At 66.5% G+C, this 49,433-nt stretch carries 40 protein-coding genes; 12 read left to right on the top strand and 28 right to left on the bottom strand.

What is annotated here, in order from left to right; translation table 11 throughout:
• The 8 genes from OEX18_10840 to OEX18_10805 form a co-directional block, all read right to left on the bottom strand.
• Positions 1-451: hypothetical protein (locus OEX18_10840; protein ID MDH4337755.1), on the bottom strand; the 451-nt coding region annotated here is incomplete at its 3' end.
• A 110-nt stretch (positions 452-561) separates the two neighbouring features.
• Complete coding sequence (locus OEX18_10835) at positions 562-1,335, bottom strand: hypothetical protein (GenBank protein MDH4337754.1); 774 nt, start codon at positions 1,333-1,335, stop codon at positions 562-564.
• 11 nt (positions 1,336-1,346) lie between these two features.
• On the bottom strand, positions 1,347-2,567 hold the full coding sequence (locus OEX18_10830; GenBank protein ID MDH4337753.1) for a glycosyltransferase family 4 protein: 1,221 nt from the start codon (positions 2,565-2,567) through the stop codon (positions 1,347-1,349).
• Complete coding sequence (locus OEX18_10825; protein ID MDH4337752.1) at positions 2,564-3,562, bottom strand: glycosyltransferase family 4 protein; 999 nt, start codon at positions 3,560-3,562, stop codon at positions 2,564-2,566. Before OEX18_10825 ends, OEX18_10830 begins: the two co-directional genes overlap by 4 nt.
• 9 nt (positions 3,563-3,571) lie before the next feature.
• The gene (locus tag OEX18_10820) at positions 3,572-5,404 is read right to left on the bottom strand and encodes a hypothetical protein (GenBank protein ID MDH4337751.1); all 1,833 of its coding nucleotides are present in this window, start codon (positions 5,402-5,404) and stop codon (positions 3,572-3,574) included.
• On the bottom strand, positions 5,401-6,474 hold the full coding sequence (locus OEX18_10815; GenBank protein MDH4337750.1) for a glycosyltransferase family 4 protein: 1,074 nt from the start codon (positions 6,472-6,474) through the stop codon (positions 5,401-5,403). The genes OEX18_10820 and OEX18_10815 overlap by 4 nt, the downstream gene beginning before the upstream one ends.
• A 12-nt stretch (positions 6,475-6,486) precedes the next feature.
• A complete protein-coding gene (locus tag OEX18_10810) occupies positions 6,487-7,755 on the bottom strand; it encodes a polysaccharide deacetylase family protein (protein ID MDH4337749.1) in 1,269 nt (422 codons plus the stop codon).
• On the bottom strand, positions 7,752-8,921 hold the full coding sequence (locus OEX18_10805; GenBank protein MDH4337748.1) for a glycosyltransferase: 1,170 nt from the start codon (positions 8,919-8,921) through the stop codon (positions 7,752-7,754). Before OEX18_10805 ends, OEX18_10810 begins: the two co-directional genes overlap by 4 nt.
• A 133-nt stretch (positions 8,922-9,054) precedes the next feature.
• Between OEX18_10805 and OEX18_10800 the strand changes: the two genes are divergently transcribed.
• Together OEX18_10800 and queF are read left to right on the top strand one after the other, a co-directional pair.
• Positions 9,055-11,562: a hypothetical protein gene (locus OEX18_10800; protein MDH4337747.1), complete on the top strand. Its 2,508-nt coding sequence runs from the start codon at positions 9,055-9,057 to the stop codon at positions 11,560-11,562.
• 29 nt (positions 11,563-11,591) lie between these two features.
• The gene (gene queF / locus OEX18_10795) at positions 11,592-11,957 is read left to right on the top strand and encodes a preQ(1) synthase (protein ID MDH4337746.1); all 366 of its coding nucleotides are present in this window, start codon (positions 11,592-11,594) and stop codon (positions 11,955-11,957) included.
• A 7-nt stretch (positions 11,958-11,964) separates the two neighbouring features.
• Here the strand turns inward: queF and OEX18_10790 are convergent, their stop codons facing one another.
• Both OEX18_10790 and OEX18_10785 read right to left on the bottom strand, forming a co-directional pair.
• The gene (locus OEX18_10790; protein MDH4337745.1) at positions 11,965-12,483 is read right to left on the bottom strand and encodes a GNAT family N-acetyltransferase; all 519 of its coding nucleotides are present in this window, start codon (positions 12,481-12,483) and stop codon (positions 11,965-11,967) included.
• A 14-nt stretch (positions 12,484-12,497) separates the two neighbouring features.
• Complete coding sequence (locus OEX18_10785; GenBank protein ID MDH4337744.1) at positions 12,498-13,157, bottom strand: protein-L-isoaspartate(D-aspartate) O-methyltransferase; 660 nt, start codon at positions 13,155-13,157, stop codon at positions 12,498-12,500.
• A gap of 145 nt (positions 13,158-13,302) precedes the next feature.
• On the opposite strand from OEX18_10785, the gene OEX18_10780 reads away from it, so the two are divergent.
• Entirely contained in the window at positions 13,303-13,926 is a 624-nt protein-coding gene (locus OEX18_10780) for a hypothetical protein (GenBank protein MDH4337743.1), read from the top strand.
• A gap of 9 nt (positions 13,927-13,935) precedes the next feature.
• Complete coding sequence (locus tag OEX18_10775) at positions 13,936-14,994, top strand: mechanosensitive ion channel family protein (GenBank protein ID MDH4337742.1); 1,059 nt, start codon at positions 13,936-13,938, stop codon at positions 14,992-14,994.
• A 7-nt stretch (positions 14,995-15,001) separates the two neighbouring features.
• Here OEX18_10775 and OEX18_10770 read toward each other — a convergent pair whose 3' ends face one another.
• The 7 genes from OEX18_10770 to OEX18_10740 all read right to left on the bottom strand — a co-directional run bounded on the left by OEX18_10770 (position 15,002) and on the right by OEX18_10740 (position 25,104).
• Positions 15,002-17,320 (bottom strand): glycosyltransferase family 39 protein, encoded by a 2,319-nt coding sequence (locus tag OEX18_10770; protein MDH4337741.1) that lies wholly within the window; start codon positions 17,318-17,320, stop codon positions 15,002-15,004.
• A gap of 73 nt (positions 17,321-17,393) precedes the next feature.
• Complete coding sequence (locus tag OEX18_10765) at positions 17,394-18,560, bottom strand: HlyD family efflux transporter periplasmic adaptor subunit (protein ID MDH4337740.1); 1,167 nt, start codon at positions 18,558-18,560, stop codon at positions 17,394-17,396.
• 5 nt (positions 18,561-18,565) lie between these two features.
• Positions 18,566-20,920: an FtsX-like permease family protein gene (locus OEX18_10760; protein ID MDH4337739.1), complete on the bottom strand. Its 2,355-nt coding sequence runs from the start codon at positions 20,918-20,920 to the stop codon at positions 18,566-18,568.
• Between the two features lie 10 nt (positions 20,921-20,930).
• Entirely contained in the window at positions 20,931-21,650 is a 720-nt protein-coding gene (locus tag OEX18_10755) for an ABC transporter ATP-binding protein (GenBank protein MDH4337738.1), read from the bottom strand.
• A gap of 44 nt (positions 21,651-21,694) precedes the next feature.
• On the bottom strand, positions 21,695-22,462 hold the full coding sequence (locus OEX18_10750) for a succinate dehydrogenase/fumarate reductase iron-sulfur subunit (protein ID MDH4337737.1): 768 nt from the start codon (positions 22,460-22,462) through the stop codon (positions 21,695-21,697).
• 10 nt (positions 22,463-22,472) lie between these two features.
• Positions 22,473-24,389, bottom strand: coding sequence for a fumarate reductase/succinate dehydrogenase flavoprotein subunit (locus OEX18_10745; protein MDH4337736.1), 1,917 nt, complete (start codon positions 24,387-24,389; stop codon positions 22,473-22,475).
• Positions 24,390-24,408: 19 nt separating this feature from the next.
• Positions 24,409-25,104 (bottom strand): succinate dehydrogenase cytochrome b subunit, encoded by a 696-nt coding sequence (locus OEX18_10740; protein ID MDH4337735.1) that lies wholly within the window; start codon positions 25,102-25,104, stop codon positions 24,409-24,411.
• 304 nt (positions 25,105-25,408) lie between these two features.
• Here OEX18_10740 and OEX18_10735 point away from each other — a divergent pair, with 304 nt between their 5' ends.
• Positions 25,409-25,954, top strand: a complete 546-nt coding sequence (locus OEX18_10735; GenBank protein MDH4337734.1) for a hypothetical protein — start codon at positions 25,409-25,411, stop codon at positions 25,952-25,954.
• Positions 25,955-26,015: 61 nt separating this feature from the next.
• On the opposite strand, the gene OEX18_10730 is transcribed toward OEX18_10735, so the two are convergent.
• From OEX18_10730 to OEX18_10720, 3 genes are all read right to left on the bottom strand, one after another.
• Complete coding sequence (locus OEX18_10730; protein MDH4337733.1) at positions 26,016-27,206, bottom strand: kynureninase; 1,191 nt, start codon at positions 27,204-27,206, stop codon at positions 26,016-26,018.
• Between the two features lie 108 nt (positions 27,207-27,314).
• Entirely contained in the window at positions 27,315-28,088 is a 774-nt protein-coding gene (locus OEX18_10725) for a tryptophan 2,3-dioxygenase family protein (protein ID MDH4337732.1), read from the bottom strand.
• A gap of 3 nt (positions 28,089-28,091) precedes the next feature.
• Positions 28,092-29,480 carry a class II fumarate hydratase gene (locus OEX18_10720; protein ID MDH4337731.1) on the bottom strand — a complete coding sequence of 463 codons (1,389 nt, stop codon included), beginning with the start codon at positions 29,478-29,480 and terminating at the stop codon, positions 28,092-28,094.
• A 207-nt stretch (positions 29,481-29,687) separates the two neighbouring features.
• Between OEX18_10720 and OEX18_10715 the strand changes: the two genes are divergently transcribed.
• Entirely contained in the window at positions 29,688-31,268 is a 1,581-nt protein-coding gene (locus tag OEX18_10715; protein MDH4337730.1) for a GWxTD domain-containing protein, read from the top strand.
• A 204-nt stretch (positions 31,269-31,472) separates the two neighbouring features.
• Complete coding sequence (locus OEX18_10710) at positions 31,473-32,669, top strand: OmpA family protein (GenBank protein MDH4337729.1); 1,197 nt, start codon at positions 31,473-31,475, stop codon at positions 32,667-32,669.
• Positions 32,670-32,756: 87 nt separating this feature from the next.
• Here OEX18_10710 and OEX18_10705 read toward each other — a convergent pair whose 3' ends face one another.
• Both OEX18_10705 and mscL read right to left on the bottom strand, forming a co-directional pair.
• Positions 32,757-33,818: a DUF3078 domain-containing protein gene (locus OEX18_10705; protein ID MDH4337728.1), complete on the bottom strand. Its 1,062-nt coding sequence runs from the start codon at positions 33,816-33,818 to the stop codon at positions 32,757-32,759.
• 10 nt (positions 33,819-33,828) lie between these two features.
• On the bottom strand, positions 33,829-34,224 hold the full coding sequence (gene mscL / locus OEX18_10700) for a large-conductance mechanosensitive channel protein MscL (GenBank protein MDH4337727.1): 396 nt from the start codon (positions 34,222-34,224) through the stop codon (positions 33,829-33,831).
• 150 nt (positions 34,225-34,374) lie between these two features.
• On the opposite strand from mscL, the gene OEX18_10695 reads away from it, so the two are divergent.
• Positions 34,375-35,403, top strand: a complete 1,029-nt coding sequence (locus OEX18_10695) for a DUF481 domain-containing protein (GenBank protein MDH4337726.1) — start codon at positions 34,375-34,377, stop codon at positions 35,401-35,403.
• 19 nt (positions 35,404-35,422) lie between these two features.
• Here the strand turns inward: OEX18_10695 and OEX18_10690 are convergent, their stop codons facing one another.
• From OEX18_10690 to OEX18_10680, 3 genes are read right to left on the bottom strand one after another with little or no spacing between them, the layout of a single operon-like run.
• Positions 35,423-35,803 (bottom strand): response regulator, encoded by a 381-nt coding sequence (locus tag OEX18_10690; GenBank protein ID MDH4337725.1) that lies wholly within the window; start codon positions 35,801-35,803, stop codon positions 35,423-35,425.
• 41 nt (positions 35,804-35,844) lie between these two features.
• Positions 35,845-36,471 carry a response regulator gene (locus tag OEX18_10685; protein MDH4337724.1) on the bottom strand — a complete coding sequence of 209 codons (627 nt, stop codon included), beginning with the start codon at positions 36,469-36,471 and terminating at the stop codon, positions 35,845-35,847.
• Positions 36,464-38,365, bottom strand: coding sequence for an ATP-binding protein (locus tag OEX18_10680; protein MDH4337723.1), 1,902 nt, complete (start codon positions 38,363-38,365; stop codon positions 36,464-36,466). The genes OEX18_10685 and OEX18_10680 overlap by 8 nt, the downstream gene beginning before the upstream one ends.
• A 296-nt stretch (positions 38,366-38,661) precedes the next feature.
• Between OEX18_10680 and OEX18_10675 the strand changes: the two genes are divergently transcribed.
• From OEX18_10675 to OEX18_10660, 4 genes are all read left to right on the top strand, one after another.
• The gene (locus tag OEX18_10675; GenBank protein ID MDH4337722.1) at positions 38,662-39,849 is read left to right on the top strand and encodes a DcaP family trimeric outer membrane transporter; all 1,188 of its coding nucleotides are present in this window, start codon (positions 38,662-38,664) and stop codon (positions 39,847-39,849) included.
• 21 nt (positions 39,850-39,870) lie between these two features.
• Positions 39,871-40,905, top strand: a complete 1,035-nt coding sequence (gene glsA / locus OEX18_10670) for a glutaminase A (protein MDH4337721.1) — start codon at positions 39,871-39,873, stop codon at positions 40,903-40,905.
• 68 nt (positions 40,906-40,973) lie between these two features.
• Positions 40,974-42,341 (top strand): hypothetical protein, encoded by a 1,368-nt coding sequence (locus OEX18_10665; protein ID MDH4337720.1) that lies wholly within the window; start codon positions 40,974-40,976, stop codon positions 42,339-42,341.
• Between the two features lie 12 nt (positions 42,342-42,353).
• On the top strand, positions 42,354-43,493 hold the full coding sequence (locus tag OEX18_10660; GenBank protein MDH4337719.1) for an amidohydrolase: 1,140 nt from the start codon (positions 42,354-42,356) through the stop codon (positions 43,491-43,493).
• 89 nt (positions 43,494-43,582) lie between these two features.
• Here OEX18_10660 and OEX18_10655 read toward each other — a convergent pair whose 3' ends face one another.
• The 3 genes from OEX18_10655 to clpB all read right to left on the bottom strand — a co-directional run.
• Positions 43,583-45,811: an NADP-dependent isocitrate dehydrogenase gene (locus OEX18_10655; protein MDH4337718.1), complete on the bottom strand. Its 2,229-nt coding sequence runs from the start codon at positions 45,809-45,811 to the stop codon at positions 43,583-43,585.
• 134 nt (positions 45,812-45,945) lie between these two features.
• Positions 45,946-47,100, bottom strand: coding sequence for a hypothetical protein (locus tag OEX18_10650; GenBank protein MDH4337717.1), 1,155 nt, complete (start codon positions 47,098-47,100; stop codon positions 45,946-45,948).
• 172 nt (positions 47,101-47,272) lie between these two features.
• Positions 47,273-49,433: ATP-dependent chaperone ClpB (gene clpB, locus OEX18_10645; GenBank protein MDH4337716.1), on the bottom strand; the 2,161-nt coding region annotated here is incomplete at its 5' end.

Below are 49,433 nucleotides of genomic sequence, written 5' to 3'. Positions count from 1 at the left end.
TCGCCTCCTCGCACGCGTCGAGCGAGTTGTCCACCGCCTCTTTCACCGCCGTGAGGATGGCGCGCGTGGGGCTGTCGAAGCCCAGCATGTGGCGGTTCTTGGCGAAGAACTCGCTCACCGAGATCTCGCGCTGCTTCTGCCCGATGGTTTCCGCGGAGGAGTACGTGCCGGCGGACTTGCGCGCGCGCGGAGCGGGTGCGTCGGCAACCGGCTCGGGGGATGATTTCTTCTTCGCGCGGGCGGAATCGGCGGCGGTGTCCAGCGCAGCACCCGCGGAGCGGCTGCCGGGTGCGCGCATCACGTCCTCGCCGAACAGCGGCAGTGTCTCCGGCTCCTCCACCACGGGCCGCCGGCCTGCCTTCTTTGCCCGGGCGCTGGCCGCGGGCTTGCGCGCCGCGCGTTTCGGCGCGGCCTTCGCCCGGGCCGGCTTCTTCCTTCTTGCTGCCACCATCCGCCCTCCGAAGTTGGCGTGTTGACGCCCGAAAAGGTCATTCGGGGCGGATGGTAGGCCGGGATGTGAAGAATCGACAAGGAAAAAGGCGCCCGGGCGGGCGCCGGCCATCACTCGCGATAGAAGTGATAGCCCAGGGAGAAGCTCACACCGGACTCCGAGAAGGACGGCTGGTAGGCGTCGTCCGCGTCGGACTGCAGGCGTACCGCCGTGCCCAGCGTGAGGCGCCGGCCGATGTCGGCGTTGGCGCGCACGAGGAAGTTGCGCGTGGAGTACGGGGCGCCGTCGGAGAAGCCCACCCACAGCTCGACCGGCTGCACCGGGCGCAGACCGAGGCCGTAGGTGTACTGGCCGCCGCCCGAGTAGAGGGGCACACCCTCCCACACGCTGGCGCTGAAGTACACGGTGCGCAGCGAGCCGAGACGGATGTGGGCGCTCGGGGCGATCGACGAGTCGTCGAAGCGGTAGTTCTGGGAGAGCGTGTCGACGACGCTGGGAGCGAGCGACGATCCGGCGTAGCTCGCCGTCTCATGCACCCATCCCGCGCGGATGCCGATGTGACCCGTCTCAGAAACCTGACCATCGAGCTCGCCGCCGTAGTCGCGGTACTCGTCCTTGAAACGGAAGTCGGCATCGAAGGTCTGGGTGATGGGGGTGCCGGTGCAACTGTCGTAGCCCAGCGATATCACGCGCTGGGCGTGGACCGACTGCCCGGCCGTGCCCGCGCCGGCGCCGAAGCGCAGCGAGGTGGTGCGGGGTGCGTCGTCGCCGTCCGGTGCCGCCACCGGAACCGGTTCGCCGGATTCATCCGGCAGCTTGACCCCCACGCCCATGGGCGCGAGGAGCAGGCTGCAGGCAACGATTGAGCGGGACCGGCTACCCACCCGATGCCCGTTCAACCGGCCAGATCGCGGTACACCCGCAGGTAGGACTCCTTCTCCCGGTCCCAGCGGTAGCGATCGTAGAGCTGCGTCGCCCGGGCCACTTGCGCGGCAAGCCCGTCCGGGTGGGCGGCGGCCCACCGCAAGCGCTCGGCGAGGTCGTCGGCGTTGCCGGGCTCGAAGTACAACAGGGTGTCATCCGGCGCGTACGCCGCCACCGACCCCAGGCGCGACGCCACCACCGGGCGCTGCATGGCCATGTACTCGTACATCTTGTTGGTGTGCACCAGCACCGAGTAGGGACTCTCCTTCACCGCCACCACGCACACGTGGGCCATCACGATCTCCTCGATCATGGTTTCGAAGGGGACGAAGCCCAGGTGCTTCACGTGGTCCGTCAAACCCAGCGTTTCCGCCAGCGCGAGCACGCCGTCGCGAAAGTCTCCCGAGCCCATGAAGCGAAACTCGATGCCGGGCACATCCGGGAGCACCAGCCCCACCGCCTTCACGATGGTGTCGTAGCCATAGCGCTCCTCGATGGCGCCGTGCGTCACCACCCGGAACACACCCCGCGCGCGCTCCTCCGCCTTGAGCGCGCGGGCGCGGTCGATGATGGGCTGGTAGCGCTCGATGCGGAAGGTGCGGTCGTCGGGCACGTTCACCACCACCGTGAATTTGGAGGGGTCGGCGCCGCGGCGCACGTAGTTGTCGCGCATCTGATCGGTCACGGTGAGCGCGCGGTCCGCAAAACGGATGGCCCCCTGCTCCACCGCGGTCAGCAGGCGGATGAAGGCGCCGGTGAACCAGCGGCCGGGATACATGGTGCGGAAAAGCTCCGGGATGGGCTCGTGCAGGTGCAGCACCACGCGGGCGCCGGTCATTTTCGGGTAGAGTGCGGTGTAGACCAGATAGTCGGGCATGGTGTTCACCTGCACCGCCACGAAACGGCGGCGCCGGTGCAGACGCGCCAGTTTGAGCGACGCCAGCACGAAGAACGCGTTGTATTCCCAGAGGTAGCGCAGGATGCTGCCGCGCTGGTGGCCCACCGGCAGCCGGTACACCCGCACACCCTCGACCTCCTCGCACCCGGCCTCGCCGCGCCCACGCAGACAGATCACGTGCACGGCGAAGCCCGCGTCGCGCAGCGCCTCCGCCTCGCGTTTCACGTTCAGTTCTTCGGGATAGTACGAGTGCCGCACGATGGCCACGGCACCGCGCCCGGCGGGGGCGCTCACGAGCCGCCCCCGTTCTTCGCCAGGCGCGCGTAGATCTTCTGCAGTTCCGATACGCCGCGCTGCAGCGAGTATGCCTCCATGCGCGCGCGCGACTCCACCCGCCGCGGCCCGGCCAGCGCGGCGGCCAGCGCGGTGGCGATGTGGGCGGGGTCGGCGTCGATGATGGCGCACCCGGGCAGACCCTCCAGCACCACACGCGCGTCGCCCACGTCGGTGCACAGCACCGGCACGTTGCAGGCGAGCGCCTCGCGGATGGTCACCGGCGAGGCCTCAAAAGACGACGTCATCAGCATGAGTTCCGAGGCGTTGATGTAGAACGGCACCGTGTCGTGCGGCACGTTGTCCAGCGTCAGCAGCTCGACGTCGCGCATGCTCGGGGACGATTCGCGCAGCAGGTCCACCGCCCGCTTCGCCAGTGGGTAGCGCTTCTCCACCCGCGACGGTGAAGACGGGAACAGGACGTAGCGCTTCCCCTCCGCAAGGCCGAGACGCTGCTTCGCCGGCTGCGTGTCCATGGGGACGAACACATCCATGTCCACGCCGGCCGGCAGCCACACCGCGTCCGCCCGCCCCACCTGCGCGCGCAGGTGCTCGGCGACCACGATGATGGCATCCACGCGGCTGGCCACGTGGCGCTTGAGCCGCCGGGAATAGGCGAAGCGCCGGATGGGATGCTCGCGCAGCGCGTCGCGGGTATTGCCGGATATTTCGCCCTCGTGGAACGTCCATACCACCGGCACCGCGTGTTGCATGGTGGCGATGAGCCCGCAGAAGGAGTGGTGCACGTGCACGATGTCGTAGCGGCGCGCGCGCATGCGCTTGAAGAAACCCCACGGCATGCCAAAGTAGTTGGCCTTGCTCGCGCGCCCGTTGATGAAATACACATCCACCTCCACGCCCGCCTTGCGCAGCGCCTGCACCTCGTCGTGCACGAAGGGCCCGTAGAACGGCGCCTCCGGCGTGGGATACATGTTGGTGAAGACCAGGACGCGCACGGCCGGCACCTACTTGCGCGGGCCCGGATTGAGCTGGCCGGGGTTGGAGCGGAGCAGCCAGTTGATGAGGGTGCCGTAGCGGATGTAGAAGGCGTCGAGTGCCGCACGGGCCAGCCGTGCCTGCACCGCGTCCGCGGGGGCGCCGGCCGGCATCACCGTGAGGCGGTGCGACTTCGCCAGTTCCAGGAACATGGTGCGCGCGGCCTCGAGATGGAGCGTGTCCCCCTCCTCCGGCTTGCGGCGCAGCGCTTCGGCGGGCTCCACGTCCAGCAGCACCGCCACCGGCGGCCGCGGAACCAGCACGCGCATCAGGTTGAGCGCAAAGGGCGGGCGCGCGGCGTCGGTCCCGGTGTACATGGCAAAATCGACCAGTGCGTCGTAGACGTAGCGGTCACAGATGACCACCTTTCCGGTCAGCATGAGAAAGCGCACCTTGATGACGTAGGTGAGCTTGAGGTCGACGGCGTACACCATGCTGAACACCCAGCGCACGAACGGATTGCGCAGCCGCCGGCGCCGCTCGAGGAATTTCTCGGACTCGGTGCGCGGCGCCTGCTCCGGTGCGGCCTGCGCGGCGTCTTCCCCCGCCTGCAGCACGCCCTTGCCGGCGCGCAGCGCCACCCCCACGCCGGGCGACGATGCCCCGCGCGCCCACACACAGCGCACGCGCACGTCGCACGTCTCGAACACCTGGCGCAGCCGTTCCACCTGCAACGACTTGCCCGACCCGTCGACGCCGCTCACCGACACCAGCAACGCCGGCTGGCTGCGAATGTGGAGTTTCCAGCGCACCGCCCACAGCAGCGTGTCGTAGACGTCGAGCAGCTTGCGGCCCGAGCCACGCCGCGTGTCGCGCATGACCTTGCGGTAGTATGCCACCTTGGCCGGCTGGAAGGGGATGATGGCCGGCACGCCGTCCGCGAGGTAACGCACGCCGGGCAGGAGGCGCGCGCGCACGGCGGCGTAGCGCGCGGGCGCGCGGTCGAGCTCGGCGTGCTGGTCGCCGGAGAGAAAGCCCTCGCCGAAGAGCTGCTTCCACGCTTCGTCAAAGATGTAAAGCGCCCCCCAGAACCCCTCTTCCCAGCCCCGGCGCCGCGCATGGTTGGCCGGTTCGGCGAGCGCGCAGTCCATGCCGCGCAGCGCGTGCGCGGTGAGCAGCAGGTTGCCGAGCGAGAGCGCCTTGTCCTCGTAGAACCAGTGCGCCAGCGTCACCAGCAGCGCCTCCGAGGGTCCGGGGATCACGATGCCCTCGTCGTCGGTGACACAGCGCGCGTGCGCCCACACCACCGCATTGTCCAGGAAGGGAACGCCCCACCCCACCACCTCGTGCAGGTGAAACGCAAAGCTGGTGCCGTCGCCCGGGAAACGGCGGAACAGGTACTTGTGCGGCTCCTCCACGTTGAGCAGTTCCACGTAGCCCAGCTGCTGCAGGCACTCGCGCGCGGTGGCCGCCTGCCCGGCGGGCACCAGCACGTCCAGATTGCTCGACATGTAGTGGAAGGCGGGCGGCGCGCCGGTGGACTTGAAGATCATCGTCTCCACGCGCGCCTCGGAGAAGCGCAGGCGCACGCGCTCGAACTCGTCGCGCTCATGACGGTGGCGCTCCACGTCGCGGCGCACGAACTCCGCGAGCGCGGTGTGGTCGATGGCCGGGCCGTAGCGGCTGGCGATGGGAAGGAAGGACACCTTCTGCTTTTCGAGCAGCGTGCCGATGGCGTGCAGCGTCAGCGAGTCGTAGCGCGAGAGATCCTCGCGGTGAAACGGGCTCGCGATGCGCGCCGCGGCCCTGAGCAGCTCCATCCCCTCCGCGCTGCCGATGACTCTGGCGTCCAGCGCGGTCACGGCCGGTCCCCCGTCCTGCCCATGAGTTCGCCCAGCAACTGTTCCGCCACGCGGCGCCACGCAAACGGCTCCATGCTGCGCACCGCCGGCGCGGGTCCGCGTTGCAACGCAACCGCGTGGGCGAAAAGTTCGTCGTCGGTGTCGAAGTAACGCACGTCGTCCCCCGGGGCGATGAAGTCACGCAATCCGCCGAAGGGGCGCGCCAGCACCGGGATGCCGCTGGCCAGCGCCTCCAGCACGGAGAGCGGAATCTCCACGCAGCCCTCGCTGTCCACGGTGGGAAACACGTAGGCGTCGGCCATGCGGTAGAACTCGTGCACGGGGACAAATTTCCGGATTACGCGCACCCCCGCCGATTCGAGTTCGTCGCGCAGGCGCGCGTCCTCGGGCGTGCTGGTGCTCCCCACCACGACAACCATTGCGCCCGGCAGCCCGGCAATCTTTGCCAGCACACCCAGGTTGCGTTTGGGGCTCAGGTGCCCCACATGCAGGTACACGAACGCCTCCTCCGCAATGCCGTGTTCACGCCGCAGGCGCTGCTTCTCGCCGTCCGCGCCCGGCCGGAACGTAGCCAGATCCACGCCAACCGGGAGGATGCTTCCCGCCAGCCCGAGATCACACAGGTGCAGCAGCGACACATACGAAGGCACGAAGATGCGGTGTGGCGCCGCTCCCTGCAGCAGCGGCCGCAGTGCGCGCCCGTGACGGCGCGGGATCAGCCCCACCATGCCCACGCGCGCGCGCGGCGCGTGGCGGCGCAGCGCGAAGGCGCGCAGAAAGCTGGCCACGGTGTCGGAGGGCGAGGGGACGTAGACGACCGCGTCGGGTCTGGCGGCGGTCATTTCGCGGCGCAGCGCCACGTTCACGAAGGTGCGCGAGCCGGGAAGGTTGTGGATGGAATCCGCGCCCGTCCCGTTTTTTGCCGCGGCAAGTCCGCCGCGGTCCACGTTCACCACGCGCACATCATGATCCGGCGCCAGCGCCCGTCCGATGGACACGGTAAACTTCTTGATACCCTCGTCCCACGGTTCGACGAGGTCTTCTGAAACGATGAAGATACTGCGTTGCATTCTTGCCTGGTACTACAGACCCCGGAAGCGCGCCACGAAGTCCCAGATGGTGAGCGCGTCGATGTCGCCGGTCACCGAAAGCGCGCTCTTCGCGCCGCGCGGCCAGGTGCCGAAGCGGACCAGCGGGCGCGTGGACTCGTCGATCACGCGGCGGCTGGCGGCGATGGCATTGTAGTCGGTCCTGTCCAGCAGCCCCAGGTGCACGGCGTAGCCATCGGAGCGCTCGCCCACCTCGACGATGTAGCCGAGGTCGGTCAATATGGCAATGGCATCGCGGTGGGACGCCGGCGCCACGCCCACGCACGGCCGGTAGCGTGAGTCCACCGTGAGCCCGGGCGCGTCGATGGGCGTCTCCATGCCGTTGCGGCACAGCATCAGCGTGGTGCCGGGACACGCGTCCACTGTGACGCGGAAGGCGTCGCGCTCGCGCACGAACTGGGCGCGGTTGCGCGCCTTGGCCTCCCACCACTGCGCGATCTCGTCCAGGGTGGCGATCCACACCGCGGGTTTGCGCCCGCGCGCGTCGGCAAGGAGCCCGCGCAGCGCGCCGGCGAAGAAGTCGATGCGCTCCGGGTGCAGTTGCAGGGTGAACAGCTCGCCGCGCGCGTAGGTCTCGGCGAAGATGCGCCGCCACATGCTGCCCAGGTAGTCGGCGTCGTGGATGTACATGCGGTCCAGCGGAATCTCGTCGTCGGGCAGGCACACCGGTATCTCGATGAAGCCGTCGCGCCGAAACGGCAGCGCGCGGAAACCCGCGGCGGGAATGGGCCCGTAGAAGGCGATGCCGCGCGCGAGCCCTTCCTTTTCCTTCTCGCCCAGCGCCGACTCGTCGATCACGTTCCACCACAGCGTCTGGTTGGAGCTGTAGCGGAACTGGAACTCGCCCACCACGCGCATGGTGTCTTCGTTCCAGTGCAGGTAGGGCGCGCGGAATCCGGTGAAGGGCACCGAGCAGGAGCGAAACAACTCCACCGCCCGGCTCATGTGCTCGCGCTGGCCGGCCAGGTCGAGCGCGGAGAGGTCGATGTGCGACCACGCGTGCACGGCGAGCTCGGCGCCGCGGTCCAGCAGGCGGTGCGCGAAGTCCGGGTTGCGGCTCATGGGCAGCGCGGTGATGGGAAAGGTGGGCCGGATGGCGTACTCGTCCAGAATGTCCATGAAACGCTCGAAACGCCCGCCCATGCGCCCCGGCGTGGGCCCAAAACGGGTGGCGATCTGCGCGCTGCGCTTTACCAGATTGGACGCACCCCGATGCCCGAATACGAATTTAAGCACGTTCATCGCGACGAAACCGCCCCCGTCGTTGCCCCCCGGTACGCGGGGGAAAGGAGTTCTTCGAATAGCCGCTCGCGCGCGTCGCGCATGGCGTCAATGCGGAAGCGTTCCTCGACGATCTCCCGCCCGCGCGCGCCGAAGCGGATGCGCAGGGTGGCGTCCCCCGCCAGCCGCTCGATGGCGCGCGCCAGCGCAGCCTCGTCACCGGGAGGAACCACGATGGCGCTGTCCTCCGGTTCCACCATTTCGCGCACGCTGCCGACGTCGGTGGTGACCACCGCGAGACCGGTCGCCATGGCTTCCAGGACGACGTTCGGAAACGCCTCGGTCCGCGATGACAGCACGACGAGATCCGCGGCGCGCAATACAGTTTCCACGTCGTCGCGCACACCGAGGAAGTGCGTCCGCTCATGCACACCCAGCTCGCGCGCCAGCGCCTCGAGCCGCTCGCGCTCGGGACCCTTGCCCACCAGCACCAGGTGCGCCGCCGGCTCGCGGCGCAACCGCGGCGCCGCGGAGCTCAGCAGCAGATCCAGACGCTTCAGTTCCTTGAGCGACGCCACCGCCATCATCACGAACGCGCCGGCGGGAATCCCCAGCGCCGCGCGGACGTCTTCGCGCTCGCCGGTGAGCGCGGGGCGATACCGGGTGGCATCGACGCCGTTGTAGATCACGCGGATCTTCCCGCCCGGCAGTCCTTCCTCCTCGACCAGGTAGCGCTTGTGCGCCTCCGCCACCGCCACCAGCGCGTCGAAGCGGCGCACCAGCGGCAGCAGGTACTGCGGCACCTGCCGGCCGTCCCGCCTGTTTCCGGTGGCGTGGTAGGAGACAACCACCCGCTCGACCAACCCCCGCATGCGGGCCAGGTATGCAAACAGCACCGTGTTGGGATGGGTGAACGTGTAAATCAACTCCGAGCGCTCCAGGCGCAACACCTCCTCCAGACTCCGAAACGCGAGCGCGTCAAAACGGTGCCGCAGCAGGTGCTCGTAGAACGGAATCCCCATCGCCTCGATCTCGGGCTTGAAGTGCCCGCCCTCCTTGAGGCAGCACACCGCGTACTGGAACCGGGACCGGTCCGAGCGGGCCAGGAACTCGACCAGCTTCTTCTCGAGCCCACCCATGTGGAACTCGTTGTTCAGGATCAGAATCCGATGCGGCTCCGACGTCACGGTCGTTGGGTCTCACGGTCTGGAGGGGACAACGTCTGGCTGGAACACCTCAAGTTTTCTATTCTAGCACGCCCACACATCTGCTATAAACACAAAACCTTAGGCGATTTCTCATCGCCCGGGGGGTTGCCCGATGTTCTCACTGCGTTCACCCATCTTCCTGATCATCGCCACGGCGGCCTACGCGCTCACCCCGTACGCCCCGCCGGTCCTGGCCACGTGGGTGGGCATCCCCGTGGTCATGGGCTACTGCATCGTGCTTCCCGGGGTGCTGCTCAACCGCACCGCGCGCCTTCGCGGCGGCGATCCGCTGGACGCGGCGGCGCTGGCCGGCGCCACCGGCCTGGCCTTCCTGCTGGCCATGGCCTTCCTGTGGGCGGTGAGCGGGGTTTCCATCGACGCATTCCGCATGGCGCTGCCGGTGGTGATCCTGACGGTGGCCGCCCGGTCGCCGCGGCGCGACCCCACCCGCACCAACCCCGTCCACCCCTCCATTCGCATGCGCGACAAGCGGCTGCTGGTGGTGCTGGCGCTGCTCATCGTGCAGCCGGTGATCGGCGTGCTGCTCACCGGGCCGTCCACGGAAATCAAGAGCGACACCATCGACCACGCCGGATACGTGGCGGAGATCGCGCGCACCGGAGACCCGTTCCCCACCACCGCGTTCTATCTCAACCCGGGCCGGGACGGCGAGGACCTGCGCAAGGCGCTGCTCCACACCATCTACGGCTTCACCGCGCGCCACACCGGCGCCTCGCCGCTCGACGTGCTGGGCGCGTACGGCGGGTTCCTCCTTTTGATGATGACACTCGCGGTGTACTCCGCGTCGCGCTCCCTGCTGGGACGCCACCGCCTGGCCGCGGCCATCGCGGTGGTCCTGTTTCTGGTGGGGACGGACTGGGGTGTTTCCAGTTCCATGATCCGGGCGGCGTTCTACCCCAACCGGTTCGGCACCGCCTTCCTGCTGCTGTTCATCGCCTCGGCCATGGAGTACATGCACCGCGGCCCGCGATCGGCGGTGCGCTGGTGCGCGGTGTACGCGTTTGCGGCCACGGCGGTGCACGTGCAATACGGCGTGCTGGTGGCCTTCGCAGCCGCCATCATCGTGCTGTGGCGGACGTGTTCCCCGTGCACGAGCCTCGGCGAGCATCTGCAACGTTCGTTCCGTGTCAGCGCCTGGGCGGCGCTGGGTGCCGCACCCTTCATGCTCTACCGCTGGCTGACCGCGTACCAGACCAACCCGCTGCACGAGCAGGTGCAGAGTGCGATGTACCTCACGGACAAGTGGTTCGTCTCGGACCCGTTCCGGCTGCTGCACTTTCTGGGCCCGCTGGGGTTTGCGGCCATCGTATGCATCGTGCCGCTGTGGCGCCTGCGCAAGAGCGTGCCCGGCGTGGGCTACGCCATCGCCGCACTGCTCACCTTTCTGATCACGCAACTGGTGCCGTTCGTGGCCACACCGCTCTACGGTGCCATCCGCTACCTGGCCTTCCGCCTCGACCCGCTGGTGCCGTTCTACATCCTGCCCGCGTTCCTGCTGGCGCGCCGGCCCCACGCCCCGGTGGCACGGGTGGTGGTGGCCATCGCGCTGGTGGCGGCGGTGGTGCCCATCTTCGGGCACACCGCGTTCTCATCGAAGACGCTGGAAGCCGAACGGCGGCGCAGCCCCGACCGCTGGGCGCGCGGGCTCTACCAGCTCGCGACCGCGCTGCCACCGGGTTCGGTGGTGGCCAGCGACCCGGTGACGTCGTACATGATGAGCGCCTTCACGCCCTACTACGTGGTGTGCACGCTGGACCAGCACGCGCCCCCCAACGACACGCGCGTGGAGGAGCGCGTAAACGCGGCGCGCGACATCGTGAGCCCGTACACCAGCGCGCGCGACAAGGATCTGCTCATCCGCGAGAACCTCGTCTCGCACGTGGTGATCAACAAGGCGCTGCCGCCGGATCTGATTCTCAACTACTGGACCCTGGAACCCGCCGCGGCGCTGAAGTCGCTGGAGATGTTTCACTCGCTGCGCTACGAGTTCGACGCGCGGGCGCTCGACGACGGGCTGACGGTGTTCCGCTGGCGCCACGACGAGCGCCTGAGCACGCTGCCGCGCCCCGTGCCGCGGCCGGTGGTGGCGAAACTCCCCGCCACGGCCGACTCCCTGGGGGTACGGGCGGGCGAGGCGGTGCTGGCGGGCGCCCTCCTGCGCGGCGAGGGCATCCTGTCCGCGGGCGGCGAACTGGTGCTGGACCTGTTCTGGCAGCGCGCCGGCCTGAGCCCGCCGGGGACGTACGTGGTGACGATTCGCTTCGACAAGAAGGACCTGACACTCCCCTTCGGCGGCCGGCCCTTCCCCAAGGTGACGCGCAAGCTCCTGGAGAAGGTGCGCGGCGAGCGCTACCGCTTCCGCGCGGATCACATGATCCAGGGCGGACTGTTCGCGCCCGACGTGTGGGACGAGGGTGAGATCGTGGAGGACGACGTGCGCGTGCAGATTCCCACCGACATCGCGCCGGGACGCTACCGGGTGGAGGCGACCATGCGCCTGGTCGCAAACCAGCCCAACTATTACCTGCGCGACTATCTCTACGACGACGACAGCCTCAGCGGCGTGCCCATCGGCGAGGTCACGATTCAGAAGTGGTAGGAGGCGCGCGGGCGGGTTACAATGCGTGCATGAGCACGCAGCCATCCCGCGAACTGGAAGTCTTCGACAATCCGCAGCCCGACCGGGACTACCTGATCTCGTTCGAGTGCCCGGAGTTCACCTGCCTGTGCCCGCGCACCGGGCAGCCCGACTTTGCCACCATCCGCATCCGCTACGTGCCCGACCGCCACTGCGTGGAGCTCAAGTCGCTCAAACTCTACCTGTGGTCATACCGCAACGAGGGCGCCTTCCACGAGGCCGTCACCAACCGCATCCTGGACGACATCGCCGCCGCCGTGAAGCCGCGCTTCATCGAAGTGGTGGGAGACTTCCTGGTTCGCGGCGGCATCCACACCGTCGTCACCGTGCGCCGCGGCGACTCCCCCGCGGCGTGATGAGCCGTTAGTCGGCGTCCGTCGAAACGACCAGCCCGCTGGCGATGCGCGGCAGTTGCGCCTCGTCGACGCGGCAGATGCGCCAGTCGGGGAGGACGTCGGCGCCGAGGCGTTGGTAGAATTCGATTGCCGATGTGTTCCAGTCGAGCACGATCCACTCGAAACGCGCGCACTTGTGTTTGACCGCGATGCCGGCCAGGTAGGCCATGAGTGCCTTGCCGATGCCCTTGCCGCGAAACGCGGGGTCGACGAACAGATCGTCGAGCCACAGCGCGCGTCTGCCCATCATGCTGGTGAAGGAGAAGAAGTAGATGGCGTAGGCGATGGGTTTGCCATCCACGAATGCGAGGTGCGCGTGGGCCACCGCATCCTCGCCGAAGAGTGCGTCGCGGAGCGAGGCCTCGGTGGCGGAGGCGGTCAGCTTTTCGAACTCAGCCATCGCGCGGATGAACGTCAACAGCAACGGAACATCGGCGGGCGTTCCGGCGCGCACCTCGACTGCAAGGTTGTCCACGTTCAGTATCATCGGTGCCGTCTCCCCTACTTCTTCTCGGGGACCATCGGCACGAAGCGTACCACCGTGATCACGCGCCGGGATACCTTGCCGTTCTTTTTTTCCACCATCAGCAGTTCCTGGTAGCTCGTCCCCACCGGGATCACCATGCGCCCGCCTTCGGCCAGCTGGTCCACCAGCGCCTGCGGAATCTCCGGCGGTGCGGCGGTGACGACGATGGCGTCGAAGGGCGCGTGCTCCGGCCAGCCCTGGTAGCCGTCGCCGACGCGCACGTGCACGTTGTCGTAGCCCAGTTGCGCCAGCCGCTCGGCGGCGGCGAGGCCCAGCTCCTCCACGATCTCGATGGAGTACACGTCCTTCACCAGCAGCGAGAGTACCGCCGCCTGGTATCCCGAGCCGGTGCCGATTTCGAGCACGCGGTCACCCGGTTTCGGTTCGATGGACTCGGTCATGAGCGCCACGATGTACGGCTGCGAGATGGTCTGCCCGAAGCCGATGGCCAGCGGGTAGTCCTCGTACGCGTCCTCCTGCGCGGTCTCGGGGACAAAGCGGTGACGCTCCACCGCGCGCAGCGCTTCCAGCACGCGCGCATCGGTGATGCCGCGCCGCTCCATCTGCTTCTCAACCATCTGCTTGCGCTTCATGGTCATCTCCTCGTCCGTGGGCGGGGCCGCGGCCGCCACCATCAGGGCACATGCCACCGCCAGCACGGCCGGGCCAGCCGGCCGCCGGATGTTTACGCAACAACGGAACACCATGGGATACTCCCGGTAACAGTGCGGCCGGCCGGGGAACATTGCGCGCCGCCGGTCCGCCCTCTATTATAGTGCAATGATACCGCACACCCGCACCCGCACCAACCCGGCATCCCGGGGCCGACGCCAACTCGGCCTGCTGCTGTGCCTTGCACTCTGCCTGGCGTGCGAGGGCAACGACCCCGTCCAGCCAAACGATCGCTTGTGCACTGTCGACACCGGGCTGGGCGCGAAGATCGTGGGGCGTTCGAGCCCCGTCGCGTTCTGCCTGGATGACGGCGACGTCTCGGTGGTGCTCACCACCTCCAACCGCTACGACGTGTCCGGGCAGATGAGCACCGCCGCCGGTGTGTTCCAGATCCGCATGGTGTTTGCGCTGCGCGCGGACTTCCCGGTGTCGCTGACCCCGGTGTCGACCGTGGGCGAGGCCACCGCCGACCCCGACAACGTGTGGCTCTACTACGAAGAGGCGCCCGACGGCGGCGACCCCATCGAGTCGCTGGCGGTGACGGCGGGGACGTTCCGGCTGACGTTCAGCGACGAGAACGTGCTCACCGGCACCATGAAGGGGATCTCCTTCAACATGGGCGACGTGTCCAACAGCGATCCCGCGGGCACGCGCACCATCTCCGAGGGGTTCTTCTCGCTTTCCGTCAAGAGTCCCGCGGTGGCACTTGATCGCGCGGCGCGTTCGCGATAGATTCTGCGCATGGTCTTCGTGTTTGCCTCCATCTTTAGCGGCATGTCCGCCACCACGCGCGAGCTCTTGACCGCGGGCGGCATCGTGGCGCTCTCGCTCATCGTCGGCTTCATCGCGGATCGCGTGCTGCTGGGAAGCCTGCGCAAGCTCGCCACCACCACCGAGGGCAAACTGGACGACGTCATCGTCAACTCGGTCAAGGGCGTGGCGGTGTGGGCGTTCCTGCTTGTCGGCATCTACATGGCGCTGCCATCCGTGCCACTCCCGGACAACATCGACAACCAGCTCACCACCGGCATGCGCATCGCGGTCATGCTGCTGTCCGTGTTCGTGGTGGCGCGCCTGGCCAGCGGACTCGCGGTTCACTACGCCTACAAGGTGGTGCCATCGTCGGCCAGCCTGGCGAATATCGTGGTCAACGTCATCATCTTCGGCATCGGTCTTCTGGTCATCTTCCAGACCATGGGCATCCAGATTGCACCCCTCATTACCGCCATGGGTGTGGGTGGTCTGGCGGTGGCGCTGGCGTTGCAGCCCACGCTGGCAAACTTTTTCGCCGGCCTGCAGCTGCTGGCGCTGAAGGAGATCAACACCGGGGATTTCATTCAGCTCGACAGCGGCCAGGAGGGCTTCGTCCACGACATCGGCTGGCGCTCCACCACCCTGCGCATGGTGCGCAACAACCTGGTGGTGGTTCCCAACACCAAGATGACCGACGCCATCATTATCAACTACGCCCTCCCCAGCGAGCCATTCGGGGTGGTGCTGGGTATCGGGGTCTCCTACGCGAGCGACCTGGAGAAGGTGCAGCGGGTGTCCATCGAGGTGGCGAAGGAAGTGATTGAGCGTGTGGAGGGGACGGTAAAGGAATTTGAGCCGGCCGTGCGCTTCAACGCATTCGGCGACTCGAGCATCAATTTCAACCTCGTCATCCAGTGCACCAACTTCCCCGCGCAGTACCTTGCCACGCACGAGCTGGTGAAGGCCATCCACAAGCGCTTCAACCAGGAGGGAATCGAAATTCCCTTCCCCATCCGCACCGTGTACATGAAGAACGCCGGCGAGTGAAGCCGCGCTAGCGCGGTGCCGGCGGTTCGCCGCGGGTGTCGTCGGGGCGCTGGAATGCGCCCACGTCGTCGTCGTCGTGGAGCCGTGCCAGGTACGGCGTCAGCGTTCCCAGCACGATGAGCGACACGTCGCTCTTCTCTCCCGACGCCACCGCGATCTCGGTGCCGTCCGCGCTCCAGGCGGGCATGCTCTTGCCGCGGATGCGGTTGGTGACGCGCAGCGCGCGGCCGTCGGTAACACGAATGAGATAAATCTCCGCCACCCCCCAGTCGTAGGCCGCCACCGCCAACACGTTGCCATCCGGGTGCCACGCCGCCGGCGCCAGGATGCCGCGCGGTTCGGCCACCACCACGCGCTGGCCGCTGGCGCGGTCCAGCAGCACCAGGCGTCCCACGCCGTCGAGCCAGGTGACCACGTCGCCGCGCGGCGAGATGCTGGGCGGCCCCGCGGGCATGTCACCGGAGAGCAGCGTGGGTGTCACACCCGGGCGCGCCAGCAACCATACCCCGGGCGTGCCGTTGCGGTCCGAACCAAACACAATCTCGCCCGTGTCGCGACACCACGAGGGCGCGTAGTCGCGCGATGGGTCGCGGGTGAGGCGTTCCACCCGACCCGTGGCCAAATCCACCGCGGCGATATCCTGGTTGTCATCGGTCACCTGCGAGAATGTGATGCGCTTTCCATCCGGCGACCAGGAGAGGAAGTCCGCGATGCGTCCGGTTTTCATGATCACACGCGGCGTACCCCCCGCGGCGGCGATCACGCAGATCTCGCCGTCGCCGTCTTTGGTGAAGCGCCGGAAGGCGATGGTCTTTCCGTCCGGCGACCACGCCGGCGCGAGTGCGGTGGTGTCGGGGCTGGTGAGCGGCCGGTCGGTGATGGGCTCCTCGTCCAGCACACGCTGATACACGATCTGCCCCGAGCGGTCGAAGAGCACCTGTTTATAGCGCAGCTCACCCCGGATGGCGGCCATGTCGTACACCAGCGGGCGCATGGCCGGGCGCAGGTTGTGAATGACGGGCTGGAACAGGGACAGGTAGCGCACGTTGTCCGCGGCCAGGCTGGCCACCGCCTCGCCGCACGGGGCGATGGGGATTTCGCGGTAGCGCCCGCCGGCGTAGAAGGCAAAGTAGGGCTTGCGGTCGGCAATGAAATCGCCCGGCGACACGCGCGACGCAAAGTTCCGCGCCACCGCCTTCACCGGGCGCATCTCGTCTTCCAGACCCGTGCGCAGCACGCCGCGGTTCACGAAGAACGCGAACAGAGCCGTCAATACCACCGCCGCGCGCGCCAGCGTGCGCAGGCGCGGCCGCGCGATGGCCGCAACCCCCATCATGCCGTAGAGGATCATGGGCGGCAGGTAGGGCACCATCCAGCGCAGGATGCCGCGGTCCTCGGTGAAGAGCGGTATGAAGAAGATGGGCACAAACGCGGCCAGCACGAACGTCGCGCGCCGGGAGAAAAGCGCCAGCAGCGGCAGCAGCGGCAGCGTCTGCATGAACAGGTGCAGCAGGTCGCGCGGCAGGCGCTGCGCGTACTCCGAGGTGCGGTCGAGTTGGGTGACGCTCCGGCGCGCGGCTTCTTCCAGGATCGCCTTGCCCTCGTAGTCCACCGACGACTCGCGCAACATCCACGGTGTGGCCTTGGACTCGAACGCGCCCGAACGCGACAGAACGGTGAGCCCGCCGCGCGGCACCGACATGGCCGCGATGTTCACCGCGTACACCGCCAGAAAGCACCCCACGAACAGCAGCAGCACGCGCGGCGCCGGCCGGCGCGCACGCAGCCAGCGCACCAGCAGAATGGCGCCCAGCGTTCCCGCCACCGCGATGGCCTCGGGGCGCGTGGCCGCCGCCATACCGATGGCCAGCCCCGCCAGGCCAAAGCGGCCCACGCCGAAGAGCGCGAGGGTGAGCATCACCCAGAACACGTAGGCGGACTCGGACAGCGTGAGCAGCGAGGTCTGGATGAACAGCGGGGTGGCGGCCAGCACCACGGCGCCGATGAGGGCGTCGGTGCGGTTGGCGAGGCGGCGCGCCAGTTCGAAGAACACCAGCACCGTCCCCACCGCCGCGAGCAGCGACACGATCATGCCCGCGCGCACCGGGTCGCGCACGATGGCCAGCACCGGTGCCACCATGAGCGGGTAGCCAATGGGAAACGCGCCGCCGGAGAGCGAGCCCTGCAGGAGCGCCTTTGCCTGGTTGAGATAGAAGGTGCCGTCGAAGCTGACGAAGTCGAAGTAGCCCGCGAAGGGGATGCGCACCGCGAGGGCGAGGGCGGCGAGCAGCAGCCGCAGCGTTCGATTGGAAAGAGTGTTCAGCATGGGAGGGGGCGCAGTGCGGCAACACTAGCAGACCGGCGCCGTCCTCCACAACACCGGAGCCGGAGACACCCGGTCAGGGCCGCGCGGAGCGGACCCGCGCGCCGTCGCGAACGCGCTCGTCGGGATACATGACCACCATGTCCCCCGCTGCGAGTCCGTCCAGCACTTCCACGAACCCGCTGCCCTGCCGGCCCGCACGAATGACGCGCTCCCGCACGCGACCGCCCTCGACCACGAAGGCGTGCCACCCGGCGCCGGTGCGGATGGCCGCGCCGCGCGGAATGCGCAGCACGTCGTTCCCGCGCCACAACACCACCCGCACCATGACACGGTAGCGGTCGCCCAGCTGGCGCGGCGGGTTGGCCAGCATGGCCCGGATGTTGACGCGCTGCTCCTCCACGCCCAGCGCAGAGATCTTGGTGAACCCCGACGGCTCGACCACGTCGACCACGGCCACCAGCGTGGAGTCGCCGCCCCAGTCGTGCACCTCCACCGTATCCCCCACCGACACCCGGACCGCGTCGTTGGAGAGCAGGTCCGCGACCACCTCCAGGTGCGAGGTGTCGCCGATTTCCATGATGGGTGCGCCAAAGGCAACCACGCGTTCGCTGGGATCGTCGATGCGCAGCACGCAACCCGCCACCGGCGAGGACAGGGTGATGGCGGAGGCGCCCGGACGCGGCTCCACCACCGCGCGCGCCTGCGCCACTTCGTACGCCGCAACCTTCTCGTTGTGGCTGGCCGCGTCGAGTTCTCGCGCCGCCGTCTGCGCCGCAAGGTCCGCGCGTTCCCTGGCCTCCACCGCAATCAGGCCGTCCTTGACCAGTTGCGCGGCGCGTTCGCGCTCCCGCTCGGCCTGCTGCGACGCCGCGCGCGCGCGTTCCAGCGTTGCCTTCGCCGCGCGCTGCGCCTCGATCGCGGCCGCCAGGCGGGCGCGCGCCTCCTCCAGTGCCCGCGTCCCCAGCGGGGCCGGTTCGACCTGCGCGAGCACGTCGCCGGCGCTCACGGCGTCCCCCTGGCGCAGCGTCAGCCGCCGCAACTGCCCGGTGACCGGCGCGGTGATGCGGTAGCGGTCGTGCACCAGCGTCTCCCCCTCCTCCTCCACCGTCACCTGCACGCGGCCGCGATCCACCACCGCGGTCTCCACCGGGACCGGCGACGGGCGCAACGCCAACCACACCACGATCGCCACCAGAAGCGGGACGCCAATACGCAACACGAGCCGGAGGGGTCGACGCATTCTTCTCACTCCCTTGCCTTGAGTACTTCCACCAGGTTCAGCCGTTCCACGCGGCGGCGCAGCGCCAGCGCGGTCAGCGCGGCGGCCACCAGCACCACCACGATGCCCGCCAGGTAACTCTTCGTTTCCACCACCAGCGGAAGGCGGAACAGCTCCGACTGCGCGCGCGCCGAGATGAGCCAGCAGAACCCGTACGCGATGACCATCCCGAAGGGAAGCGACACCCCCACCAGGAATGCCTGCTCACCGAGGAACATGCGCACCACTTCGCGGCGCGTGAAACCCAGCACGCGCAGGCTGGCCAGCTCGCGCGCGCGCTCGGAGAGAGCGATGCGGCCGCTGTTGTATACGATCCCCACCGCGATCAGCACGGAGAAGACCAGCAGCGTCACCAGGGAGATCACGAAACTCTCCTCCACCGTCTTCTCGAAACTCGCCAGCATGGCGCGGCGTTCGGTGACGCCGCCCACCCCGGGCCGCCCGGCCAGGATGCGGCGGGTGTCCGCGCGGCGGTCGGCGTCCACGCGCATGAACGCGCCGTTCACCTGCACCGGTCCGCGCGCCAGCCGGTGCAGGGCGTCGAGCTGCATGTACGCAACCGATCCCACCATTTCATCCACCGTGGCCACCAGCGGCGCCACCGTGGTGCGGCGCTCCCCTTCCATGAAGTGCACCTCGACCTCGTCGCCGGTGCGCGCACCGAGCATGTCGGCCAGCGCGGCGGTGAGCATGAGGCCGTCCGCGGGCACGTCGAAGGAGAGTCCGGCGGCGTCGACCGGGCGCCTGAGCCGCGAACCCGCCTCGAGCCCGAAGATGGCGGTGGTGTGCACACGGGAACCGTTGCGCAGCCGCACCGGCGCCACGCGATACAGCTCGCTGCGCGTCACCCCCGGCAGCCGGTCCAGCTCGAAGCGCACCGCAGGCGTGCGCGGCTCGTTGAACAGCACCGACACGTCCGAGCGGTCCGCGCGGTGAAACTGGATGTCCTTGAGGCGGTCGATGGAATCGTAGCTGTAGCGTCCCGTCGTCACCATGGCGAGTGCAAAGGCGATGCCCAGCGCCGAGAGCAGCGTCTTCACCGGCCGGCGCTCCAGGCCCCGCACCACCATGCGCGCCTCCGGCCCCACGTGCCGCCCGATACCGAGCCAGTCGACGACGCCCCGGCGGTACACGGGCGGCGCCTGGGGCCGCATGGCCTCGGCCGGCGGCAGCCGCAACACCGCGCGCACCGCGCTGACGCTGCCCGCCAGCACCGCCGCCGCGCTCACGCCGAACGCCATGGCGAATACCACCGGGTCCGGCCGGTACACCGCGTGTGGAAACTGGAAGAAGCGCGTGTACATCTCGGCCAGGGCCGATGCCAGCCATAACCCCAGCCCCCCGCCCGCAACCGCGCCCAGCGTCATCGGCACCGCCGCGAACGCCAGGTAGTGCACAACGATGCGCCGCGCCGGAAAACCGAAGGCGCGCAGCACCGCAATCTGCTCGCGCTCCACGCCCACCAGCCGCGACAGCACGATGTGGAGGAGAAACGCGGTGATCCCCAGGAATATGGAGGGGATGAAGATGCTGGTGACACGCGTCTCCTGGATCTCATCGGACACGAAGCGGTGCGACAGATGATCCTCGCGCCCGTACGCGCCGAGCCCGCCGTATCGTTCGAGGCGGTCGTCGATGGCGTCGATGACGGCACGCTCGCCGGCCCCGCGTTCCAGGCGCACGACCACGTCGTTGAACGCGCCGTCCAGATCGAAGGCGCCGGCGAGTTCGCGGCGCCCGATCCACAGGATGCCAAAGCGCCGGTTGTCCGGGAAGAACTCCATGCCGCCGCGGATCTCATACACGAACTCCGGCGAGTAGCCGATGCCGACGATGGTCAGCTGCTGCAGCCGCCCGTTGAGCACCGCGCCCACGCGTTTATCCAGCACCAGGTGATGGGCGCGCGCGAACGCCGCGCTCACCACCACCTCGCCGCGGTGCACGGGCAGACGGCCGCGATCCAGCACCACCCGGTTCAGGGCCGGCGGCCCCGTATCCGGGAGCGAGACCAGCCGCCCCGTCACCACCTCTTCCGCGCCGGCAACATCCAGGATCACGTCCGCCACCACGCGCGCCTCCACGGCGGCCACGCCGGGAATGGCGGCGATGTCGCCGGCCACCGAGAGGGGGGCGCGCCGCAGCGACGCGAACACGTCGCCAAACCGTTCGCTGCGGTAGTAGTCCTCCAGGGACGTGCGCAGGTAGCCGTTCATGCTGCGCAGCGACACGAAGAGCGCGATTCCCGCCACCATCACCAGCACCACCGCGAGGATCTGGCCCCGGTAGTACCAGAGGTCGCGGCGAAGTTTCCGGTGCAGCATGCTCATGGTTCTACCAGCGGATGTCCGCCGGCTCCGCGCGGTGTTCGTTGCGTTCGATGGCGGCGATGGTCCCGCTGCGCATCCGCACCACACGGTGCGCGAGACCGGCGATGGAGGCGTTGTGGGTGATCACCGCCACCGTGGTGTCGAGCTCGCGGTTGACCCGCGCCAGCGCCTCCAGCACCACCAGGCCGGTCTCCACGTCCAGCGCGCCGGTGGGCTCGTCGCACAGGAGCACGTCGGGCTGCTTGGCGATGGCGCGCGCGATGGCCACCCGCTGCTGCTCGCCCCCCGACATCTGCGAGGGAAAGTGATCGCGGCGGCTTGAGAGATCAACCAGTTCCAGGGCGTGCAACGGATCCATGGGACGCTCGGCCAGCTCGGTCACCAGCGCCACGTTCTCCATGGCGGTCAGGCTGGGGATGAGGTTGTAGAACTGGAAGACGAAGCCCACATGCTCGCGCCGGTAGCGGGTCAGCTCCTCTTCGTCGTCGTCGGTGAGGTCGTGGTCGAGGAAGTGGACGGTCCCGCTGGTGGGAACGTCGAGCCCACCCAGGATGTTCAGCAGCGTGGACTTGCCGCTTCCGGAGGGACCGAGAATGACGAGGAATTCGCCGGGGAGGATGTCGAGGTCGACGTCGCGCAGGGCATGCACGTCCACCTCGCCGACCCGGTAGATCTTGGTGAGTCCGCGGGCGATGAAGACGGGTCTGGCATCGTTCTCAGCCACAGATATCACCGCGGCCACACGCCCGTCCGCTTATGCCCCGGCGGCTACTCTCCGTCGCCGGGCGAGGACGGCCCGCTGCACGCCGCGCCAAAGAACTCGCGCCGCATGCGCGCGATGTTCAAAATCGAAATGCTCTTGGGGCACACCGCCTCGCACTCGCCGTGGTTGGAGCAGTTGCCAAAGCCCTCCGCGTCCATCTGGCGGATCATGCTCAGCGCGCGCTGCTCGCGCTCCAGCTGCCCCTGGGGCAGCAGGGCGAGGTGCGTGATCTTGGCGCTCACGAACAGCGACGCGGACGCGTTGGGACAGGCCGCCACGCACGCGCCGCAGCCGATGCACGCGGCCGAGTCCATGGACGCCTCCTGGGCATCCTTGGGGATGAGGATGGCGTTGGCATCCGGCGCCGACCCGGCGTTGGTGGTGATGTAGCCGCCGCGCTGCATGATGCGGTCGAAAGCGCCGCGGTCCACCACCAGATCCTTGATGACCGGAAACGCGCGCGCGCGGAACGGCTCCACGGTGATGGTGGCCCCGTCCTTGAAGTGGCGCATGCGCAGCTCGCAGGTGGTGCACCCCGGGCGTGAGCCGTGGGCAAGCCCGTTGATCACCAGGCCGCAGGTGCCGCAGATGCCCTCGCGGCAATCGCTGTCGAAGGCCACCGGCTCCTCGCGCAACTTCACCAGCTGTTCGTTCAGGTGGTCCAGCATCTCGAGGAACGACATCTCGGGGATGATGTCCTCGACACTGTACTGCTTGAAGCCGCCCGGCGCTTTCGCGCTCGTCTGCCGCCAGATCTTGAGCTTGAAGTTCATTCGCGCCGCCCTACTTGTAGCTCCGCATGGCCGGTTTCACGTCTTCGAAGGTGAGGTGTTCCTTCACCTGGGTCTCGGGAACGCCGTCGCCGTTGAACTTCCACGCCGAAACGTGCGCGAAGTTATCGTCGTCGCGCATGGCCTCCCCGTCGGGATACTGGTACTCGTCGCGGAAGTGGCCGCCGCAGGATTCGTTGCGCTGCAGCGCGTCGATCGCCATCAGTTCGCCCAGCTCCAGGAAGTCGGCCACGCGGCCGGCGAACTCGAGCTCCTTGTTGAAATCGTTGCCACCCACCACGTTCACGTCCTGCCAGAACTCCGTACGCAGCGCGCGAATCTCCTGGATGGCGCGCTTCAGGCTCTCCTCGGTGCGGCTCATGCCCACGTCGTCCCACATGATACGCCCCAGGCGCCAGTGGAAGTCGCGCACCGTGGTCTTGCCCTTGACGGCGAGCAGCTTCTTGACCGACGCGTCCACACTCGCCTCGGCCTCCTTGAAAGCGGGATGATCCGTGGTTACCTTGTCCCTCTGCACCTCGGAGGTGGCCAGGTAGTTGCCCAGCGTGTACGGAATGACGAAGTACCCGTCGGCCAGGCCCTGCATGAGCGCGCTGGCGCCCAGGCGGTTGGCGCCGTGGTCCGAGAAGTTCGCCTCGCCCAGCACGTGCAGCCCGGGCACGTTGCTCATCAGGCCGTAGTCCACCCACAGGCCGCCCATGGTGTAGTGCGGCGCGGGGTAGATGCGCATGGGTGTCTGGTACGGATCCTCGCCGGTAATTTCGTCGTACATCTGGAACAGGTTGCCGTAGCGTTCACGAACCGTCTCCCTGCCCATACGCTTGATGGCGTCGGCGAAGTCCAGGTACACCGCGTAGCCGGTGTTGCCCACGCCGTGGCCGGAGTCGCACATGCGCTTGGCGGCGCGCGAGGCGATGTCGCGCGGCACCAGGTTGCCGAAGGCCGGGTAGATGCGCTCCAGGAAGTAGTCGCGGTCCCCCTCGGGAATCTGGTGGGGCGGGCGTTTGTCGTCCTTGCCCTTCGGTACCCACACGCGGCCGTCGTTGCGCAGGCTCTCGCTCATTAAAGTGAGCTTGGACTGGGACTCGCCCAGAAGCGGTACGCAGGTGGGATGAATCTGCGTGAAGCACGGGTTGGCGAAGAGCGCGCCGCGCTTGTGGCAGCGCCACACCGCGGTGGCGTTGCAGTTGACCGCGTTGGTGGACAGGAAGAACACGGTGGAATAGCCGCCGGTGGCCAGCAGCACCGCGTCCGCGGCGTAGCTCTCCACCGCGCCGGTCACCAGGTTGCGGCACACGATGCCGCGCGCCTTGCCCTCCACCAGCACCAGGTCCAGCATTTCGCGGCGCGGGAACATCTTCACCTTGCCCGCGTCCACCTGGCGCATCAACGCGCTGTAGCAGCCCAGCAGCAGCTGCTGCCCGGTCTGGCCGCGCGCGTAGAAGGTGCGCGATACCTGCGCGCCGCCGAAGGAGCGGTTGGCCAGGGTGCCGCCGTATTCGCGCGCAAACGGAACGCCCTGCGAGACGCACTGGTCGATGATGTTCACCGACAGCTGCGACAGGCGGTAGACGTTGGCCTCGCGCGCGCGGAAGTCGCCGCCCTTCACCGTGTCCACGAACAGGCGCCACACGCTGTCGCCGTCGTTCTGGTAGTTCTTGGCCGCGTTGATGCCGCCCTGCGCGGCCACGCTGTGCGCGCGCCGCGGCGTGTCCTGGATGCAGAACGAGAGCACGTTGTAGCCCAGTTCGGCCAGCGAGGCGGCCGCGGCGCCGCCCGCGAGCCCCGTGCCCACCACGATGATGGTGTACTTGCGCTTGTTGGCCGGGCTGACCAGTTTGGCCTGGGCCTTGTAGAGGTCCCACTTGCGGTCCACGGGACCGGGCGGGATTCTGGCGTCGAGCGTCATGTCGATCATGGTGTCCGCCTCACAATCCCGGGGCCGGCGTTACGTAGTGAATCCACAGCGGCAGCAGGATGAAGCCACTCGCCAGCAGCAACGCCACCAGCAGCCCCAGCGCATAGGCCGCCGGCAGCAGGCGCCGGTTGAGCGCGCCCATGGACTGGAAGGCGCTCCAGAAACCGTGCCGCAGATGGAATCCCAGCAGGAACATCACCGCAGCATACCCCCACGCGATCAGCGGCTGCTTGAAGGCGGTGACGACGATGCCGTACAGGTCGCGAATCTCCTTGCCGTTGTGCATCATGGTGGGCGACGGCTGCCCCTGGTTGAACTTGAACATCCACACGTGCACCGGCACGAACACCAGCAGCACCAGACCGGTGACGATCATGGAGCGCGATGCGAGCGTCTGCCGGCTGGGCGCGCCCTTGGAAGCGTTGACCGCGTAACCCTTCGGCCGCGCGCGGCGCTTTTCCAGCTGCACATTCAACGCGGTCACGATGTGCGCCACGAAGATGCCGAGCAGCACGATCTCCACGATATAAAGGAGAACGCCCAGCGATTCCAGGTGGTGGGTATAGTTGTTGAACAGCCCGCCGCTGACCAGCATGGTCAGGTTGCCGCCGAGGTGGACGAAGAGAAAACCCACCAGCAGGATACCGGCAAGACCGGTGACGAACTTTCTACCGACGGTGGACTCGTAGAACTTGAAAGCGCTCATGAATGCAGTTCTGGGTGCTTGTTGGTGTGGGACGATGCGGCTTCGGAGGCGATCGTCCGAATCGGAGTTTCCCACAGAGGTCGTTTGCCGACAAGGACATTCTCGCCCGGCCGCTACCGGCGCGTACCCCGGGGCCCACCGCCCCGGTCGGGTCTTGACCCGCGCGCCGCGGAGGCGCACAATTCCGCCATCTGCTTTCTGGCCGCCCTCCGCATAAGGCGACAGACATGTGTGATTTTTCCCGGCCCGCGTGGCCGGTTCCCAAACCCGAACTCGAAGAGAGTTGCAAGGAGGCATCCGTAATATGAAACGCATTCTGTGTACAGTCGCGGCCCTCATGGTCGCGACCGCGGCCTTTGCCGGCACGGCGTCCAATTCCAGTATGGAAGACATGACGCCGCAGCAGGCGATGGGCGCCATGATGAACTGCCCGGTTTGCTCGGTGTGGATGAGCGACCCGGCCCTGGGCCCCACGCTTCACCACAGCGTGTTCGCCACCAAGACCGGCTACATTGAGACCCTGTATACCGCGGACGCGGCCATGATTCCGGCCTTCAACAAGTGTGAGGCCGAGTGCCAGAAGCGCGCCGAGGGCATTCCCGGCATGACCAAGGAGCAGAAGGCCAGCCTCTGCCCGCTCTGCACCGGCCAGATGACGTTCCGGGGGCGCTCCGACGTTTCGGTGGAGGAGTTCCAGACGGACAACGGCTTCATCGTCGTTGGCTCGTCCAACACCCCGGACGGCATCAAGGCGCTGCACAACTACGCCGCTTCGTCGAAGGCCTTCGGCGAGAAGATGTCGCAGGCGGGCGCGGAGATGAGCAAGGAGCCGCAGAAGGCCAAGATGTAGCCGCCTGCGTCGAGCGAGTGTTGAAAGAAGCGCCCCCCGGAAACGGGGGGCGCTTTTTGCGTCAGCGGACGTCCCGGCACACGTCGCCCAGGATGCCGACCGCGCGCACGATCTGATCGTCGCACAGGTAGGGCGCCGGGCCCATGCGCAGCACGTCGCCGCGATAGTCGGTGAAGACGCCGCGCTCGCGCAGGGCGCGGCAGATGTCCCCCGCGCGCGAGGAGCGCAGCACCAGGAAGCCGGCAATGTTAGCGAGTTGGCGGGCCGGGTCGCGGGAGATGAGGGCGGGATCGAGCCCGAGCGCGTCGAAACGTTGCACGAGCAGCCCCACCTGGTGCTGGCTCACTTCGCGAAGCAGCGCGGGGGTCAGCCCGCGCTTCTCGAAGAACCCGAACACCTCCGCGGCACGGTAGTGGCTGGTGGGATCGTAGGTGGCGCCGGCGAAGCGTGCGGGCCCCTCGCCGTAGGCCACGCGATTGGGAATGGGCGCCTCCTTGGTGGCGAACTCGCTGAACCAGCCCGTCGCCACGGGACGCAGCGCGCAGCGCGCCGGAAAGCGGAGAAAACTGTTCCCCTCCCCCAGCTGGCAGTACTTGTAGCCACCGCCGGTTATGTAGGCGCGCTCCAGCCCCATACCCGAGACGGAAAACGGCACGATGTTCAAGTGGTGGTAGGCATCGACGAGAAGCTCGGCGCCGTGTTTCGCGCAGGCCGCGGCCACCGCGCGCAGGTTGGGGACGATTTCCGCGGTGCGGAACAGCACCGACGACACCATCGCCGCGGCGGTACGGTCGTCCACCTCGCGCGCCAGGCGCTCCGCCAGATCGGCCACCGGCGACGCCGGCACCTTGCGCACCTCGATGCCCTCCTCCGCCAGGCGGTCCACGAGGCGGCGGATGGAGTGGAACTCACCGTCGGTGGTGACCAGCCGCGGGCGCTTGCCGAGGGGCAGCGCGGATAGCCAGCGCACCACGAGTTCGTGGGTGTTGTTGCCCAGCGCGACGCGCTCGGGTTCGTCGTCGAGCAGGCGCGCCCAGCCGCGGCGCACGGTCCCCGCCACGCCGAACGCGCGCTCCCACTTGTCGTCCACGTACTCGGCGGCGTCGAGGAAGGCGCGCTTCTGCCCCTCGAAGGCAACATCGGGCCACGCCTGGTGCGAGTGGCCGGACAGCAACAGCCGTTCACCCACGCGGAAGTGCGCGTACTCCTTCGCGAGCGCGTTGGGGGACTTGTAGAGATCGTCAGGTTTCATTGCTTGGCGTACATGATGCCGCTCCTCCGCTCATGGTCCTCGCGCGCAACATTTGGAATCGCGCTGCGGAAATCGCGTCGGACCGGCATCACGTACGCAGCCCCAGAATCAGAACGATGTTCTTATCTCCCACAGGTCCGGGAACAAGGGGCGCATCAGCGTGGTCTTGAGGTAGTCCGCGCCTTCGCTGCCGCCGGTGCCGCGCTTGGTGCCGATGGTGCGCTCCACCATTTTCACGTGCCGGTAGCGCCACTCCTGAATGCCTTCGTCCAGATCCACCATGCGCTCGCACAGGCTGGCCAGCGAGGCGTCGCCGCGGTACACGCCCATCAGGCACGTCTGCATTTCCGCGGACGCCGCAATCGGTTGGGTGACGTTGCGGTCGAGCGTGGCCGCCGGCACCGCGTAGCCCGCCTGGTCCAGGAAGCGCACGAACGCATCCCACAGCGTGGGCGCTTCGTAGCGGCGCAGCAACCGGTCGCGCCCCGGGTATCCCTCGGGGTAGTGCGTCACCATGCCCATGCGCTTGTGTCCCAGCATGAACTCCAGCTCGCGGAACTGCGCGGACTGGAACCCGCTGCCGGACTCGAGACGCTCGCGGAAAGCGAGGAACTCGAGCGGCGTCATCGTCTCCAGGATGTCGATCTTGGCCACCAGCATCTTGAGCACCGTCAAGATGCGCTTCATGGTGTGAAAGGCGCGCGGGAGATCGCCGCGCTCCAGCAGCGCGCAGAAGTAATCCAGCTCGTGGAGCATCTGCTTGAACCAGAGCTCGTAGGACTGGTGGATCACGATGAAGAGCATCTCGTCGTGCTCGTCACCGGTCGGCTGCTGGAGCGCCAGCAGTTCCTCCACCTTGAGGTAGTCCCAGTACGTGGGCATCCGCTATTCCGGCTCCGTCATGCGCCGGAAGTTGAGCACCTCGTTGAGCACCTCGTCGGGCAGCACCTTCTGCTCACGGGCCACGTCGCGCACCGTGCGGCCGCTCTTGAAGGCCTCCTTGGACAGCGCCGCCGCCTTGTCGTAGCCGATCTTCGGCGCCAGCGCGGTGCAGGTCGACAGATTGAGCTCAACCAGTTCGCGGGCCCGCGACTCATTGGCGGTGATACCGGAGATGCACTTGTCCGCGAACACGCGGCTCACGTTGCTCAACAGGCGCACCGACTCGAGCAGGTTGTACGCGATCAGCGGCATCATGACGTTGAGTTCGAGGTAGCTGCCCATCCCGCCCAGCGTGATGGCGGCGTCGTTCCCGATGACCTGCGCGCTCACCATGGTGACGGATTCGCAGATCACCGGGTTGATCTTGCCGGGCATGATGGAGCTTCCCGGCTGGATGCTGGGCAGGGTGATTTCCGCGATGCCCGTGCGCGGACCCGACGACAGCAGGCGGATGTCGTTGGCGATCTTGCTGAGGCTCACCGCCATGGTCTTCATGTGGCCGGAGGCCTCGACGCACGCATCCTTGGCACCCTGTGCCTCGAAGTGGTCCATGGCCTCGAAGAACCCCAGCCCCGTGTCCTCGTTGATGTACTTGATGGCGGTCTGCGGGAAGTTCTTGCGCCGGTTGATGCCGGTGCCGACCGCGGTGCCGCCCAGCGCGAGCTCGAGCAACGCGTCGCGCGCGCGGCTCGCCCGCTCCACCGCGTTGGACACCTGGCGCTCGTAGCCCTCGAATTCCTGGCCCAGCCGCACCGGGGTGGCGTCCATCATGTGCGTGCGCCCGGACTTCACCACGTCATCGAACTGCTCCGCCTTGGCCTCCAGGGTCAGGCCCAGGTGTTCCAGCGCGGGAACCAGTTCGCGCGTGATGGCGTACGCCGCCGCCACGTGGATCGCGGTGGGGATCACATCGTTGGAGGACTGGCTCATGTTGACGTGATCGTTGGGATGGATGGACTTGTGACCACGCTCCTTGCCCATGATCTCCGCGGCGCGGTTGGCGATGACCTCGTTTGCGTTCATGTTGGTCGAGGTGCCGCTGCCGGTCTGGTAGATGTCGAGCGGGAACTCGGCGTCGAGCTTGCCTTCGATAACCTCGGTGGCCGCCGCGGCGATGGCGTCGCCGATCTTGGGATCCAGGTCGCCCAGCTCCACGTTGGCGCGCGCACACGCGCGCTTGATGATGCCGAGCGCGCGGATGAAATGGCGCGGGAAGGTGATCCCGCTGATGGGAAAATTCTCCACCGCGCGTGCGGTCTGGGCGCCGTAGTAGGCGGTCTCGGGGATGCGCATCTCCCCGAGGGAATCTTTCTCGATGCGATACTTGGACATGGATGTCTCCTCTTTATTGCCAGCAGGTGGCCGGATTGCGGCCGTCCCGGCCATTGTAGCCGACCCGGGCGGGAAATACCACGGGGTGCGCGCAACGGCGGGTCTCGACGAAGCGGGAAACCATGACTATATTGTCTGCGTCCCCCGGACCCCCGCGGCAGACCCCTCCGTCCGGCGGTGAGCGCCCCTGACCTCGGAGGTGCGAGTGTGGTCCGGATCCGCATTGTCACCGTGCTGACCGCCCTGGTTGTCGTGGCGGGATTCGCCGCGAGGGACGCCCACCCCACGCGTCTCAAGAAACTCTCCCGCGAAGACGTCCGCGAACGTTCGGCATCTCTCTCCCCGTCCCTCGTGCAGGAGATCGCGGCGCTGCAGTACCTCCTCGCGCCGGACGACCTGGCCGCCCTCCTCTCCACCCCGGAGAACCACCGCTGCCGAACCTGGATCGACGCCTGGTGGGCGCCACGCGATCCCGACTACACGTCGCCGCAGAACGAGGCGCGCGTGGAACACGAGCACCGGGTGGACGTGGCCCGCGAGCACTTTGCCCGTGGCGCCTGGCCGGGATGGGACGACCGCGGCGAGGTGTTCATCCGTTACGGAGGGCCGGCGTCGTACGGCCGTGTCCCCGCCGACGTGGTGGCGGGCATCTATATTGCAGCGCAGGAGTACTGGTACTACCCGCAGTTCGACATGTTTGCGCGCTTCACCGATCCCACCGGCAGCGGGCGCTACTTTCTGTACCTGGAGGGCGTGCAGACACCGGTGGGGGCGCGGGCGCGCAGCGACCGCCGCAACCTCGCCAGCGAATGGAATCCGGACCGGCCCATGGACTACATGACCGTGGACGCGGAAGCGCTGGTGTTCGCGTACCTGCCACCACCGTTCGTGGAGAAGGGCTACGACGACTTCATGAAGCGCGTGTACCGCTACTACGATGTCGTGGAGAAGACTCCGGTGGTGTACCCGTTCGACTTCGCAGCCATGCGCGTTCCCATGAACTTCGCGGTGCACAGTTTCCGGGGTGGCGATGGCGTGGATCGCGTCGACGTGAACACCGAGTTCGAATCCAGCGTGACGCCGCCCAGCGGCGATTCATATTCACGCCGGTTCGTCACCACCACCGTGTTCTGGGATGCGGCGGGGCACGAAATCGTGCGGCACGCACGCACCGACTCGGTGGGCACATGGTCACTGGTTGAGGACTCGGTGTGCACCGTCGTCAATCAGACCAGCCTGACACTCCCGCCCGGCGCCTACCGGATGGCGGTGACGGTGCGCGAGAGTGGGAGCGGACGTTTTACCTCTCTGCGGCGCACCGTCGGCTGCCCGGACATGGAGGAGACCCCCGCGATGAGTGATCTCGCACTCGCCCGGGCCATCGGGGCCGCGCGCGAGGCCTCGCCGTTCAACCGCGGTCCGCTGGAAGTGGTGCCGCGTCCGTCGGCCTGCTACCGGCTGGGCGCGCCGGTGCCGGTGTACTTCGAGGTCTATCATCTGGGAACGGATGCCGACGGGGCACATTCCTACACCGTGGAATACGCCATCACGCCCATGAGCGCGCGGCCGCGGAGCATCTGGAAGAGGTTCATCAGCCACGAGGAACCGTTGCAGGTTCGCTCGCTCTTCGAGGCGGTGGCGCCGGGACCGGATGACGTCGTCCATGTGTCGGCCAGCACACAGAACCTGTGGCCCGGTGAGTTCAAGCTGGAAGTGACGGTCAGGGACGGCGCGTCGTCGCGGCGGGTGAGCCGCGCCACCACGTTCCGTCTGCTGGAAGGAGATTAGCTGGCCAGTTTTCAGTCCCCGCAGAATCCTCGTGACGCGGCACCCACGCGTCCGTCCAACCTGGCAGCGTCTTTCTGTCTCGGAGTAGAACGCCCAACCGGCCCCGAGGCACCAGGCACCCATGGCCGCATCCATCCGTTGCCCAACCCCATCGGCCGTCGTTCCTGACCCCTCGGGCCGCCGCTTCAAAGCAAGGTGGTCCTCATGACTGGCTTCCGGAAGGTTCTCCCCTTCGTCCTCGCCCTGTTGGTGGTGACGGCGGTCTCCGCCGCGACCGTTTCCCGCGCCGGTCTTGGCGACAAGCTCAAGAAAAAGGCCGGCGACACGGCCAACAAGGCCGCGGGCGACGCCCTCAACAAGGCCGACCCGAGCAAGACCACCACCGGCGAATCCACGGCACCCCCCGCCGACGGCAAGGCAGCGCCGGCGGAAACCGCATCGGGCAGCGGAGACATCTCCGGCGTGTCCACCAAGTTCGACTTCGTCCCCGGCGACAAGGTGCTCTTCTTTGACGACTTCACCCGGGACGAGCTGGGCGAGTTCCCCGCCAACTGGAAGCTGAAGACCGGCACCTTCGAAGTGGCGGAACGGAACGGCGAGCGCTGGATGCGTTGCACCAGCAGCGACAGCGACATCCGCATGAAACTCCCGCCCATGCCGGAGCTGCCCGAGTACTGGACGCTCGAGCTCGACTTCTTCTGCGACCAGCCCTCGGGCAACGTGCTCACGGTGACCGGCCTGCACGACGAGACGATGGTGTGGAACGCGGTCTTCCCCATGTCGGGCAGAAACCTCGCGTTTACCACCGGCGAGATATTCTCGAACACGCCTCTCGACGGACCGGACGTGTGGGGCCGCGTCCACCACGTCATGTTCATGGCCCGCGGGCCTGCCCTGAAGGTGTATGTCGACCGCCAGCGCCTCGCCAACGTACCCGAGATCAACCCCGAACCCGGGGCGCCCAACGGGTTCAGCTTCCGGCTCTGGTCGGACCGGCAGCCGATGATCACCAACGTGCGCTTTGCCGAGGGCAACAAGCCGGTCGCGGACCCCTTCGCCGACGGCAAGCTCGTTACCTACGGCATCTATTTTGACAGCGGCTCCGACGTGGTGCAGGCGGAGTCGGCGCCGGTGCTGCGCCAGATCGCGGCGTACATGGAGAAGAGCCCGGCGGTGAAGGTGGAGATCACCGGCCACACCGACAACCAGGGCAAGGAAGACGAGAACCTCGACCTGTCGAAGCGGCGCGCCGCGGCGGTCGCGAAGGTGCTTTCGGACCAGTTCAAGATCGCGGCGGACCGGTTCAAGACCGACGGTATGGGCGACACCAGGCCGGTCTCGGACAACGCCAGGGCCGAAGGACGCGCCATGAACCGCCGTGTCGAGTTTACGAAGCTCTAGGGAGACAGGTCTCCCAGGGGTTTACAGCGCAAAGGGCCACCCGCAACCGGGTGGCCCTTGCCTTTTCTCGCCGCTTGTCCAGATCGCCTACTTGAACGTGTACGAGAGCCCCACGCCGAAGGTCTGCTTGAACTGCCCCTTCTTGCGCACGCTGAAATCAATCGCACCCGCGTTGGTCAGCGCGCCATTGTCGTCCACGATCGGAACCACCGTGTTGTCGTACTTGTCGTACAGGATCTCCAGGTAGAAGTTGAACGAAATGAACTTCGTTACCTTGGTGGTGAAGGTGTTCTGCCAGTCCACATCGACGGTTGTTGCGTAGCTCGCGATATCCGGGCTCAAACCGGCGGCAATGAGCGAATCCGGCCCCAGCGCGTCGAAGATCTCGTTCTTGGACCAGTTGAACGGCTGGTACACGCTCAGGCGCGAGACGTACGTGAGCCGCTGTTCGAAGACCTTCTTGTAATCCACGATGAGCTCGGCGCCCACGTCCCACGACGTCTCGCTGAAGGTCTCATTGCCCGTGTCGCTCGCGTAGAACTGGCGGTAGTTCTCGCGGGCGGTGAAGCCCGCCCGCATCAGCAACTGGTCGTCCTCGCGGTCCTTGAACTTGCGCGCGATACCGGTCGACTCCTTGAAGGTCATGGGGTTGATCCACAACTTGCGTCCAAAGGGATCGGTGATGTCCTGGAAGAACGATTCGTAACGCACCGACAGGTAGGGATCCACGGCCCAGTTGCGGGTGAGGCGCAGGATGGACTCAATCTGGATCAGGTCCGCGGACTTCTCGGCGTCGCCCCACGAGCGGTCGCCGTTGGCGCCGATCTCCTGGCGCCGGGTCTGGCCGTAGAGCAGCTTCATGCTGCTCAACCAGTTGAGGGTGGGCTTGACCTGGTTCTCCGCGGACCCGTTGAGAAACGCGTTCCACGAAACCGAACCGGTTTCGCCGCCCTTCCAGTTCTCGCTGTACGAGGCCTGGGTGAGGTTCAAACCACCTTCCAGGGTGGGATACCACTTCCCCACTTCGAGCACGCGCTTTTCCTTGGCCTCCTTGGGAACCTCGGGGGCAATTGCTTCCTGTGCAAACGCCGTACTGACAGTGCCCGCAATCAGAACCGCGAGCAACCCGGGTGTGACAATCTTGAGCATCGTTCGACTCCTAGCGTGACTTGAGCAGATCACGAATCTCGGTGAGCAGGACGACTTCCTTGCTCGGTGCCGGCGGCGCCGCCGGGGCGGCCTCTTCCTTGCGCTTCATCGAGTTCATCGCCTTGATGACCATGAAGATGGCAAAGGCAACGATGGCAAAATCCACCGCGGTCTGGAAGAAATTTCCATAGTTGAGGGTGACCGCCGCGGTATCGCCCGCGGCCGGCTTGAGCGTGAGTTTGAGCGCCGTAAAATTGACGCCGCCGATCAGGAGACCAAGCGGCGGCATGATCACGTCGTTCACCAGCGACGAGATGATCTTGCCAAACGCACCGCCGATGATGATACCGACGGCCATGTCGAGCATGTTGCCCTTGACGGCAAATTCCTTGAATTCCTTGACGATTCCCATGGGAGACCTCCTTGGTTGGCCCGGTTGAGGGCGGGAAGAGACTACAAACTCGGTGATTCCGGGGCAACACTATTCCTGCAACGGGCAACAGCGGCAGGAGACGCTTGCCACCAGCATCGCCCCCTGTGATACCCTGCGCGGGTCATGTCACGGCATCCCATTCCCGTTCTACTTCTGATTCTCGCGGTCTCACTGCCGCCCGCCCTGGCGGAAGCCCGCAAGAAGACCGACCTCGTCTACCTCAAGAACGGCGACCGCCTCACCGGGGAGATCAAGCAGCTCGACCGCGGTATTCTCCAGCTCAAGACCGACGGTCTCTCCACGGTGAATATCGAATGGGCGGACATCGACTCGGTGAACAGCGTGTACCATTTCCGGGTGCAGGACCGCGTCGGGGACAAGTTCTTCGGGGCCATTTTCCTGGGCCGGGACGGTGTCATGGAGGTCATCGAAGATGGCCGGACGCGCACGGTGCAAGCGGACTCCGTGGTCTCGATGATGCAACTGGACGCGTCCATCTGGCAGCAGCTGGACGGTTCCGTGAGCCTGGCCTTCAACTACACCAAGGCGCAGGACCAGTCGCAGCTGACTTTGAGCTCATGGGTGCAGCGGCGGACGGAGTTGCACAAGACACGGCTGGATGCCTCGTCCACGATAACCAACACCTCGAATACGGCGCGCACGATACGCTACGACGCCAGCCTGAACTATCAGCGCCTGCTGCGGGGAATCCTGTTCGCGGAAATGGCGGGCACTGCGCAGCGCAACGATGAACTGGGGCTGGACCTGCGAACTTCGATCGGGGGAGGACTCGGCGCCAATTTCGTGCAATCGAACCGGGCGCTGCTGGTGGGTGGCTTGGGCCTGAGCGTCAACCGCGAGTGGGCCAACGACGGGACGCAGACCAACAACATCGAGGGCGTTGTGGGGCTTCAGCACGCCATCTTCACGTACAACTTCCCCAAGACCGACTACTCGGCGAACCTGACCTTCTACCCCAGTCTCTCCAACTGGGGGCGCGTCCGTCTCGACGGCGATCTGCACGCGCGCCGAGAGGTCGTGAACAATTTCTACCTCGAGCTTACCTTCTACGAAAGCTACGACAATCGCCCGCCCGGCGGCGGCGAAACCACCGACTACGGATTCACACTGGGCGTTTCCTGGACGTTCTAGGGGACGGGCGGTCCGTCAATCAATGGGCCGATTTCACGGCCCGGGCGACGGCGTCGAGGAGCACGTCCCGGGGCTCGATCTTGCTGACGAATCCAGTGCATCCCACGGCCTGTGCTTCCGCGCGCGTCTTCGCATCGTCGTGGGCCGTGATGTACACGATGGGAACCGTCGATCCGCTCGCGGCGAGCCGTCTGCCCAGCTCCAGCCCGGAAATACCGCCCAGGGCGATGTCGAGCAGCATGCAGTCGAAGCGGGGGTGCTTCGTGTCGGCCAGGAATTCCTCTGCGGAAGGATAGGTAAGGGGCTGGTAATGCGCCGCACGCAGCAGGCGCACCAGCGACCGCCGGAAACTCTCGTCATCGTCGATGACCGCTACATAGATGTCTGTCACTTGGATCATTACCGCCGGGGGTCACGGTAGCGGCTGCAACAACCCGCCGGCTACTGCCCTTTGGGGAAGGGGCGGGCATCCTGCACCAGCCGTGTCAGCTGGGCAACCGAGCGGACCTCGAGCTTGGTGGTGATCGCGGTGCGGTGGAGCTTGACGGTGCGCTCGTGAATGCCCAGTTCCCCCGCGATCTGCTTGTTGAGCTTCCCCTGCACCACGAGGGTGAGGACCTCGCGCTCGCGCGGGGTGAGCAGCGCCAGGCGCTCCTGCAAGTCGTGCCGCCGCGCCCGTTGGGCGCGTTCGCGGGCGTCGCGCTCCAGCGCCCGCCGCACCGCCGCAAGCAGTTCCCCGTGGGGAGCCTGCTTCACCAGGAAATCCTCGGCGCCCTGCTTCATGGCCCGCACCGTGGAAGGAACATCGCCGTGGGCGGAGAGAAACACCACCGGCAGCGGATCGGGCCCGCTGGCAAGTGCCGCCTGCAGGTCGAGCCCGTTCATACCGGGCATGCGCAGGTCCGCCAGCACGCAACCAGGCTCGCCGTCCTCCCGCTGCGCAAGGAACTCGGCGGCCGATCCGTACTGCTTCACGGTGAACCCGGAGGCGCGCAGCAACCGGCCGACGGCCCGCAGGAACGACGCGTCGTCGTCGACCACGTGCACGATTGCGGTTCCTTCAGGCATGACGCTCCCGGGGTTCGCTCACCGGAATCGTGAACCGGAACGTCGCACCGCGACCGGGGTTGCTCTCCGCCCACAGGCTGCCCCCGTGCGTCTCCACGATGGTGCGCGATATCGGCAGACCCATTCCCATGCCTTGCTCCCTGGTGGTGACAAACGGCTCGAAGATGCTCTCCAGTTTGTCGGGCGCGATCCCGGGGCCGGTATCGCTCACCGCGCACTCCACAAGACCATTGCCGTTGGCGCGGGTCCGCACCAGCACGCGCGGGTCGCCGCCGGGAGCGCTCTCGACGGCGTCGATGGCGTTGGCAACCAGGTTGAGCAGAACCTGCTGAAAATGAACGCGGTCACCGCGGACCGGCGGCAGATCGGAAGGCGTGTCGATCTCCAGCGCGATTCCGCGGGCGCTCGCGTTGCCGCGTGCGATTCCGACCACGTCGTCCACCACACCGCTCCAGTCCAGCATCTGGGATTCCACGCCGTGCCGCTTGAGCATGGCCCGCAGCCGGTCGATCACGCCCCCCGCGCGCTCCCCGTCCTTGCGCACGTCGGCCAGGATTGCCCGCACTTCCTCCAGATCCGGCGGCTCCCGTTCCAGAAAGAGTTCCGCCGCCTCGGCGTTGCGCAGAATGGCCCCCAGCGGCTGCCCGAGCTCGTGCGCGAGCGAGGTGGTGAACTGACCGAGGAGCGTGACACGGTCGGCAAGGCTCAACTCGCGCCGCAGCTCCCGCACGCGCTGCTCGTTGGCACCGAGTTGCGCGCGGGTGGAACGCAGGCGCGCGCGGCTGATGAGGAGCATGACGATCAGACTGCCCGCCGCGGCAAACAAGGCCCCGACGGCGATGATGCGGCCGCGGTATGCCTGCCACAAGGTCGGCTCGACGAATCGAATGCTGCTGCCGGGCGGCAGCCGCGCCTCGTCGATCTTCCAGCGGCGCAGCTCGCGTCCGTCGAACGCCGGCGGCAGCGCGGGAACGATCACCGGTGGAATGGCGCCCGGCGACTCCCCCCCCAGGATGCGAACCGCAACCCGCGCCGATTCCACCCCCGCACCCCGCACGTCGACCAGACGGCCGCCCACCGTGCCGTTGCCCAGTTCCGGCGCGAACAGTCCGAAGATGGGTGCAGTGGCGGAATCGTGCAGGGCATGCAGCGCCGCGTTGCGCTCGTAGGGGACACCCACGGCGTCCACGTCGAGCAGCGCAAACACGATGGCCGAGTGTGGCGGCAGGGACGCCACCCGCTCCCGCATCTGCGGCAGGGTAAGGCCGTTGAACCAGGTGAACGCGATGCGGTCGGTGTAGCCTTGCCACGCGCCCCGCGATTCCCCCGCCCAGTACGTCTCCAGCGGAGAGCTTCCCAAAACGACGCTCACGTTGGCCGTCCCGGGCAGGAGTTGCAGGATGTCATCCACGAGCCCGTGGAGATCGATATTCACGCACACTGCAGTGATGTTTTGGCCGAGTTCAACGCCCTGCAGGTGACGGCAATCGATTCCTGCCACGACAAGCGGAACATCGGCGACCAGACGATCACGGTGGCGCATGCAGAAGCGGAACGCCGGCGAGCCCACCGTTACGATCAGGTCGACGGGACGCTGCGTGCGCAGAGAATACACGTAGTCCACCAGAGGCTTGTCCGCTTCGCCTTCTTCGAAACGCACGACTCCGAGTGCGATATCCAGCAACTCGATCTCATCGGGCGATTGGAGGGCAAGCTCGGAGCGAAAGGCGGTCGCAACATCGGCGAAAGGCTGAAAGTGCTCACCGAACGAGTGGAGCACAAGGACCCGCTTCGGCCCACCGGGAACGGGCGCCTCCTCGGCCAGGGCGGGCAGCGCTGCCGCCAGCGCAAGAAACCCGGCCACGGCGGCCCAAAGCCAACGCGCCCTCGTCATTCCCCGCATGGCTTTCATCGCTACTGGTTCCTCCCGAGACAACGACCGGCTGCATTCTAGCCGAATCTCGCGGGAATCACCATGCCCCGGTCCCGCGCGACGACGCCCGAGAGAGCGGGGCACGCACCAACGGGACTTCCCCAAAGGGCAGGTAGACCCTTTCCGCGGTCCATCCTAGGATGGCGTCACGCCTTTGTGTGTTCACCGCGCCGGCCGGATACGGACGCCGGCTCAAGTGCCGCGGCGCACCTGCCGCCGCCGGTCATTCCCATTTCGAGTTTGTACAGGAGGTCGTGATGAAAGCGATGAAAAGATGGATTCCCGTGCTCCTGCTGTCGTGCTGCGTGGCGGGCCCGGCGGCAGCTGGAGACACAGTCTACGAGCTCTACGGCCACATCATGCTGGACGCGGGCTACGACACCAAGCAGGCGGCCCCGGACTGGTTTGACGTCATGCGGCCCACCAAGCTGCCCGCCTACAAGGACGAGTATGGCGCGGACGGCAACATCTACTACAGCGTGCGCCAGACCCGTTTCGGCCTGAAGACCACGACCCCCACCGACAAGGGCGACCTCTTCACGCAGTTCGAATGGGAGATGTTCGGCACGGGCGCCGACGCCGGCCAGACCACGCTGCGCCTGCGCCACGCGTACGGCCAGCTGGGCAAGTGGGGCGCGGGACAGACATGGAGCCCGTTCATGGACATCGACGTGTTCCCCAACACGCTCGAGTACTGGGGACCGAACGGCATGGTGTTCTTCCGCAACGTCCAGATCCGTTATATGCCCATCCAGGGCGACACGCGCATGACGATCGCGCTGGAGCGCCCGGGCGCCAGCGGCGACGGAGGAATCTACTCCGAAATTGACGCGCTCAACGATATCCAGGCGCGCTTCCCGCTGCCCGATCTTTCGGCCGAGTATCGCGTCGGCCGCGGCTGGGGCTACGTGGAACTCGCGGGCATGCTGCGTTACATCAAGTGGGAAGACGCCGGCACGGACTCGCTGGATCTCGCCGGGGATGCCGTGGGCTGGGGTCTCAACCTCAGTTCCAACCTCAAGATCGGCGAGAGTGACGTGGCCCGCCTGCAGGTCGTCTATGGCGAGGGCATCGAGAACTATATGAACGATGCCACCGTCGACATCGGCATCAAGAGCAACCCGGGCAACGCCACCACCCCCGTCAAGGGCGTGGCCCTGCCCGTCCTCGGCATCGTGGCGTTCCTCGACCACAGCTGGAACAAGAAGTTCTCCAGCTCGGTGGGCTACTCGATGCTCGATCTCGACAATTCCAACGGACAGGCGCCGGACGCCTTCAAGCGCGGCCACTACGCGGTCGGCAACCTGCTCTACTACCCCGTTCCCAAGGTGACGACGGGCATCGAGGTGCAGTACGGCAAGCGCGAGAACTTCGCCGACGGCTTCACGTCGGACGACGTGAAGATCCAGGTTTCGTTCAAGTACAACTATTCCAAGATGATGTAACGCAGGTACAGGAGGATAGACATGAAGAAGATTTTCAGAATTGCCGCGGTTGTCATGGTCGCCATTCTGGCGATGCCGCTGGCAACGATGGCCCAGAAGCCCGAAGCCATCACCAAGGCGGTCAATGACGCCTATGCCAAGTACAAGGACCTCAAGGAAGGCGCCAACGCGAACTACATTCCCGCGCTGGCCAAGGTGGATCCCAACCTGTTCGGCATCGCGCTGGTGACCGCCGACGGCAAGGTCTACACCGCGGGTGACATCACCACCGAGGTCTCCATCCAGTCCATCTCCAAGGTGTTTACGATGGCGCAGGTCATCCAGGAACAGGGACCGGACGCCATTCTGAACACGATTGGCGCGGACGCCACCGGCATGCGCTTCAACTCTATCGTGTCGGTTGAGATTTCCTACAAGCTCGCCGGCGGGCCGGAGATGAACGCGCTGGTCAATCCGGGCGCCATCACCGCCACCAGCATGGTCACGGGCGCCAACGCGGAGGCAGTGTGGGCCAAGATCATCGGTGTGAACAACGACTGCGCGGGCCGCGAGCTCAAGGTGCTGCAGGACATCTACAAGTCCGAGTCCGACAGCAACCAGCGCAACCAGGCCATCGGCATGCTGATGTACGCCTACGGCTACATCAAGGCCAACCCGCAGCAGGCGGTGGACCTCTACACGCGCCAGTGCGCCATCGGCGTGAACGCGAAGGACCTCGCCATGATGGCGTCAACCCTCGCGTTTGGTGGACAGAACCCGGTTACGAAGAAGCAGGTATTCAACACGGCGTATGTGCCCAAGATTCTCGCCGTCATGGCCACCGCCGGCCTGTACGACGACTCGGGCAAGTGGCTCTATGAAACGGGTCTCCCCGCCAAGAGTGGCGTGGGCGGCGGCATCATCGCCGTTTCGCCCGGCAAATTCGGCATCGCGGTTATCTCGCCGCCGCTGGACGACGCCGGCAACAGCATTCGTGCCCAGAGAGCAATTGCAGACATTTCCAACGCGCTCGGCGGAAATCCGCTCGCTTCGGCGGCACCTGCCGCGAAGAAGTAGCAGCGCAACACCGGGGCCCGGCCGCAATGCCGGGCCCCGTTTACTTTGAGCCACAGGAGTCAGTTCTGATGCGCAAGATCACCGCACCGATCCTATGTGTCTGCATGGCCTTCGCCGCCACGCTGTTCCTTCTCTCGAGTGCACGCGACGCGCGCGCCCAGGAGAGCGCGACCACGCCCGACACAACCCTCGCGGGGGCCGAGGAACGCTACGGCAACTCCACCGCGGGCGAGTTCACACCCGCGAGAGGCTTCGACATCTTCAAGTCGGATCACGGCAGCCTGAACATCAGCGTGTACGGCCTCTTCCGGTACTTGAACCAGATGCCGGGTGAGCAGACGTTCACGGACCACCTCGGACGCACGCGCACGGTCAAGGCGCGCAACGACCTCAACTGGCACCGCACCATGGTGTGGCTGTCCGGGTTCTTCTACAACCCGAAACTCAACTACACCATCACGGTCTGGTCCCTGCCGACCACGCAGCAGACGCTCGCCTTCGGCGTGCTTCGCTACACGGTGTCGAGACCGCTCACCATGGGCGTGGGCATCGGACCCAACCTCACCAGCCGCTCGATGGCGGGCACGTGGCCCTTCTGGCCGGGCAGCGACCGCATCATGGGAGACGAGGCCGTGCGCGCCGGCTTCGCGTCGTCGTTCTTCGTCACCGGCCAGCCCGCCGACGGGCTCTTCTACACCGGCGCGATCACCACCAACCTCAGCCAGCTTGGCGTGACCGCCAGCAACGACACGCGCGACATGGGCTACAGCGCCACGCTGTGGTGGATGCCCACCACGAAGGAGTTTGGCCCGCGCGGCGGCTTCGGCGATCTGGAAGAACACCAGCGGCTGGCCACGCGTTTCGGCGTGTCGGCCGCGCACGCGCGCGAAAGCCGCGCCACGCCGTTGAGTTCGCCGAACCCCAACGAGACGCAGATCCGCCTCTCCGACGGCGTGTATGCATTCGAGCAGGGCGCGCTTGCCGACAGCGTGACCGTCAACTACCTCGACTACGACGCGTTGTCCTTCGATGCGGGTTTCAAGTACAAGGGCTTCTGCCTCCAGGGCGAGTTGCTGATGCGCAGACTCTCGAAGTTCGAGGCCTTCGACGTGCATCAGGGCGCCGATTACGGCACACCCTTCTCCCTTGCCGACGACTCGATTGTGGACAAGAGCCTTTATGGCTCGGCGGGGTACATGGTGGTGGAGAGGAAACTCATGCTGTACGCCATCGGCTCGTACCTGTTTGACGAATTCGAGCGCAACCCGTGGGAGGCCGGCGGCGGCGCCAGCTTCTACCCGTATGGCAACCGCAGCTGGCGTGTCAACATGCACATCCTGCACATCGACAGGAGCCCGGCCGGGTCGAACTTCGGTTACTACACAGCGGGCCAGACAGGCACCACGTTTTCGCTGGGTACGGACATCCTGCTGTAAGGGAGATTGACCATGTCTATCCATCCTCGCAAGAGCTTCCTGGCGGCCTTCATAGCTGTCCTTGGGCTTGTTTTCGCCACACTGCCCGCGTGGGCCCAGAAGGACGGCGGCTACAAGTACAACGACTCACACTTCCACCTCACCAACTACATCCAGGAAGGCACGCCGCTTGCCGACTACGTGAAGATGATGGACGGCGTGGTCAAACGCTCCACGGTGTTCGGAATTCCGCTGCAGCAGACGTGGGACTACGAGAACACGGGTGACTTTGCGCCCACCTACTACCTGCAGTCGGATGCACCGTTGTACTACTACTCCTTCACCGACGCCTTCATCGCCATGTCGTACAAGGCGCTGCCGGCCGATCAGCAGGCGCGGCTCGACCCCATGATCACCGGCTTCAACCCGGCCGACATGTACGCGGCCGACCACATCCGCCGCGTGCTGCTCACCTTCCCCGGGGTCTTCTCGGGCATCGGCGAGTTCAGCATCCACAAGGAGTTTGTCTCCTCGAAGATCGCGGGCGGTCCGGCCAGCCTGAAGAACCCGGCGCTCGACAGCCTGCTCGACTTCGCGGGTGAGGTCGGGCTGGTGGTGATCCTCCATAGCGACATCGACATGCCCTTCCCGAAGCAGGGCCAGGACCCCTACCTGGTGATGCAGATGAAGGAGCTCATCGAGCGTCACCCGAAGACGACGATCATCTGGGCGCACGCCGGGCTGGGACGCGTGGTGCACCCGGTAACCGACCAGGTCTCCATCTTCGAACGGGGCCTGGCCAATCCGAAGCTGGCGAACCTCTACATCGACATCTCGTGGGATGAAACCGCCAAGTGGATCACGAAGACCCCCGAGGGGCTCAAGCGCATGGCGGATCTCATGAACAAGTACCCCGACCGTTTCCTGTTCGGGACGGACGTGGTGGCGCCGCAGAGCATCGACTCTCCGATGGCGGTCTACAACGCCTACGCCGCACTGTGGAAGTCACTGACACCCGAGACGAGGCAGAAGGTGCTGTTCACCAATTACGAGCGGCTCTTCGATGCGGCGCGCGTCAACGTGCGCGCGTGGGAAGAGGCAAACGTGGGCAAGCCCGCCGTGGTGCCGCCTCCCACCCCGGTTTCGGGCTACGAGCCAACAGGTCAGAAGTAAGTCTCCTCGAAGCCGCCCGAAATGAAACCGGCCGCCCTGCGCTTCTGCGGCGCGAGGCGGCCGGTCAAGCCATCAAACGAACCGACTGTCTATAGCGCGTCGATGATGCCGTTCAGTGTGGCACTGGGCCGCATGGCCGCGGTGCATTTTGCGCCATCGGGGTGGTAGTAGCCCCCGATGTCCACCTTCTGACCCTGCGCCGCGAGCAGCTCCGCGGCAATCTTCTTCTCGTTCTCGGAGAGTGCTTTCGCCACCGGCTTGAGGCGTTTTGACAGCGCGGCGTCCTCGTCCTGCGCGGCGAGGGCGCGGGCCCATGCGAGCGCGAGATAGAACGTCGAGCCGCGGTTGTCGATCTCGTTCACCTTGCGCGAGGGATAGCGCGCGTCCTCGAGGTACTGGCCCACCGCCACATCAAGCGTGGCCGCCAGCACCGTGGCTTTGGCGTTGCCGGTCTGCTTGGCGAGAAATTCCAGAGACGGCACCAACGCGCAGTATTCGCCCAGCGAGTCCCAGCGCAGGTGGCCTTCCTTGAGGAACTGTTCCACGTGCTTGGGCGCCGAGCCGCCCGCGCCGGTCTCAAACAGCCCACCCCCGTTCAATAGCGGCACAATGGAGAGCATGCGCGCGCTGGTTCCCAGTTCGAGAATGGGATACAGGTCGGTAAGGTAGTCGCGCAGCACATTGCCGGTGACGGCAACGCTGTCCTGGCCGCGGCGAACGCGCGCCAGCGCGAATTTCATGGCTTCCACCGGTTTCATGATGCGGATGTCCAGCCCCGTCGTGTCGTGGCCGGGCAGGTAGGCCTTCACCTTCTTGATGATCTCCGCGTCGTGGCCGCGGCTCTCGTCGAGCCAGAAGATGGCGGGCGAGCCGCTCGCGCGCGCGCGTGTGACGGCGAGCTTCACCCAGTCGCGGATGGCCTCGTCCCGGGTCTGGCAGGCGCGGAAGATGTCCCCCGTCTCGACCGGCTGCTCGAGCAGCGTCCTGCCGCCGGCGTCGACCACGCGCATCGTGCCCTTCGCGGGCGCCACGAAGGTCTTGTCGTGGGAGCCGTACTCCTCGGCTTTCATCGCCATCAGGCCCACGTTGGACACGTCGCCCATGGTGGCGGGGTCGAACTGTCCTCGCTGCTGGCAGTCCTCGATGATGGCCTGGTAGATGCCGGCATAACAGCGGTCCGGGATCATGGCGATGGTGTCCTGCAGCTCGTCGTCCTTGTTCCACATATGGCCGCCGTCGCGAATGACCACCGGCATGGATGCGTCCACAATGATGTCGTTGGGTACGTGCAGGTTGGTCTTGCCCTTGCGCGAATCCACCATGGCCAGCGCCGGGCCCTTCTGGTAGCAGGCGGCGATGTCCGCCTCGATCTCTCTCTTCTTTTCGGCTGGCAGACGGTCGAGTTTGTCGAGCACGTCGGTGAGCCCGTTGTTCACGTTGGCGCCGATCTGCTTGAGCGACGCGGCGTGTTTCTCCATGGCATCTTTGAAATAGACCGAGACGCAGTGCCCGAACATGATGGGGTCCGACACCTTCATCATGGTGCACTTGAGGTGAATCGAAAGCAGCACGCCGTCTTTCTTCGCCTGCTGCATCTGTTCGGCGTAGAAGGCGCGCAGCGCGGCGACGTTCATCACCGCCGCGTCTACCACCTCGCCCGCGTGCAGCGGCAGCTTGTCCTTGAGCACCTTCACCGCGCCCGACGCATCCACAAACTCGATGCGCGCGTCGGTGGGCGCGGTCATGGTGACCGACATTTCGCTGCCGTAGAAGTCCTTGTCGTTCATATGCGCCACCCGCGTCTTCGAGCCCTCCTTCGGCCACGCCTTCATCATCTTGTGGGGGTGCTTCTGCGCGAACTTCTTCACCGACGTCGCGGGGCGGCGGTCCGAGTTACCCTCGCGCAGCACCGGGTTCACCGCCGAACCCAGCACCACCGCAAAACGGGCCTGCAGCGCGCGTTCGGCGTCGTTCTTCGGTTCTTCCGGGTACGTCGGAATGTCGTAACCCTGCGCCTGCAACTCGGCGATGGCCGCCTGCAGCTGCGGAATCGACGCGCTGATGTTGGGCAGCTTGATGATGTTGGCCTGCGGGGTCCGGGCGAGTTCCCCCAGCCGGCCCAACTCGTCCGGAATTTTCTGGTCCGCGCGCAGCTTGTCCGGGAAGTTGGCCAGAATGCGTCCGGCGAGAGAAATGTCGGCGGTCTCGATTTCGACACCCGTGCCGCGGGCGAATGCCTCGATGATGGGGAGCAGCGCATAGCTGGCGAGGGCCGGGGCCTCGTCGCATTGGGTCCAGGTGATCTTTGCTGAAGGCATGAAGTTAACCTCTTCGATGCTGGGGCGATGATGGGTTGTCCGCGCGGCCAGGCGGGTTGCGATTTTCGGAGCAGTATACCCGAAATCCGACATTCGGTGGACCCCCAACCCACCCGCGCCTGATATCTCCTTCCTCAAATGACCATCCGCGCGAGCACCTTGAAAACATCCCGGGCCGGCATCACCAGGAATACCAGCGGCGCGAAGGGCACAACCGCGCACACGATCAGGTAGGCGACATGACGCAGTTCCAGCGGCACAAGCCGCATGAGCCGGGCGTTCTCGTACAGCGGACCGAAGTCGGCCAGGCCCGAAACATCATCTGTGGGGAGTTCACCCTCCTTGCTGGCGCGCAACTGGCGGTCAAGGAACTGCGCTGCTCGGTATCCACTCCCGGACATGAACATCACACACTCCTCCCGCGCCCGCGCCAGTACCGGGGCGAACACGAGGAGCGGCGCCAGCGTCAGGGCCAGCGTGAACAGCACGAACGCAATCGCATAGCCCTTGAACTCCGCGAGTTGCGCGCCGTGATACGTGAGAGCGTCCGCTGCCACGCAGGATAGCTGGATGCCGAACGCGAAGATGAGCGAACCGAACGCCGCCTGGGTCCCACCCAGAAATGCCAGTCCCCCCGCACGGTCGGGATGCGCCGGGTTCGGCTGCAGCCTCAGCCGGCTCGTCTTCCACAGCACCCACGCCCACAGCACCAGCCTCCACATCCACTGCAAGGCCAGAAATCGCAACACCGACTGGCTGACCAGCAGGAACCACCAGCCTGGCAGCGTCATCCGCCCACCGTCGTACGGCCAGCCCCCCGTGAGATACTCGCGCGCGCCCCAGAAGGACAGGGCCGTCGCGGCGAACGTCAGAAACAGAATCACGGCGTTCGCGCCGAGTCCCCTCCAAAGAACCTCGATCCGCACCAGCAGCGCGTCCAGGACCGGAGTGTCCTCCCGCATGAGAACATCAGATTGACGCAGTTGATGCGCAGCCAGTCCGAGGCGCCTTCCCAGCACGGCCTCGCCGAGAATCAGAACCGGAACGGCGATCAGGAACTTTCCGTAGGGCAGGAAATCCTTGAGGAACGGAATGCGCACGCTGTCACCCCACGCGGCACCATCGACGATCGACAGCACCAGGAGCGGCAGCCACGTCACCGCCACGGACAACAGCACCATGTGGTGCGCCGACCAGGTGTGCCCAACCTTCTGGCCGATCCACCCGCCTCCCAGGGCGAACATGGTTCTGGGGTCCAGGTCCGGAGCGGCCTTCTCCTGTGCGGTCATTGCATGTCCCTTTCGACTACCCCTCTAGTGACGATGAGAGACCCAATCCTCCCGCATCCTAACCGAACGGATCGGAGGTGCGCACCATGCTTCCGAACACGAGCAAGCCGAGGACCGCGAGAAGGCAGACCCCGATGACGGCGTCTTCATGGCCCGGGTTCCTCTCGGGTGTTCAGGAATCCGCTGCGGGGGTGGCCCGCGCGGTGAAGGTCAGATTACCCGTTGCAACATCGGCAACAATCGTCTGCCCGGGGGCAAAGTCCCCGCTCACGATCTGTCGCGCGAGCGGGTTGCCGAGCCGGTTCTGCACCACGCGCCGCAGGGGGCGCGCGCCGTAGATGGGATCATAGCCCGCGTTGGCGAGGAACTCGACCGCGGCCGGTGTTACCACGAGGTGCATGCCGGATTGCTCCAGCCGCCCCACCAGCACGTCGATCTGGATGCGCGCGATCTTCTGGATCTGGTCGCGGCCCAGCGGGTGGAACACGATGATCTCATCGAGGCGATTGATGAACTCGGGCTGGAAACGCTGCCCCACCACCTCCATCACCGCCGACTTCATCTCCTCGTACTGGCTCTCACCCGCCATCTCCTGGATGAGCTGTGATCCCAGATTGGAGGTCATCACCACGATGGCGTTGCGAAAGTCCACCGTGCGCCCCTGACCGTCGGTCAAGCGCCCGTCATCCAGCACCTGCAGCAGCACGCCGAACACCTCCGGGTGCGCCTTCTCCACCTCGTCCAGCAGGATCACGGAGTAGGGGCGGCGCCGCACGGCCTCGGTAAGGTAACCGCCCTCTTCGTAGCCCACGTACCCGGGCGGCGCGCCGATCAGCCGCGCCACCGAGTGCTTCTCCATGAACTCCGACATGTCCACCCGGATCATCGCGTTCTCGGTGTCGAAGAGCGACTCGGCCAGCGCCTTGCACAACTCGGTCTTTCCCACCCCGGTGGGACCGAGAAAGAGGAACGAGCCGATGGGGCGCCCCGGGTCGGCGAGGCCCGCGCGCGAGCGGCGGATGGCGTCACTGACCGCGGCGACGGCTTCTTCCTGGCCGATGACGCGCTTGCCGAGCTCGTCTTCGAGGTGCGCGAGCCGTTCGCGCTCACCCTCCAGCATACGCGACACCGGAATGCCGGTCCAGCGCGCCACCACTTCCGCGATTTCCTCTTCAGTCACTGCGGAGCGCACCAGGCGCGTTTCCGCCTTCTCCGCCTTGCTCGCCTCGGCGAGCTTCTGCTCGAGTTCGGGGATGCGTCCGTACTGGAGTTCCGAGACCTTTGCCAGGTCCCCCGCACGGTAGGCGGTCTCCATCTCGAAGCGCGCGCGCTCCAGTTGCTCCTTGAGCTGCGCGTTCCCCTGCAGCGCCGCCTTCTCCGCCTTCCATACCTCGTCGAGATCGGCGTACTGTTTCTCGAGCGCCTTCATCTCCTCTTCCACCGCGTCGCGGCGCTGCTTCGACGCCTTGTCCTTGTCCTTCTTGAGCGCTTCGTGCTCGATCTTGAGCTGCACCAGCCGCCGGTGCAGCGTGTCCATCTCCTCGGGGCGCGAACCCATCTCGGTGCGGATGCGCGCCGCGGCTTCGTCCACCAGGTCGATGGCCTTGTCGGGGAGCTGGCGGTCGGTGATGTAGCGTTGCGACAGTGTCGCTGCCGCCACCAGCGCGGGATCGGTGATTTCCACCTTGTGGTGGACTTCGTAGCGCTCTTTTAATCCACGCAGTATCGAGATGGTGTCCTCCACCGAGGGCTCGTCCACCAGGATCTTCTGGAAGCGGCGCTCGAGTGCCGCGTCCTTCTCGATGTTCTTGCGGTATTCGTCCAGGGTGGTGGCGCCGATGCAGTGCAGCTCGCCGCGCGCCAGCGCGGGCTTGAGCATGTTGCCCGCGTCCATGGCGCCTTCCGCCTTGCCCGCACCCACCACGGTGTGCACTTCGTCGATGAAGAGGATCACCTGCCCCTCCATCTTGGCCAGATCGGTAAGCACCGCCTTCAAGCGCTCCTCGAACTCGCCGCGGAACTTGGCGCCGGCGATGAGTGCGCCCATGTCGAGCGAGAGCAGCCGCTTGCCGGCCAGCCCCTCCGGCACCTCGTTGTTGACGATGCGCTGCGCGAGCCCCTCCACGATGGCGGTCTTGCCCACGCCGGGCTCGCCGATCAGGACGGGGTTGTTCTTGGTGCGCCGCTGCAGCACCTGGATGGCGCGACGGATTTCGTTGTCGCGGCCGATCACGGGATCGAGCTTGCCCTGCTCGGCGCGTTCGGTGAGATCGAGGGTGAAGCGCTGCAACGCCTGGCGCTGGTCCTCGGCGTCGGCGGACTCCACTTTGTGC

This window comes from Candidatus Krumholzibacteriia bacterium (assembly GCA_029865265.1).
GTDB lineage: Bacteria > Krumholzibacteriota > Krumholzibacteriia > WVZY01 > JAKEHA01 > JAKEHA01.
Note: the sequence above shows the minus strand (reverse complement) of the source record. Positions and strands in the feature narration are given on the sequence as shown.

Bases quoted from the DNA above. Each gene is read 5' to 3' on its own strand.
- OEX18_10815 (MDH4337750.1), bottom strand. From the start codon at position 6,474: ATGCAACGCAGTATCTTCATCGTTTCAGAAGACCTCGTCGAACCGTGG.
- OEX18_10810 (MDH4337749.1), bottom strand. From the start codon at position 7,755: ATGAACGTGCTTAAATTCGTATTCGGGCATCGGGGTGCGTCCAATCTG.
- OEX18_10800 (MDH4337747.1), top strand. From the start codon at position 9,055: ATGTTCTCACTGCGTTCACCCATCTTCCTGATCATCGCCACGGCGGCC.
- queF (MDH4337746.1), top strand. From the start codon at position 11,592: ATGAGCACGCAGCCATCCCGCGAACTGGAAGTCTTCGACAATCCGCAG.
- OEX18_10790 (MDH4337745.1), bottom strand. From the start codon at position 12,483: ATGATACTGAACGTGGACAACCTTGCAGTCGAGGTGCGCGCCGGAACG.
- OEX18_10785 (MDH4337744.1), bottom strand. From the start codon at position 13,157: ATGGTGGCGGCCGCGGCCCCGCCCACGGACGAGGAGATGACCATGAAG.
- OEX18_10780 (MDH4337743.1), top strand. From the start codon at position 13,303: ATGATACCGCACACCCGCACCCGCACCAACCCGGCATCCCGGGGCCGA.
- OEX18_10775 (MDH4337742.1), top strand. From the start codon at position 13,936: ATGGTCTTCGTGTTTGCCTCCATCTTTAGCGGCATGTCCGCCACCACG.
- OEX18_10770 (MDH4337741.1), bottom strand. From the start codon at position 17,320: ATGCTGAACACTCTTTCCAATCGAACGCTGCGGCTGCTGCTCGCCGCC.
- OEX18_10765 (MDH4337740.1), bottom strand. From the start codon at position 18,560: ATGCGTCGACCCCTCCGGCTCGTGTTGCGTATTGGCGTCCCGCTTCTG.
- OEX18_10760 (MDH4337739.1), bottom strand. From the start codon at position 20,920: ATGCTGCACCGGAAACTTCGCCGCGACCTCTGGTACTACCGGGGCCAG.
- OEX18_10750 (MDH4337737.1), bottom strand. From the start codon at position 22,462: ATGAACTTCAAGCTCAAGATCTGGCGGCAGACGAGCGCGAAAGCGCCG.
- OEX18_10745 (MDH4337736.1), bottom strand. From the start codon at position 24,389: ATGACGCTCGACGCCAGAATCCCGCCCGGTCCCGTGGACCGCAAGTGG.
- OEX18_10740 (MDH4337735.1), bottom strand. From the start codon at position 25,104: ATGAGCGCTTTCAAGTTCTACGAGTCCACCGTCGGTAGAAAGTTCGTC.
- OEX18_10735 (MDH4337734.1), top strand. From the start codon at position 25,409: ATGAAACGCATTCTGTGTACAGTCGCGGCCCTCATGGTCGCGACCGCG.
- OEX18_10730 (MDH4337733.1), bottom strand. From the start codon at position 27,206: ATGAAACCTGACGATCTCTACAAGTCCCCCAACGCGCTCGCGAAGGAG.
- OEX18_10725 (MDH4337732.1), bottom strand. From the start codon at position 28,088: ATGCCCACGTACTGGGACTACCTCAAGGTGGAGGAACTGCTGGCGCTC.
- OEX18_10720 (MDH4337731.1), bottom strand. From the start codon at position 29,480: ATGTCCAAGTATCGCATCGAGAAAGATTCCCTCGGGGAGATGCGCATC.
- OEX18_10710 (MDH4337729.1), top strand. From the start codon at position 31,473: ATGACTGGCTTCCGGAAGGTTCTCCCCTTCGTCCTCGCCCTGTTGGTG.
- OEX18_10705 (MDH4337728.1), bottom strand. From the start codon at position 33,818: ATGCTCAAGATTGTCACACCCGGGTTGCTCGCGGTTCTGATTGCGGGC.
- OEX18_10695 (MDH4337726.1), top strand. From the start codon at position 34,375: ATGTCACGGCATCCCATTCCCGTTCTACTTCTGATTCTCGCGGTCTCA.
- OEX18_10690 (MDH4337725.1), bottom strand. From the start codon at position 35,803: ATGATCCAAGTGACAGACATCTATGTAGCGGTCATCGACGATGACGAG.
- OEX18_10685 (MDH4337724.1), bottom strand. From the start codon at position 36,471: ATGCCTGAAGGAACCGCAATCGTGCACGTGGTCGACGACGACGCGTCG.
- OEX18_10680 (MDH4337723.1), bottom strand. From the start codon at position 38,365: ATGACGAGGGCGCGTTGGCTTTGGGCCGCCGTGGCCGGGTTTCTTGCG.
- OEX18_10675 (MDH4337722.1), top strand. From the start codon at position 38,662: ATGAAAGCGATGAAAAGATGGATTCCCGTGCTCCTGCTGTCGTGCTGC.
- glsA (MDH4337721.1), top strand. From the start codon at position 39,871: ATGAAGAAGATTTTCAGAATTGCCGCGGTTGTCATGGTCGCCATTCTG.
- OEX18_10665 (MDH4337720.1), top strand. From the start codon at position 40,974: ATGCGCAAGATCACCGCACCGATCCTATGTGTCTGCATGGCCTTCGCC.
- OEX18_10660 (MDH4337719.1), top strand. From the start codon at position 42,354: ATGTCTATCCATCCTCGCAAGAGCTTCCTGGCGGCCTTCATAGCTGTC.
- OEX18_10655 (MDH4337718.1), bottom strand. From the start codon at position 45,811: ATGCCTTCAGCAAAGATCACCTGGACCCAATGCGACGAGGCCCCGGCC.
- OEX18_10650 (MDH4337717.1), bottom strand. From the start codon at position 47,100: ATGACCGCACAGGAGAAGGCCGCTCCGGACCTGGACCCCAGAACCATG.